The sequence below is a fragment of the Thiothrix lacustris DSM 21227 genome (assembly GCF_000621325.1).
Taxonomy (GTDB): Bacteria; Pseudomonadota; Gammaproteobacteria; order Thiotrichales; family Thiotrichaceae; genus Thiothrix; species Thiothrix lacustris.
In genome coordinates this window covers 1-43,434 of sequence record NZ_JHYQ01000031.1, presented here as the reverse complement: position 1 = coordinate 43,434, position 43,434 = coordinate 1, and the positions used below count along the sequence as shown (strand labels likewise).

42 protein-coding genes and 1 pseudogene are annotated in these 43,434 nt (G+C 51.4%); 18 read left to right on the top strand and 25 right to left on the bottom strand.

Features of this window, described 5'->3' with window-relative positions; translation table 11 throughout:
- A partial coding sequence (locus Q394_RS0114595; protein WP_028489913.1) for a transposase occupies positions 1-223 on the bottom strand: 223 nt, incomplete at its 3' end.
- Between the two features lie 78 nt (positions 224-301).
- On the opposite strand from Q394_RS0114595, the pseudogene Q394_RS0114590 reads away from it, so the two are divergent.
- A pseudogene (locus Q394_RS0114590) lies at positions 302-493 on the top strand (IS3 family transposase); the annotation flags it as partial.
- Between the two features lie 507 nt (positions 494-1,000).
- Here Q394_RS0114590 and Q394_RS22495 read toward each other — a convergent pair.
- The 5 genes from Q394_RS22495 to Q394_RS22035 form a co-directional block, all read right to left on the bottom strand.
- Positions 1,001-1,153 carry a hypothetical protein gene (locus tag Q394_RS22495; protein ID WP_156946886.1) on the bottom strand — a complete coding sequence of 51 codons (153 nt, stop codon included), beginning with the start codon at positions 1,151-1,153 and terminating at the stop codon, positions 1,001-1,003.
- A gap of 145 nt (positions 1,154-1,298) precedes the next feature.
- Entirely contained in the window at positions 1,299-3,068 is a 1,770-nt protein-coding gene (aspS, locus tag Q394_RS0114580) for an aspartate--tRNA ligase (protein WP_028489911.1), read from the bottom strand.
- A gap of 115 nt (positions 3,069-3,183) precedes the next feature.
- Complete coding sequence (locus Q394_RS20580) at positions 3,184-3,747, bottom strand: porin family protein (RefSeq protein ID WP_051543472.1); 564 nt, start codon at positions 3,745-3,747, stop codon at positions 3,184-3,186.
- A gap of 77 nt (positions 3,748-3,824) precedes the next feature.
- A complete protein-coding gene (locus tag Q394_RS0114570; protein WP_028489910.1) occupies positions 3,825-4,490 on the bottom strand; it encodes an outer membrane beta-barrel protein in 666 nt (221 codons plus the stop codon).
- 114 nt (positions 4,491-4,604) lie between these two features.
- Positions 4,605-4,844: an FmdB family zinc ribbon protein gene (locus Q394_RS22035; RefSeq protein ID WP_028489909.1), complete on the bottom strand. Its 240-nt coding sequence runs from the start codon at positions 4,842-4,844 to the stop codon at positions 4,605-4,607.
- Positions 4,845-4,968: 124 nt separating this feature from the next.
- On the opposite strand from Q394_RS22035, the gene Q394_RS0114560 reads away from it, so the two are divergent.
- Both Q394_RS0114560 and Q394_RS0114555 read left to right on the top strand, forming a co-directional pair.
- Positions 4,969-5,808 carry an SDR family NAD(P)-dependent oxidoreductase gene (locus Q394_RS0114560; protein ID WP_028489908.1) on the top strand — a complete coding sequence of 280 codons (840 nt, stop codon included), beginning with the start codon at positions 4,969-4,971 and terminating at the stop codon, positions 5,806-5,808.
- A 13-nt stretch (positions 5,809-5,821) separates the two neighbouring features.
- The gene (locus Q394_RS0114555) at positions 5,822-6,244 is read left to right on the top strand and encodes a hypothetical protein (RefSeq protein WP_028489907.1); all 423 of its coding nucleotides are present in this window, start codon (positions 5,822-5,824) and stop codon (positions 6,242-6,244) included.
- A gap of 62 nt (positions 6,245-6,306) precedes the next feature.
- On the opposite strand, the gene Q394_RS20575 is transcribed toward Q394_RS0114555, so the two are convergent.
- The 10 genes from Q394_RS20575 to fabD form a co-directional block, all read right to left on the bottom strand.
- A complete protein-coding gene (locus tag Q394_RS20575) occupies positions 6,307-6,687 on the bottom strand; it encodes a PilZ domain-containing protein (protein ID WP_051543471.1) in 381 nt (126 codons plus the stop codon).
- A gap of 18 nt (positions 6,688-6,705) precedes the next feature.
- Positions 6,706-7,650 (bottom strand): DNA polymerase III subunit delta', encoded by a 945-nt coding sequence (holB, locus tag Q394_RS20570; RefSeq protein WP_051543470.1) that lies wholly within the window; start codon positions 7,648-7,650, stop codon positions 6,706-6,708.
- Complete coding sequence (gene tmk, locus Q394_RS0114540; protein WP_028489906.1) at positions 7,647-8,282, bottom strand: dTMP kinase; 636 nt, start codon at positions 8,280-8,282, stop codon at positions 7,647-7,649. Before tmk ends, holB begins: the two co-directional genes overlap by 4 nt.
- Positions 8,279-9,316 carry an endolytic transglycosylase MltG gene (gene mltG, locus Q394_RS0114535; protein ID WP_028489905.1) on the bottom strand — a complete coding sequence of 346 codons (1,038 nt, stop codon included), beginning with the start codon at positions 9,314-9,316 and terminating at the stop codon, positions 8,279-8,281. The genes tmk and mltG overlap by 4 nt, the downstream gene beginning before the upstream one ends.
- On the bottom strand, positions 9,313-10,122 hold the full coding sequence (gene pabC / locus Q394_RS0114530) for an aminodeoxychorismate lyase (protein WP_028489904.1): 810 nt from the start codon (positions 10,120-10,122) through the stop codon (positions 9,313-9,315). The genes mltG and pabC overlap by 4 nt, the downstream gene beginning before the upstream one ends.
- Positions 10,109-11,458: an aminodeoxychorismate synthase component I gene (locus tag Q394_RS0114525; RefSeq protein ID WP_028489903.1), complete on the bottom strand. Its 1,350-nt coding sequence runs from the start codon at positions 11,456-11,458 to the stop codon at positions 10,109-10,111. Before Q394_RS0114525 ends, pabC begins: the two co-directional genes overlap by 14 nt.
- The gene (fabF, locus tag Q394_RS0114520; RefSeq protein ID WP_028489902.1) at positions 11,459-12,703 is read right to left on the bottom strand and encodes a beta-ketoacyl-ACP synthase II; all 1,245 of its coding nucleotides are present in this window, start codon (positions 12,701-12,703) and stop codon (positions 11,459-11,461) included.
- 77 nt (positions 12,704-12,780) lie between these two features.
- The gene (gene acpP / locus Q394_RS0114515) at positions 12,781-13,017 is read right to left on the bottom strand and encodes an acyl carrier protein (protein ID WP_028489901.1); all 237 of its coding nucleotides are present in this window, start codon (positions 13,015-13,017) and stop codon (positions 12,781-12,783) included.
- A gap of 80 nt (positions 13,018-13,097) precedes the next feature.
- Positions 13,098-13,853 carry a 3-oxoacyl-ACP reductase FabG gene (gene fabG / locus Q394_RS0114510; protein WP_038141668.1) on the bottom strand — a complete coding sequence of 252 codons (756 nt, stop codon included), beginning with the start codon at positions 13,851-13,853 and terminating at the stop codon, positions 13,098-13,100.
- Positions 13,853-14,800: an ACP S-malonyltransferase gene (gene fabD, locus Q394_RS0114505; protein WP_028489899.1), complete on the bottom strand. Its 948-nt coding sequence runs from the start codon at positions 14,798-14,800 to the stop codon at positions 13,853-13,855. The genes fabG and fabD overlap by 1 nt, the downstream gene beginning before the upstream one ends.
- Before the next feature lie 185 nt (positions 14,801-14,985).
- Between fabD and infA the strand changes: the two genes are divergently transcribed.
- On the top strand, positions 14,986-15,204 hold the full coding sequence (infA, locus tag Q394_RS0114500) for a translation initiation factor IF-1 (RefSeq protein WP_028489898.1): 219 nt from the start codon (positions 14,986-14,988) through the stop codon (positions 15,202-15,204).
- Between the two features lie 49 nt (positions 15,205-15,253).
- Here the strand turns inward: infA and clpA are convergent, their stop codons facing one another.
- The 3 genes from clpA to icd form a co-directional block, all read right to left on the bottom strand.
- Positions 15,254-17,548 (bottom strand): ATP-dependent Clp protease ATP-binding subunit ClpA, encoded by a 2,295-nt coding sequence (gene clpA / locus Q394_RS0114495; RefSeq protein WP_028489897.1) that lies wholly within the window; start codon positions 17,546-17,548, stop codon positions 15,254-15,256.
- Between the two features lie 5 nt (positions 17,549-17,553).
- Positions 17,554-17,886, bottom strand: a complete 333-nt coding sequence (gene clpS, locus Q394_RS0114490) for an ATP-dependent Clp protease adapter ClpS (protein ID WP_028489896.1) — start codon at positions 17,884-17,886, stop codon at positions 17,554-17,556.
- Between the two features lie 188 nt (positions 17,887-18,074).
- On the bottom strand, positions 18,075-19,328 hold the full coding sequence (icd, locus tag Q394_RS0114485) for an NADP-dependent isocitrate dehydrogenase (protein WP_211248822.1): 1,254 nt from the start codon (positions 19,326-19,328) through the stop codon (positions 18,075-18,077).
- A 125-nt stretch (positions 19,329-19,453) separates the two neighbouring features.
- On the opposite strand from icd, the gene Q394_RS0114480 reads away from it, so the two are divergent.
- From Q394_RS0114480 to Q394_RS0114440, 9 genes are all read left to right on the top strand, one after another.
- Positions 19,454-21,256 (top strand): endonuclease, encoded by a 1,803-nt coding sequence (locus Q394_RS0114480; RefSeq protein WP_028489894.1) that lies wholly within the window; start codon positions 19,454-19,456, stop codon positions 21,254-21,256.
- A 61-nt stretch (positions 21,257-21,317) separates the two neighbouring features.
- Positions 21,318-22,487, top strand: a complete 1,170-nt coding sequence (locus tag Q394_RS0114475; protein WP_028489893.1) for an efflux RND transporter periplasmic adaptor subunit — start codon at positions 21,318-21,320, stop codon at positions 22,485-22,487.
- A 78-nt stretch (positions 22,488-22,565) separates the two neighbouring features.
- Positions 22,566-23,255, top strand: coding sequence for an RDD family protein (locus tag Q394_RS0114470; RefSeq protein ID WP_028489892.1), 690 nt, complete (start codon positions 22,566-22,568; stop codon positions 23,253-23,255).
- The gene (locus tag Q394_RS0114465) at positions 23,252-24,262 is read left to right on the top strand and encodes a stage II sporulation protein M (RefSeq protein ID WP_028489891.1); all 1,011 of its coding nucleotides are present in this window, start codon (positions 23,252-23,254) and stop codon (positions 24,260-24,262) included. Before Q394_RS0114470 ends, Q394_RS0114465 begins: the two co-directional genes overlap by 4 nt.
- Positions 24,259-25,743 (top strand): DUF4129 domain-containing protein, encoded by a 1,485-nt coding sequence (locus Q394_RS0114460; RefSeq protein ID WP_028489890.1) that lies wholly within the window; start codon positions 24,259-24,261, stop codon positions 25,741-25,743. Before Q394_RS0114465 ends, Q394_RS0114460 begins: the two co-directional genes overlap by 4 nt.
- Positions 25,740-26,780 (top strand): DUF4350 domain-containing protein, encoded by a 1,041-nt coding sequence (locus Q394_RS0114455; protein ID WP_028489889.1) that lies wholly within the window; start codon positions 25,740-25,742, stop codon positions 26,778-26,780. Before Q394_RS0114460 ends, Q394_RS0114455 begins: the two co-directional genes overlap by 4 nt.
- Positions 26,755-27,729, top strand: coding sequence for an AAA family ATPase (locus tag Q394_RS0114450; RefSeq protein WP_028489888.1), 975 nt, complete (start codon positions 26,755-26,757; stop codon positions 27,727-27,729). Before Q394_RS0114455 ends, Q394_RS0114450 begins: the two co-directional genes overlap by 26 nt.
- Positions 27,726-29,033, top strand: coding sequence for a DUF58 domain-containing protein (locus tag Q394_RS0114445; RefSeq protein WP_051543469.1), 1,308 nt, complete (start codon positions 27,726-27,728; stop codon positions 29,031-29,033). Before Q394_RS0114450 ends, Q394_RS0114445 begins: the two co-directional genes overlap by 4 nt.
- Before the next feature lie 27 nt (positions 29,034-29,060).
- Positions 29,061-29,264 carry a hypothetical protein gene (locus tag Q394_RS0114440; protein ID WP_245606797.1) on the top strand — a complete coding sequence of 68 codons (204 nt, stop codon included), beginning with the start codon at positions 29,061-29,063 and terminating at the stop codon, positions 29,262-29,264.
- On the opposite strand, the gene Q394_RS0114435 is transcribed toward Q394_RS0114440, so the two are convergent.
- The gene (locus Q394_RS0114435) at positions 29,261-29,623 is read right to left on the bottom strand and encodes a hypothetical protein (protein WP_028489885.1); all 363 of its coding nucleotides are present in this window, start codon (positions 29,621-29,623) and stop codon (positions 29,261-29,263) included. The two genes, Q394_RS0114440 and Q394_RS0114435, sit on opposite strands and share 4 nt — an antisense overlap.
- Positions 29,624-29,674: 51 nt before the next feature.
- Positions 29,675-35,011, bottom strand: coding sequence for a DUF7379 domain-containing protein (locus Q394_RS0114430; RefSeq protein ID WP_028489884.1), 5,337 nt, complete (start codon positions 35,009-35,011; stop codon positions 29,675-29,677).
- A gap of 297 nt (positions 35,012-35,308) precedes the next feature.
- Here Q394_RS0114430 and hflK point away from each other — a divergent pair, with 297 nt between their 5' ends.
- Complete coding sequence (hflK, locus tag Q394_RS20565; protein ID WP_051543468.1) at positions 35,309-36,292, top strand: FtsH protease activity modulator HflK; 984 nt, start codon at positions 35,309-35,311, stop codon at positions 36,290-36,292.
- Complete coding sequence (hflC, locus tag Q394_RS0114420; RefSeq protein WP_028489883.1) at positions 36,289-37,311, top strand: protease modulator HflC; 1,023 nt, start codon at positions 36,289-36,291, stop codon at positions 37,309-37,311. Before hflK ends, hflC begins: the two co-directional genes overlap by 4 nt.
- Here the strand turns inward: hflC and Q394_RS0114415 are convergent.
- Positions 37,294-37,776 carry a LabA-like NYN domain-containing protein gene (locus Q394_RS0114415; protein ID WP_028489882.1) on the bottom strand — a complete coding sequence of 161 codons (483 nt, stop codon included), beginning with the start codon at positions 37,774-37,776 and terminating at the stop codon, positions 37,294-37,296. The two genes, hflC and Q394_RS0114415, sit on opposite strands and share 18 nt — an antisense overlap.
- Positions 37,777-37,846: 70 nt before the next feature.
- Here Q394_RS0114415 and Q394_RS0114410 point away from each other — a divergent pair, with 70 nt between their 5' ends.
- Positions 37,847-39,286, top strand: coding sequence for an FAD-binding oxidoreductase (locus tag Q394_RS0114410; RefSeq protein ID WP_028489881.1), 1,440 nt, complete (start codon positions 37,847-37,849; stop codon positions 39,284-39,286).
- 3 nt (positions 39,287-39,289) lie between these two features.
- On the opposite strand, the gene Q394_RS0114405 is transcribed toward Q394_RS0114410, so the two are convergent.
- Together Q394_RS0114405 and Q394_RS0114400 are read right to left on the bottom strand one after the other, a co-directional pair.
- Positions 39,290-39,925 (bottom strand): hypothetical protein, encoded by a 636-nt coding sequence (locus Q394_RS0114405; protein ID WP_028489880.1) that lies wholly within the window; start codon positions 39,923-39,925, stop codon positions 39,290-39,292.
- Between the two features lie 207 nt (positions 39,926-40,132).
- Positions 40,133-41,596 (bottom strand): DegQ family serine endoprotease, encoded by a 1,464-nt coding sequence (locus tag Q394_RS0114400; RefSeq protein ID WP_038141666.1) that lies wholly within the window; start codon positions 41,594-41,596, stop codon positions 40,133-40,135.
- Positions 41,597-41,752: 156 nt separating this feature from the next.
- Between Q394_RS0114400 and Q394_RS0114395 the strand changes: the two genes are divergently transcribed.
- Together Q394_RS0114395 and Q394_RS20560 are read left to right on the top strand one after the other, a co-directional pair.
- Positions 41,753-42,541, top strand: a complete 789-nt coding sequence (locus tag Q394_RS0114395) for an EcsC family protein (protein ID WP_038141665.1) — start codon at positions 41,753-41,755, stop codon at positions 42,539-42,541.
- 256 nt (positions 42,542-42,797) lie between these two features.
- Positions 42,798-43,016, top strand: a complete 219-nt coding sequence (locus Q394_RS20560; RefSeq protein ID WP_211248821.1) for a toxin-antitoxin system TumE family protein — start codon at positions 42,798-42,800, stop codon at positions 43,014-43,016.
- 273 nt (positions 43,017-43,289) lie between these two features.
- On the opposite strand, the gene Q394_RS23120 is transcribed toward Q394_RS20560, so the two are convergent.
- The gene (locus Q394_RS23120; protein WP_084260302.1) at positions 43,290-43,427 is read right to left on the bottom strand and encodes a transposase; all 138 of its coding nucleotides are present in this window, start codon (positions 43,425-43,427) and stop codon (positions 43,290-43,292) included.
- Between the last annotated feature and the right edge of the window lie 7 nt (positions 43,428-43,434).

The window sequence follows — 43,434 nt, the reverse complement described above, 5'->3', positions numbered from 1 at the left end:
TGCCACGGCTGTAAGCTAACAGGATGATTTTGAGTAACACCGCTGGGTCAAAAGCGGCTGCGCCCTGCACATCATTCTTATAACGCTGGTGGAAGTCTTCAAGGTCAAGTTCCTTATCCACCAAATGACGTAGCGCGTATTCAAATGTACCCGGCAGGATTTGCCGGTCAAAGTCCACAGCCAACAGTTTTACGCCTTGATGAATCGGTTTGTAGCGTGCCATGCCTGCCTACTCATTCTGGTGCTTGTGATGCTTGATTATCCCACAAAATGGCGGTTCGGAGGGTTTTTCTACAGCCTCAACGCCTGCGCCGAGGGCTTTTTCCATTCCCTGAAAGTAGAATGCATCCACGGTGAACGATTTGCCACACGGGATGCCATGAAACAAACCGGTTTCGAGTACATCGAAACCGATTACAACCGTAACCGCTTGCACAGTTCCTTGGGCTATCTCAGCCCGCTGGACTTTGAAGCTCAATTCCTCATAAATTGAGGTGTCCGGGTTTAATGGGCTAGCCGGGTTGGATTGTAGTTCAGCTTGATGCCGTTGTCCTACCAGCAGTCCAGCACGTCGATCAAAAGCTGCGTGTTAAGGCAATCTACGCCAAAATCAAGCACCACCACCAATAATACACCTATTATAAAATAATATACGTATATTATTTTATAATAGGTGTATTATTGGTGGTGGTGCTTGATTTTGGCGTAGATTGCCTTAACACGCAGCTTTTGATCGACGTGCTGGACTGCTGGTAGGACAACGGCATCAAGCTGAACTACAGCACCCCCTCCAGCAGAATGCCTATACCGTTTTTTTATGGCTCCAGCCGATCCGTTACAGCCATTTATGCAGGCCACGATAAGAAATGGGTGTGCCGTAATGGGCTTCAAAACGCGGAATCAGTTCCTCCAGCCGTTCGACTTGCGTCTCGCGTTGGATCCCATTCACGAAAGGCACTTTATGTCTATGCCCGCGAGAATACGATGAGGACGTGCGGGGCTAATCCACCTGTTTCCACCCGTAAGGCAAGTCATTTATTCCAAGGTACTGCGGGCTATCGAGAATGTTTGGCAAACCTTGGATTTGTGCCCGCCCTGTTTGCTCATAGGCACGGATAACACGTTCGCGTAAGTCGTGAGAATAGGCCGTCATGGCAATCACAAAAAAATTGAGCTTCAATACATTGAAGCTGTTTTACTGGGAAAGACTATAACAAATAGACTAGTTTTAAAGCGAGGTTGGCCGCAGCAATAACCGCAGCCAACATATCGCTACATTCAATTTAGATTTAATTGATTCACTTCTGTGGTAATTGAACCCGAATATTCAATTCACGCAATTGCTTAGCATTAACTTCTGCTGGTGCAGAAGTTAATGGGCAAGCGGCCGTTTGCGTTTTTGGGAAAGCCATCACATCACGGATAGACTGGCTACCCGTCATCAACATAATCAAACGATCAAGACCAAATGCCAATCCCCCATGAGGAGGGCAGCCATATTTTAAAGCACTCAATAGAAAACCAAACTTCTCCTGAGCATCTTCATCAGAAATACCCAGCAGTTTGAATACAGACTTTTGCATTTCCATATTATGAATACGTACTGAACCACCACCAACCTCAGTACCATTCAATACCATATCATATGCAATAGAGAGAGCCTGACCAGGATTAGCTAGCAATTCTTCCGGCGTACCTTTGGGAGCAGTAAAGGGATGATGCAGTGCAACCCAGCGATTATCTTTGTCATCCCACTCAAACATAGGGAAATCAACCACCCACAATGCAGCCCACTCACCCTCAATCAAACCACGGTCATGACCCAACTTGACACGAAGTGCTCCTAGTGCGTCGTTAACCACTCGCGATTTATCAGCCCCAAAGAAAATCAAATCGCCCGTTTCTGCTCCGGTACGATCCATGATACTTCTAACTGTTTCATCAGGTAAAAATTTCAGGATAGGAGATTGCAAACCATCACGCCCAGTAGTCGCATCATTGACTTTAATGTAAGCCAAGCCTTTTGCACCATAACGCCCCACAAAGTTAGTGTAGTCGTCGATTTCCTTGCGAGACAATTCGCCGCCTTTTGGCAGACGCATGGCAACTACTCGACTGCCAGGATCTTTAGCAGGCGCAGAGAACACCTTGAATTCAACACGCTCCATTAGATCACTAATTTCGACAAACTCTAGTGGAATACGCATATCTGGCTTATCAGAACCAAAACGATACATAGCTTCAGAATATGGCATGCGTGGCAGCGGATTAGGCAATTCCACATCAAGCGTTTCCTTGAAAGTTGCACGCATCATATCTTCCATCATTCCCATGATGGCATCATCATCCATAAAGGATGTTTCAATATCCAACTGAGTAAATTCAGGCTGACGGTCAGCACGAAGATCTTCGTCACGGAAGCAGCGTGCAAACTGATAATAACGATCCATACCAGACATCATTAACAATTGCTTAAACAACTGTGGTGATTGTGGTAGTGCGAAGAATGCCCCCGGATGAGTACGACTAGGCACCAAGTAATCACGGGCACCTTCTGGCGTTGCCTTGGTTAACATGGGGGTTTCGATATCAAGGAAACCATTATCTTCCAGAAAACGACGTAAAAAACCAGTAACTTTCGCTCTCATCTGCATACGCTTCTGCATTTCGGGACGGCGTAAATCAATATAACGGTAAGTTAGACGCGTTTCTTCATTGACATTATCTTCATCCAACTGGAATGGTGGAGTCTCAGATGCATTTAGAACATTTAACTCAAGACCTAGTATCTCAACTTGCCCACTTCTCAAGTTAGCATTCTCTGTATTCGCAGGACGACGGCGTACTGTGCCAACGACTTGTAGCACATATTCATTGCGCACTTTTTCAGCAGCATTGAAAACGTCTACACGATCAGGATCAAATACAACTTGTACTAGACCTTCACGGTCACGTAGATCAATAAAAATAACCCCACCATGATCTCGACGACGGTTTACCCACCCGCACAACGTAATTTGCTGATCCAGCAGAGCTTCATCTACCTGCCCACAATAATGGCTACGCATTTACTTATTCCTGTTTGCTGTCATTCTTGCCCAAAATAAATTGGATTAGGAATGTTCCAATAAAACCGAGAATGTTAAGCCTTGACAGCCTTAGACGCAAGCGAGATACAAGTGTTTATAAGGTAGATAGCGTTGTGCCAACGGAATACACATTAACCTCAAGATCACCACCAACGTGTTCATATTCTCCTCGCAGCTGCCAATAATCATTCAACTCATAGCCTGCTCCAACACCAAGTAATATATCTGTGCCACTCATTGCATCAACCAATACACCATCAGTATTCCCATCAACCTGCCATGCCATAATACCAGCCTTGCCTGACAAAGATTTTTTATGATCGAAAAAGTAAGAACCAACGCCAGCAAGAGACAAACCAGAAGCATTAACAGCTGACTTTTTTAAAGTTTCCTGACTGGTTCCATCATTATTGAATAAGTCATAGTACCCACCCTCTACAGCAAGGTTCTTATTAAATTTGTAGCCTGTTGACAGTTTGTAGCCAGTACTATCGCAAGCGACCCCCTCATAACTACACTCTGCCTCTGATTTAAGCAGGCCAAACCCTGCATAAAACTGACCAGGCTCGACACTCCTATCAGCAAAAATATCCTCGGCTAAAACAGCAGAGGGAGTAATCAGTATTCCTAACAAACAAAACAAAATAGGGGTTTTCATGGGGGTTTCCTTCTCGAAATCCCCTTTTTATTGTAAAAAAGGGGTTGGGGTTTATTAATTAAGGAAAAAGATAATATCTAGAATGTTGTAAACGTTGCACCAGCAGAATAAAGATTTGCATTCAAACCATCAAAGTGCTCAACTTCACCACGCACCCCCCAGTTATCATTTATCTTATATTCAGCACCAGCACCTAAAGACAAATCAACACCATCAGTAGCCGTTTTCTGAGTAACAGTAGCAGCACTAGGGCCCACATTTTTGACTGTTACAGAGGCCTCCTTATCCCACATCATCATACCCGCTTTACCAAAAAAATTTATTTGGTCGGTCGCGGCTACACTAGCAACACCTGAAACATTCACGCCTGTAGCAGTTGAAGTCAAATTAGTAGCATTTGCTACCGTATTGAGACCCGGAATAACAGGTATAGTACCATCAGAAGCTGATTCACCAAGATCGACATAAGCCCCTTCAACTGCTAAATTTGGAGCCACTTTATAACCACCAAAAACTTTCCAAGCACTAGGTGTAGGGCAATTAATATCCCCCAACAATGCACCACCTTGATCCACCACAGAATTGCAAGTGCCATCACTTACTTGGCCAATACTGGCACCACCATACATAGCACCTGCACCATCATCACTACTAGAAGACTCACCAAATAGCGAACCACCAGCGAACGCAGAAGAAGCAGAAAAAGTAGTCATCGCTACCATCAATAGAATAGATTTTTTCATAATGCTTGTGACCTTTTATTGTTGTAATTAAGCAATCACGAACATTTTATTCTGCTCTATGGTCAAGAAGCAATGAGTCCTCTATTTTTTCAGACAAATGGCGAAGAGTGAAACTTAATCTACTTTGGAAACAGAAGAGGATGTATCATTGCCTGCCAGATTTTTCTTATTACCACTTTTAAAATCAGTTTCATACCAACCACCACCACCTAGGCGAAAAGCGGCAGCCGTTACTCTTTTAGTCAGTGAAGCAGTATTACATGCTGGACACTCAGTTAAGGGTGTATCAGACATTTTTTGTAGTGCCTCCATTTCATGGCCGCAAGCACTGCATTGATAAGCATAAATAGGCATATTTCTATTCCAGTCCGTGTATATTAGCAGGCTGTGATAATAGAGACATGGTTGCTTGAATTCAATCAATCACGCTACATTATCCTCTCAATCTATCCATTGATGTTCAGAGGACTGACAAAAGATGCGTAATGTGTTGATTACCGGATGCTCAAGTGGGATTGGCTATTGTGTCGCCAAAGGTTTGCGTGAACGTGGTTATCAGGTCTTCGCATCTGCTCGTAAACAAACAGATGTAGAGCGACTCGAAAGTGAGGGTTTCAAAACCTTGCAATTGGATCTTGCTGACCCAGAAAGTGTACAAGATGCCGTTTATGAACTAATGTTACGTACTAACAGTGAGTTATACGCTGTTTTTCATAATGGGGCTTATGGTCAAGCCGGAGCATTAGAGGATTTGTCACGTGAAGTACTAGAACAGCAATTTGCAACCAATGTATTTGGCTGGCATCAACTAACAACGATGCTATTGCCTATTCTACGTCAGCGTAATGAGGGTAGAATCATTTATAACAGTTCCTTGCTAGGCTATGTAGCCTTGCCGTTTCGTGGAGCATATAATGCTAGTAAATATGCCATAGAAGGCATGGCAGATACTTTGCGGCTAGAACTAGCAGATACTGATATCAAAGTATGTCTCATCGAACCTGGACCTATTGAGAGCCGTTTTCGTGCCAATGCTTTAAAAACACTAAAAGATCACGTCAGTATCGACCAAAGTGTACATAGACTAAAATATCAAGGAGCCATTAAACGCTTAGAGAAGCTGGGGCCAGCAGCTCCCTTTACGCTTCCCCCTGAGGCAGTTCTAGCTAAAGTCATTCTTGCATTGGAAAGTCCATCACCCAAAGCACGCTACCCCGTCACAATTCCAGCTCATCTGTTTTGGACACTGCGACGAATACTACCAACTGGCTGGCTAGACAAAATACTATTAAAGATATCAAGCAAAGAAAATCAATAGGTTAAAAATCACTATGAATGAAGCACTAGAATATTTATTTTTCACTCAGACCATCGCTGACAAATTTATTACCGCCTTAAGTAATCATAACCTGCACTTTGAGCGTGAGATTGAAACAGTTCAAGGCGCCATTGTTCTGAAAATAGCAGAAGGGGTTGATGATGACTTATGGGATGAGCTTGACGATTTATACGATGAGCTTAGCGATGAAGATCAGGCATTGGTAGAAGCAGGAATAGAAGATGAGGACTCAAAAAGTACGGCTGGTATTTATCTACAACTAGCAAATGGTAATCAAACCATCGCACAGGTAGATCCAAGCATCATGAGTCGGATCTTAACTGTTATTACAACTGAAGAATTAAATGCCTTCGTTGACACAATTGTTCGTAGTGTAGAAATCCCCGATGACTCCCCGATTTGCAAACGTCTCTGAAGCCGAAGAACTAAGAGAGATGGCTATCAACGTCATCTTCTCTGTCTTCATAAATAGCTTAATTAGTAAGCAGGATTGGCAGCAGGTTGATTGAGAGTATCACCCAACATTTCCTCTATGAATTGCTTGACACGGATACGGTGCTCACCTGTAAATTGCAAACCTATTCCTGGACTAGTACCACGCTGTCCTACTCCAGATGCAATCCACACGACGCGACCAGGAATAAGCAGCTTCTTACCATCCTCAACCAAACGTAGATGCAGAATAATGTCATCATGCAACATAAATTTTTCCGTGGTTGGCACAAATAGCCCTCCATCCTTAATAAAAGGCATATAACAAGCATGCAATGCAGATTTTTCGGTAATAGCCATGGACAGACTAGCTGGGCCGCTATCTTTTTTCCTCTTATCTTGTGCCTGCTTATTAGTATCTTCCATTAATATTTCCTAAAACAATTAACCTGTTTGTCGCCACAATACTAACATGGATTCAAGCAATAACCGGGCGTTAAGAGGATGAGTGGATAATTTCTTAAGCTCAAGCAATTTATCATAGATATGCAAAATACCTTGCTGCCCCAACACGCCTTGCAGATAACGCACTTCACTATTTGCCTCACCACCAACACATTGCTTTAACAAGGAAAGTAGCCAGTCTAACTGCCAGTCAAGCAATTGACTCTTATCAAATTTTTCCCAATACGCCGAGATTGCTGTCATACTACCTTGGCCTTGCACACACTCTGTCAAATGCGCAAGCCACTGTTCCCGCTGCACCAGCGTATCTGTTACATCAAGCTCTAAAGCTGCTAACGGCCTACCAGCAGTATTTAACAGTAATTGCTCCGCCGGATGTTGTAAAACCTGTTGCTGCAACCATTCCAGAGCATCAGCGTGAGCAGGCAATGGCAAGCGAGCACGCTGGCAGCGACTACGAATAGTGGGCAACAACACAGCTGGATGCGCAGTCAGCAGCAATATGTGCGTATCTGGAGCCGGTTCTTCCAATGATTTCAATAAGCTATTAGCAGCATTAATATTCATACGGTCAGCGGGATAAATCACCACCACCCTCCGCAAACTATAACTGCGACTAAGCCCCAAGAAATAATTCAACTCACGAATTTGGTCAATTAAAATTGACTGTTTATCTTCCAGTAATCTAATCGACATAAAATCAGGGTGTGCATCAGAAGCAAATACCTGACAACTACGACACTCTCCACACGCGGCACCATTTATCAATGGTTTCAAGCATAGCAAGCCTTTAGCAACTTCCTGAATAAACGCTTCATTCCCACAACCTTCTTCCCCGCTGAACAGTAGGGCATGATGCAAATGGTTAGCCATTTTGGCCTGTTGCACACTCTGCCATGCCTGCGTTTGCCACGGGTAAATCATGAGACAGATTCCACCACAATACGCTCAGCCACTGCCTGTAACTGCTGCCTGACCTGATCCAGTGTTTCCGCTGCATTAATGATAGGGTAATGCTGTGGCAACTGCTGTGCCCGTTGCTGATAACCAACACGAATTCGCTCGAAAAAAGCGGCATGTTCTTGCTCAAAACGGTCAGCACGTCCGCGTGCTTGTGCACGAGCCATGCCTGTAGCAACATCGAGATCAAACAGAATCACATAATCAGGACGCATATCACCTTGCACCCAGCACTCCAGCTCTTCAATACGCGCTAACGAAATACCGCGCCCATACCCCTGATAAGCATAAGTTGCATCGGTAAAACGGTCGCAAATCACCCATGTCCCCTGTGCCAGCGCAGGCAAGATTTTGGACTGCAAATGTTCATTGCGGGCAGCAAACATCAGCAGTAATTCAGTATCCGCATGCATTCCCGGAAGATCAGGTGATAACAAAACTTCACGAATTGCTTCAGAGACCTCTGTTCCACCCGGTTCACGAGTCACTAACACAGTCTTACCACATGAACGTAGGTAGTCTGCCAACCACGTAGCATTGGTACTTTTTCCTGCACCCTCTCCCCCTTCGAGGGTAATGAATACGCCGCGTTTCATGGCTTCTGCTCCATGGCTTTTTTGCGATTGAGGATATATTGCCGAACTGCCTGATTATGCTGATCCAGTGTTTCAGAAAACTGTGAAGCTCCACCGGGTGTGGTTGCCACGAAATACAATGCATTACTCACGGCTGGATGCATGACAGCATCAATGGCTGCTTTACTAGGCGTAGCAATCGGTGTTGGCGGCAAACCAAAGCGCGTATAAGTGTTGTAAGGCGTATCGGTTTGCAAATCCACTTTGCGGATATTGCCATCGTATTTATCACCAATGCCATAAATCACTGTCGGGTCAGTTTGCAACATCATGCCTTTTTCTAAACGGTTGAGGAAAACGCGTGCTACCAACGGGCGCTCTTCAGGAAGTCCGGTTTCCTTTTCGACGATGGAAGCCAGAATCAAAGCCTGGTAAGGTGTGGTAATCGTTGGGTTGGAAACTCGCCCTTCCCATGCCTTGTTCAGATAATCCTGCATGGCCTTGTGGCTACGTTTCAGGAATTCCAAATCGGTAGTTTTGCGTGGAAAGTGGTAAGTATCTGGGAAAAACCAACCTTCTGGCTGCATTCCAGCATCTGCACCGAGCTTGGACATAATCGTCTGAAAATCATCAGCCGCAAGCGTTTTTTCAATCGTTGGGTTGCTGTGAATATCCGCAACAATATCCCTAAACGGTTTACCTTCGATAATACCCAGTTGATATTGCAAAACTTGACCAGCCGTAAATTTCTTTAGCAGCTCATCAGGCCTAATACCCGGCTCAAGCTGGTATTCACCCGCTTTGATCTTGCCTGCACTGCCCTGCAAACGCGCATAGACCAAGAAAAATTGGCCATAAGGAATAAGTTTTTTCGCTTCAAGCTGATTAGCTACCTGACGAATATTGCTGCCCGGCTTGATTTCGAAAGTGGCGTTATCGGGCGTCAAGGTGAGAGGGGTCTTTAGAAAAACATTATACTGATACCACAGCATAAAACTGCTTATGATGATCACTATCAGCAGCATAACACTTAATCGTTTGAATAATTTACTCATGGCAACACTAGTATTTCCGCCTGTAAATCCCTGATTAACGGCGGAATGTTATATAATTTGCCGGAAAATTCGCATACAGGCCACACACCAATCAGGGAATTGGTCATGAATATTGCTTGAGCCTGCTCGACATCCACCAATGCTAAGGGCTGAATGTGGCATTCGATGGAGAATTTCTCAAGCGTTTGAGCAATATATCGGCGCATTATTCCCGCAATTCCGCATTGGCTAAGCTCAGGCGTCACAACAGTACCGTCAGCGCGGATAATAAACAGGTTGCTCATCGTGCCCTCAATCACATTGCCGTGATAATCACGAACCAAACCTTCCTGATATTCACTACCGAATTCAGCACGGGCTAACACTTGTTCCAACCGGTTAAGGTGCTTGAAACCTGCCAAGCGCGGCTGTTGGGCAAGACGGGTTTCACATAACGTCAGGCGAATGCCAGTAGCGGTGTAAGCCGTTGGGTATTCAGGCCAAGGAGCCAATTGCAGAATACGGGTAGGTGGTAACAGGGTATGCGGGCTGTAACCGCGCTGCCCCGCTCCACGGGTAACAATCAGCTTGAGGATAGCACGCTCTTCACCCACACAGGCGGCTCTGATTTCCTCACGTAAGGTGTCCCACTCCAGCGACTGTATACCCAGTGCTGCTAAGCCTGTTTGCAAGCGCTCTAAATGCCACTCCAGCAGTTGCGGTCTGCCCTGCCGCACACCGATGGTTTCCCACACGCCATCGCCGTAAAGCAAGCCACGGTCGGTCACAGGCAGGTTGTCAGTAACAACCCCATTAACACGTATCATGGCCAATAGCCCGCAGCAAACCCCGTGCTTTGTGGCGAGTTTCCTTGAGTTCGTTGGGTGCAACCGAGTCCATTACGATACCAGCACCGGTGCGGAATTGCAGGTGCTTGCCTTGCAAAGTCATGGTGCGGATCAGGATATTCAAATCCATATCACCGTTATGGTTCAAATAGCCTACCGAGCCGGTGTATGCCCCCCTACCCGTCTGTTCCAGTTCCGCGATGATTTCCATGCAACGCACTTTGGGGCAGCCAGTGATTGTGCCGCCGGGGAATACGGCGCGTATAACTTGCCCCGGCGTCATACCCTCCCGCAGCTTGCCCTGAATATTGGAGACAATGTGATGGACATGCTGGTAACTTTCCACCGTCATCAACTCATCAACCTTGACGGTGCCGTAGCCACAGATACGCCCCAGATCATTACGCTCTAAATCAATCAGCATGATGTGTTCGGCGCGTTCCTTGGGGTGGGCAATCAGCTCTTCCAACAATGCCTGATCATCGGCGGCATTGTCACCACGCGGGCGAGTTCCAGCGATGGGGCGGGTATCGACCGTGCCATTATGCACTCTTACTAAACGTTCCGGCGAAGAGCTGATGATGGCGAAGTCATGGAAGTCAGCCAGACACGCGAAAGGTGCAGGATTGGTGGTGCGCAATTGGCGGTACAAGTCCACTGCACGCTGTTCGGCGTGTAGCTCCCCCCGCCATGCACGCGACAAGTTGACCTGAAAGACATCGCCAGCACTGATGTAGTCGCGGATGCGTTCCACCCCGCTAGTGAAGTGTTCGGGTGGGTCTTCGGACAAAGAAACCCCTCCTGGCCTCTCCTTATCAGGGGAGGAGGAAGAGGTAGCATCTACCTTGGCAATGGCTTCCAACATAGACACAAATTCCTGTTGAAACCCCTCTTCCGCCACCACCGTCGTTTCATTGCGCTGATGGTCGACGATGATCGCCGCCGGAATACGCACTGCCAACGCAATCGGTAAATCCTGCGAAGTAGCCGGTAATTGCAGCGTCGGTTCCAACTGCCCAACCAGTTCATACCCCAGATACAAGAACCACCCCCCCCGAAATGGCAGCTCTTGCCCCTCCCCTGATAAGGGAAGGACGGGAGGGGTTTCTTCTACCCAAGCAGCATCCAATCGTGTACAGAAGCTCTCTTCGCCCAAATCATCCAGACGCAAGGTTTCCTGCGGAAACGCAAACAACAAGCTGTAACGGTTAAGGGCTGAGGTAGCGACACTTTCCAGCAGGAAAGGATAACGGGCGGGATTCTGTTCATGTAGGGCGAGCAAATCATGCTCGCCCTTGAAGGTTTGCGTATGCAATCAGATTTTCTTGAAAATCAGGGTTCCGTTCGTGCCCCCGAAGCCGAAGGAGTTGCTCATAGCAACATTGACGGCGGTTTCACGGGCAATATTTGGCACGTAGTCCAAATCACATTCAGGATCCTGATTATCCATATTGATGGTCGGTGGCAGAATCTGGTCACGGATAGCCAACACGCTGAATACCGCTTCAATACCACCCGCAGCACCCAACAAGTGCCCAGTCATGGACTTGGTGGAACTGACAGCCACCTTGTAGGCGTGATCACCCAGCGCACGTTTAACAGCCATGGTTTCAGCCTTATCACCCGCAGGTGTAGAAGTGCCGTGTGCATTCACATAATCCACATCTGCCGCATTCAAGCCTGCATCTTTCATGGCATTGACCATGCAACGTGCTGCACCTTCACCACCTTCCGATGGAGTGGTCATGTGGTAAGCGTCGCTGCTCATGCCGTAACCGACCAGTTCACAGTAGATACGTGCGCCGCGTTTTTTGGCGAATTCGTATTCTTCCAACACCAATACGCCACCGCCATCACCTAAAACGAAACCATCACGGTCAACGTCCCACGGGCGGCTAGCAGCTTCTGGGTCATCATTACGAGTGGACAGTGCACGGGCAGCAGCAAAACCACCAATACCCAGCGGGGTAGACCCCATTTCTGAGCCACCAGCAATCATCACATCTGCATCGCCATACACAATCATTCGCGCTGCATCACCGATACTATGAGTGGCTGTTGCACACGCCGAAACGATCGACATATTCGGCCCTTTCAGGCCAAACATGATGGACAAATTACCCGCCACCATGTTGATAATACTTGCAGGCACGAAGAAAGGGGAAATCTTGCGTGGCCCACCGTTGAGGAACGTCGCGTAGTTGCGCTCAATCGTGTCCAAACCACCGATCCCGGAACCCATGAGCACACCAATGCGCTCAGCATTCTCTTCGGTGACTTCCAAACCTGAGTCACGGATAGCCTCAACGCCCGCACCGATACCGTAATGGATAAATTTATCCATTTTTTTCTGGTCTTTCGGCTTGATGTAATCGTCGGCATTGAAACCTTTGACGTTACCAGCAATTCGTACACTGAAGGCACTGGCATCGAACAAGTCAGAACTAATCCGGTTAATCCCGCTGCGGCCAGCTTTGATATTGTCCCATGCTGTTTCCAGCTTGGAACCAACAGGTGAAACAATACCGAGACCTGTTACTACTACACGTCGCTTAGACAAACTTATGCCCCTATCTTGTCGTGATAAATGAGAAAACCGCACCCCATCACAAACGGGCTGCGGTTTGCTGGCAGGAATTAACCCTGCTGAGCCTTGATGTAATCAATAGCAGCTTGGACCGTTGTGATCTTTTCTGCATCTTCATCAGGGATCTCAGCACCGAATTCTTCTTCCAGTGCCATAACCAGTTCGACGGTATCCAGAGAATCCGCGCCGAGATCGTCAATGAAAGAAGAAAGATAGGTGACCTCAGCTTCATCAACACCCAGTTGTTCAACAACGATTTTCTTGACGCGTTCTTCTATATCGCTCATGGTCTTATGTTCCTCGTAAATAAAAAATGTTTGTCGCGGTGGACTATTGTATTTAAAACCTCTGCATCATACCAGCAGGTTTACGCCATATACATACCACCATTCACATGAATTGTCTCACCAGTGATGTAAGCACCCAATGGAGACGCCAAAAACAGCACCGCACCAGCAATTTCGCCCGGCTGCCCCAAACGGGAAAGCGGAATATTTTGCAACAGGTTGTTGCGCTGCTCTTCAGAAAGTTCGCGAGTCATGTCGGTATCAATAAAGCCCGGAGCCACCACGTTTACCGTGATATTGCGGGAACCGATTTCACGCGCCAGTGATTTGGAAAAACCGACCAGCCCGGCTTTTGCCGCCGCATAGTTGGTTTGCCCCGGATTACCAGATGCACCCACCACCGATGAAATCGAAATGATGCGGCCTTTTTTAGCCTTGGTCATGCCGCGCATACAGGCTTTGCTCATGCGGTAAACAGATGTCAGATTGGTGGTAATGATGTCATCCCACTCCTCATCTTTCATACGCATCAACAGGTTGTCGCGGGTAATGCCTGCATTATTGACCAGCACGCTAATCGCGCCGAAATCACCCGTCACCGCTTTGACAACGCTCTCGATGGAATCCTTGTCTGCCACATTGAGCACTATGCCCTTACCAGCGACACCTGCTTCTGTCAGGTAGGCAGAAATAGCATCCGCACCTTTTTCACTGGTCGCCGTGCCAATGACCGTCGCGCCAGCCTTACCCAGCATTTCTGCAATACTGCGCCCGATGCCACGGCTTGCGCCGGTGACCAGAGCAATTTCGCCCTGCAAATTGATGAGTGAATCCATTAAGCTGCCGCCTCCTCACAAAGTTTCAATGCTTCTTCCAATGTTTTGCTATCCAGAATACAAACGCTGGTGAGCTTACGGTCAATACGCTTGTTCAGGCCAACCAGTACTTTGCCGGGGCCAAACTCAACTGCCGCCGTGGCAGCGTATTGCCCCTGCAAGCCCAAAATAGTATCAACCCAGCGAACCGGGCGATAGAGCTGTTGTTCCAGCGCTGCGCGAGTGCTATCCACTGTATCGCGCGTTGCCGCATCAACATTATGCAAAACAGGTATTTGTGCAGGGCTAAAAGGAGTGGCTACTAGGCGGACTGCCAGCTTTTCAGCAGCAGGTTTCATCAGTGCGCAATGCGAAGGCACGCTGACTGACAATTTGATGGCTTTTTTTGCCCCCATTTCGGTAGCAACCTGTATGGCGCGGTCAATGGCAGCAGCACTTCCTGCAATGACCACCTGACCGGGTGAATTGAAATTCACCGCTTCGACCACATCACCTTGTGCCGCCTGTGCGCACGCCGCCACGATTTGTGCATCGTCCAGCCCCAAAATGGCTGCCATTGCACCTTCACCGTCAGTAACAGCGGATTGCATCAAACGCGCACGTTCCGCCACCAGACTGACCGCATCGGTAAAGGCCAATGCCCCGGCCGCCACCAGTGCTGAATATTCACCAAGGCTATGCCCGGCAAGCGCGACTGGCTGACAACCGCCTTGCTTCAACCAAACACGCCATACGGCAACACCCGCTGCTAGCATCAAGGGCTGGGTATTTTCAGTACTATTGATGGCTGCTTCGGTGCCTTCCTGAGACATTAGCCACAAATCGCGCCCCAATATCTCGGAAGCCTCCTGAAACGTATCACGCACTTCCACAAAGTCTGCACTCAATGCCGACAGCATACCGAGCGATTGGGAGCCCTGCCCCGGAAAAATACCCGCGATTGTCATCTTGTCTACTACTCCAGCGTAAAACGAGCGACTTTTGCGCCCCGAATAAAGTAAAATCGTCCTATCCTAATAAAAAAGGGGTGTCATGAAAACCGTCAATTCGAGAAATCCAAAAAAGAACTTGTCATCTGGCGTGTGGCAAGGATAATACGCTGTTTAGTATTCCCAAAGTATTGACAGAACCTATGGCAAAAGAAGATTACATTGAAATGGAAGGCATTGTGCAGGAAACCCTGCCTAATACCACATTCCGCGTTCAACTGGATAATGGTCACGTCGTAAACGCCCACATTTCGGGTCGTATGCGTAAAAACTACATCCGCATCCTGACCGGCGACCGCGTTACCGTACAGCTTACCCCTTACGATCTAACCAAGGGTCGCATCAGCTACCGCAACAAATAACAATGCGCCCCTCAGGGCGCATTGAATGTGTCAGTTTCTCCGATTATGCTCAGGCTGGCACGGCTTCTACCCCGTGCATTTCAATCACCAGCCCCTCATCATCTGCCGATACTTCCACCCTGCCACCCTGGCTGAGTTCGCCAAACAAGATGGCATCTGCCAGTGGTTTCTTGATGTGCTCCTGAATCACCCGTTCCATTGGGCGTGCGCCCATTAGACGGTCGTAACCTTTCGTTGCCAACCAGCGACGGGCAGCTTCGTCTACTACCAGCACAACCTTTTTCGGCTCCAGTTGCGCTTCCAGCTTGATGACAAACTTGTCGACTACTGAAGCCACCACTTCTGCTGTCAGCGGGTTGAACTGGATAACAGCATCCAGACGGTTACGGAATTCTGGTGAGAAGGTGCGGTTAACTGCTTCCGTTGCATCCAGCACATGGTCTTGTATGGTAAAGCCCAGTGACTTGCGGCTGATATTTTCAGCGCCTGCGTTACTGGTCATGATCAGAATTACGTTGCGGAAGTCGATCTTGCGTCCGTTGGCATCGGTCAGCGTGCCATGATCCATGACTTGCAGCAGGATGTTGAAAATGTCCGGGTGGGCTTTTTCAATTTCATCCAACAACAATACCGCGTGCGGGTGCTTGTTAATGGCATCGGTCAGCAAACCACCTTCGTCATACCCCACATAGCCGGGAGGCGCACCAATCAGGCGTGAAACCGTGTGGCGTTCCATGTATTCCGACATGTCGAAGCGCAGCAATTCAATGCCCAGGCGTTGCGCCAGTTGTTTGGAAACTTCGGTTTTACCCACCCCAGTAGGCCCGGCAAACATGAAGGAACCAATCGGTTTAGTATCATCCCGCAAGCCTGAGCGTGCCATTTTGATAGCTGCCGTCAGTTGTTCAACCGCTTTGTCCTGCCCGAAAATAACCATTTTCAGGTCACGTTCCAGATGACGCAGGGTTTGCATATCGGAGGTGGAGACGGACTTCGGTGGAATCCGCGCAATCTTGGCAACAATGTCTTCGATGTCAGTGACATTGATAGTTTTCTTGCGCGAAGCAGACGGCTGCATCTGGCGATTGGCGCCCGCTTCATCGATCACGTCAATGGCCTTATCCGGCAAATGGCGGTCATTGATGTACTTGGCTGCCAATTCCGCTGCTGCTTTGAGGGCGGGCAGGGTATAACGCACGTTGTGGTGCGCTTCAAAACGTGATTTCAAGCCTTTGAGGATCTCGATGGTTTCTTCCACCGATGGCTCATTGACGTCGATTTTCTGGAAACGACGCGCCAGCGCCCGGTCTTTCTCGAAAATGCTGTGGTATTCCTGAAAGGTGGTGGAACCAATGCACTTGAGATCACCGTTCGACAATACCGGTTTGATCAGATTGGAAGCATCCATCGTGCCGCCGGAAGTTGCACCCGCGCCGATAATCGTGTGGATTTCATCAATGAACAACACCGCATGAGGCTCGCTCTTAATCTGCTTCAACACTGCCTTGAGGCGCTTTTCAAAATCACCTCGGTATTTAGTGCCTGCCAGCAAAGCGCCCATGTCCAGCGAGTAGATGACCGCCCCTTCAAGGATTTCAGGCACTTCACCATCGACAATGCGTTTTGCCAGCCCTTCAGCGATGGCGGTTTTACCAACGCCTGCTTCACCCACCAACAGCGGGTTATTTTTGCGGCGGCGGCATAGCACTTGAATGGTTCGTTCGATTTCCAGATCACGGCCAATCAAAGGGTCGATCTTGCCTTCCAGCGCCATTTCATTCAGGTTGCTGGCGTATTTTTCCAGCGGCTTGCTGTTATCGCCGCCGTCTGACTCGCCTTCTTGCTGGTTGCCGGAAGGTTGTTGCGATTCATCATCTTGCCCCTTCCCCATCGGCGGCTCTGATTGCCTGTCCTTGCGGATACCGTGGGAAATGAAGTTGATGATATCCAGCCGCGTCACCCGGTACCGTGACAGGAAGTACACCGCGTGTGAATCCGGCTCGCCAAAAATGGCCACCAGAATCGCATCACCCGTTACCTGCCCCTTACGAGAAGTCTGGGCGCTGTAAATAGCACGGTGAATCACACGAGTGAAGCCCAGCGTTGGCTGCACTTCACGGTGTATCTCATGCTCGGGAACCAGTGGCGTATTTTCTTCCACGAACATTTCCAGCTCGCGGCGCAATTGCGGGATGTCCACCGAACAGGCACGCAGCGCCTCCGCAGCACTAGGGTTGTCCAGCATCACCAATAACAGGTGCTCCACTGTGACAAACTCGTAACGCCTGCTGCGAGCATCGCGGTGCAGGGTCTCAATTGAATATTCTACTTCAGCGCTCAACATAAGACTTATGCCTCTTCCATTGTACACAGCAAAGGATGTTGATGTTCCCGCGCAAACCGGCTGACTTGCGCCACCTTGGTCTCCGCGATATCACGAGTATAGACGCCACAGACACCTTTGCCACGGGTATGTACGTGTAACATGATGCGCGTTGCACCCTCGTGATCCAGATCGAAAAACGTTCGTAGCACTTCGACTACAAAGTCCATCGGTGTGAAATCATCGTTCAACAGTATAACTTTAAAGCGCGGTGGCTCTTTCACCTCTGGGCGGGATTCCTGCACCGCTACGCCAGAATCCTGATCACTGCCATGATCTTCTTTATGCTTTTGCGCCATTCCTGATTTACCTTGCCCCAAACTGACGGGATGTGTGATGTTTATGTTATAAACGTTTTGACGGTCTGGTGTCACTATTCCACACCTAGATTGGTGCATCTTAGCCGAATACAATAGGGTAAACAAAAAACAGGCGACACCAAGGCCGCCTGTTTCGTGATTATTGAGCCATTTTCCGCAGCATTGCCTTACATATGCGCAATCACGTTATCGCCAAATTCAGAACAAGCAATTTCTTCCGCGCCATCAATCATCCGCGCAAAGTCAAAGGTGACACGCTTGGATGAAATCGCCCCCGCCGTGCCTTTATTGATCAGATCAGCCGCTTCCAGCCAGCCCATGTGACGTAACATCATTTCGGCGGAAAGCACCAGTGAGCTGGGGTTTACCTGATCCAGACCCGCAAATTTCGGCGCAGTGCCGTGGGTTGCTTCAAACATCGCAATGGTATCGGACAGGTTTGCACCCGGCGCAATGCCAATTCCGCCAACCTGTGCTGCCAGTGCGTCGGATACGAAGTCACCATTCAAGTTCAAGGTTGCTACCACAGAATAATCTTCCGGGCGTAACAAAATTTGTTGCAGGAAGTTATCCGCGATCACGTCATTGACCAGAATGTCTTTGCCCGTGTTCGGGTTTTTCATCTTGCACCATGGGCCACCGTCGATTTCGACTGCGCCGAATTCTTCTTTTGCTAGCTCGTAGCCCCAGTTTTTGAAAGCACCTTCGGTAAACTTCATGATGTTGCCTTTGTGCACCAGCGTGACAGAAGGGCAATCATTGTCAATGGCATACTGCATCGCTTTACGCACCAGACGCTTGGTGCCTTCACTCGACACGGGCTTGATACCGATACCGGACGTTTCTGGGAAGCGGATTTTGGTGACACCCATTTCCTTCATCAAAAAGTCGATGACTTTGTTGGCTTCAGGGGAGCCAGCCGCCCATTCGATACCCGCGTAAATGTCTTCGGAGTTTTCACGGAAAATCACCATATTGGTTTTTTCCGGGTGCTTGACCGGGCTGGGCACGCCATCGTAGTAACGGATCGGACGCAGGCACAGGTATAAATCCAGATCCTGACGCAATTTAACGTTCAGGGAACGGATCCCACCACCAACAGGCGTGGTCAACGGGCCTTTAATGGAGACAACATATTCTTTAACGGCATCAACTGTTTCATCCGGCAGCCAAACATCTTCGCCGTAAACTTGCGTAGCTTTTTCACCCGCGTAGATTTCCATCCAGGAAATGTGGCGCTCACCGCCGTAGGCTTTTTGTACGGCAGCATCGACCACTTTGATCATGACCGGGCTAATATCGACGCCGATACCATCCCCCTCAATGTAGGGGATAACCGGGTTGTTCGGCACATTCAGGGAATAGTCGGCATTCGTTGTGATTTTCTCGCCTTGTGCGGGAACTTTGATATGTTGGTACATCAATTCTCTCCATTTTGCTGTGTGTCTCTCAGAGCGCTGGGGTGGAGTATAAACAATTCCCCCCACCTTGGCATACACTCCTTAAACGTGTGAACATGGCGTTTGCAAGAAGGAGGCCAAAAAACATGAAACTTGCCACGTTTAACCTTTACCAATTCGCCATGCAAGGCTATTACTGGCATGACCGCATTGAGCACAACACCTTTAGCATAGCTGAGTGGGAACAGAAGCAAGCCTGGGTCAAAACCCGCCTGCACCAAATGGATGCAGATATCGTCGGTTTTCAGGAAGTTTTCAGCATCCCGGCGCTACAAAAGCTTTGCCATGCCGCCGGATACCCGCATTTTGTTTACGTGGATGATTCAGCCTGCCGTGAAGATGATCCCGCCGTGTATTGCAAATCGGTCGTGGCGCTGGCCTCGCGTTTCCCCATCGAAGCAGTGCACTCGATCACCGTAGCGGAAGATGTGCGTGCTGAACTGCCGATTCCTGATGACTTTCGTTTCAGCCGTGCCCCGGTTTGTGCCGATGTGCGTGTACCCGGCATTGGGCTGCTGACGGTTTATGTGCTGCACCTCAAATCCAAACGCCCCGCCTCCCTCGATATGCGTTACCCTGCGGACATGAGCTGGCCCAAACGGGTGCTGGATACGTTTCAGCAAATGTCACGCGGCACGATTGCTTCCTTGCTGCAACGCGGGCTGGAAGCCACCCTGCTCTACCACCACATCACTGCCCGGCTGGAACAGGATGCCAATCACCCGCTGGTCGTGCTGGGTGATATGAATGACAGCGAAGATTCCATCCCGCTGGCTGCCCTAACTATGCAAGAACGTGTTTACAACATCGGCGGGGTGGAAGCCAATCATTGGCCGGAAAACATCGCCCCCTGGCTGTATGCTTATCGGCTGGCGGACAGTTTCCGGCTGGCTCCCAATATGCGCCAACGGGTGCGACCGTTTACCAAGATCCACGGGGGCAGAGGTGGCGTGCTCGACTACATTCTGGTTTCCAACGCACTCAACCCCAAAAACACCGACGCCAAAGCTGAAGTCGCCCACTACGAAGTCTGGAATCAGCACCTCGAAGCCGATGGGGTCGACGACCGCTTGCAATCCGATCACGGGCAAGTTTGCGTGGAATTACTTCCCTGTGATGCCCAGCCCGACTATGCCGATACCATCAACCAGCGCCCTGCGCATACGGTGCGCACTTTGGCGGACATCCACACCCGTCAGGATTTGGTGCAATACGCGGGCGGGGTATACCAGTCGCATCACCATTTCAAGCAGTGGGACAGCGGCGACAAATGGAAAAACTTCTGGTCGTTTTTCTTCGATAATGAATACGGCTGGGTAACCTCCATTTACGGTACACTGCCCGTCAACGAGTTGTATCAGAAACAGCATCACAGCATTGAACACATTATCCCGCGCGACTTTCTAGACCGTTATCTGGCTCGCAAGCGGGCGCCGCGTCATGTACGCAATGGTGCTACGGTCAACCCCTTCAATTTTGCCCCCTCGGAACGTGGCCTGAATGCCAAACGCTCCAACTTCCCGTTTGATATGGATGACGACCGTATTGTGCGCCCCTATAACCTTGAACTGCACCCGGACAACTTCTCGGGCGGCACCGGGTTTGACGCCGACCACGAATGGGTTATCCCCTCACGTAACCGAGGCGATATTGCCCGCGCCATTCTCTACATGGTAATGACCTACGAAATCGACGAACTCTATGATCGGCATATTGCGACTCTGGTACACTGGGCCAAGATTGACAGCCCTAGCGCTTGGGAACTTGCTTATAATAACTGGGTGCATTCCCGGTTGGGAATCCGAAATCCCTTTATTGATACGCCTGAAAATGCCTTACAATTGCTGAATAACCGTGATCTGATGAATTCGATTGAATACCAGCAGTAGCGCAAGGCTAGCTAAAATGCCACAATTTGATGAATCGTCCGCTTTCGAGGAAAACAATTACATGACTACACGCAAACAAGCGTCTGGATTTTTAGTGCTTGGCTTCTGTGCAAGCATCTTCTCGGTACAAGCTGCTGAAATTATCCAGGTAGAAACCACAGGCTCCCGTTCACAATCCGTATTGGGCAGCACGGTTATCCCGTACAAAGAAGTCTCTTTGAGCGCCCAAATCCCCGGTGTCGTGAAATACGTTGCAGGGCCTGTCGGCACCAATCTGACAGAAGGTGGTGTCGTCTTCAAGATTGACGAATCCCAGTTAATCGCAAAGCGTAACGCCGTCATTGCGCAAATTTCCATTGCCCAGGCTGCGCTACAAAACGCCCAGGCACAGTATTACCGCGAACTGACCTCCCCGCGCAGCAAAGACATCGGCGCAATGCCCGGTTTCGGGATGCCCGCCATGTTCGACCGAATGGCTGTCAAACCGTTTGCCGAATCCTTCATGGGTGGTTACGACACCGATGCTGTGCGCCAAGGTGACCTCAGCAATGTGATGGCCAGCGTTTCGCAAGCACAAGGCCAGCTTCAGCAAGCCAACTCGCAATTGCAGGAAATTGATTCTGCTTTGCGTGATGCCAGCGCCCTTGCCCCGTTTGAAGGCATCATCATGGAAAAGATGGTGGAAGTCGGTGACACCGTACAGCCGGGTCAACCCCTGATCAAATACGGCTACGTCAAATACAAGCGTTTGCAAGCGGATGTCCCCTCTGGTCTGGTTGGCAACCTGAGCAAGGATATGCTGCTACCGGCACGAATCGACGGCAGCACCAACACCTCGGTACGGGTATCGGAGATTTCACCAGTCGCCGACCCGAATCGCCACACCGTCACCGTGAAATTCGACATTCCGATGGAAATCAATACCGCCCCCGGCATGTATGCTGAAATCTATGTACCTGAAAATAAAAAGGGCAATAATCAAGTAACCATTATCCCACGCACCGCCCTGATGAAAGGCAGCAGCTTGCCCGGCGTACTCGTAGTAAAAGATGACAACACCTCCGAATTGCGGATGGTACGTTTAGGCTCTGAACAGAATGGCGGCAGCAAAGTCTCCATCATTTCTGGCTTGAACCCCGGCGACAAGATCATTGACAATCCACCTGTTGGGGTCACTTCAGGTTGGATGCCAACTTCAACCAACGCACAACCAACCACTATTACGCATTAACAGCTAAAAAAATCCTTCCCTCACCCCTCCTTTTTTTTGTATAAAGGAGGGTAATAATAAAAGAATAATGAATAGATAATGAGACTGGACACTACTTACACCGTCAATACACCAGAAGGCATCGCCTTGGAGCTTTCACCGGCAGGCCCCGTACCACGGTTGTTGGCATGGTTACTGGATTTACTGTTGCGCTCGCTAGTCAACATCCTCTTGTTTTTGATGCTCTCGACACTGGGAAAAACAGGGGCAGGCATCGCCCTAATCCTGGCCTTTTTGCTGGAGTGGTTTTACCCGGTTTATTTTGAATTGCGCCAGCAAGGGCAAACACCCGGCAAAAAAATGCTCGACATTTATGTAGCACAAGCCGATGCCAGCCCCATCACACCTTCCGCATCGCTGGTACGCAACCTGCTACGCGTTGTCGACTTTTTACCGCTGCTGTACGGTTTCGGGTTTGCTAGCATGATGCTGAATGGGCGTTTCCAACGCTTGGGCGATTTGGCGGCCAATACCGTGGTACTCCACAAAACCCCGCGTAACCCTCACTACAATCACGCCATCGACACCGATCCAATACGCCCGGAAGTCAGTCTGAGCCTGCCCGAACAACAAGCTATCATGTTGTTTGCCCAGCGCAGCTACACACTAACCCCAGCACGCCAAGACGAACTCGCCCGCATGACTGGCCCCTTGGTAGCACAACAGGAAAACCCTGCCCACTACCTGCAAGGTATTGCCCGCTGGCTGACAGGAGGCAACCGGACATGAAACAAGAACAGTTTATCCAGCAATACCAGTCGCAGTGGGATCAATTTGGGGAATGGCTAGATTACCAGCAAACCCCAAAAAAACAACGCAAAGCATTGCTTGAACCCACGTTGGATTTCCCACAAGCCTATCGCCAACTATGCCATCATCTGGCCTTGGCACAATCGCGTCTGTATAGCCCCTTACTGATTGGCCAGCTCAACGAGTTGGTGACACGTGGGCATAACCACTTATATACCTCACGACTGCATTTCGCACATCGCTTTATTAATTTTTACCTGCGAGACCTGCCGCAACTGGTGCGTCGCGAATGGCAGGCGGTATTGCTGGCTGGTTTGCTGTTTTTCGGCAGTTTTTTTGCCATATTGATTGCCATCCAAATTCAGCCAGATTTGGTGTATTCCGTTATTGATGGCTCCCAAGTCGCCGACATGGAAGACATGTACGACCCTACACGTACCTCTCGATTCGGACGAGAACGCGAAGCCGACAGCGATATTTACATGTTCGGGTATTACATCAAAAATAATACCAGCATTGGATTTCAAGTATTTTCTGGGGGCTTGCTGTACGGTTTAGGCAGCCTGTTCTTCCTATTTTATAATGGGCTGGTGCTTGGCGCAGTTGCTGGGCATTTAACCCAAATGGGCTATATCAGCACCTTCTGGGGATTCGTAGCAGGGCACAGTGCGTTCGAGCTAACCGCCATCGTGCTATCGGGTGCGGCGGGTTTCAAACTGGCCGCTGCTTTGATCATGCCTGGGCGTAAATCACGGGCGCTAGCCTTGCATGACAATGCACAAGATGCGATCAAAATAGTGTACGGCTCTGCGACCCTATTCATTATGGCTGCGTTTGTGGAAGCCTTTTGGTCATCACAAACATGGATCCCCTTAATGGTGAAATACAGTGTTGGTATTGCCTTGTGGCTGTTGGTGATTGGCTACTTCACTCAGCTCGGACGCGAGCCATCGACCGCATTCAGCCAAGCGGAGTCACAGCCATGAAACTGGACGAGATCACAACCAATATCCGCCTACGTTCACCATGGGAAGCTGTTGACCTTGGGTTTGCCATGGTACAACACAATATCCGCTGGATTTTCTCAGCGTGGGCGCTGCTATTCGGTGGGTTTGCACTAATAATTTGGGTTACCTTACCTGAAGATTACCAAACTTACACCCCCTTGATACTATGGTGGTTTAAGCCCCTCTATGACCGGGTGTTGCTGCATATTTTCAGCCATCAACTGTTCAATCAGCGCTTATCGACAACCGATATTTTCAGTGCCATACCTAAGCTGATACTGCACACTGGTCTACTCAGTGCGCTGACGTTTCGGCGGTTTTCATTCTCACGAGGGTTTAACCTGCCCATTTGGCAACTGGAGCAGTTACGTGGCAAACCTCGGTTGGAACGGCAGAATTTATTGCACTTACAAGCACATTCTCAAGCAATATGGCTGACCATTGCCTGCCTGCATCTAGAATCCGTGGTCATTTTTAGCCTATATCTCCTCATTATCATGCTAGACCCTAGCGATGGTTCATGGAACTATATCCTTAGTGCATTCACCCAAACCTTTGATACTGAAACCCAATACTGGGGAAGTCTACTGTATCTGGTGTTGTATACCCTGACAGTACTGGTCATCGAACCGCTCTACGTCGCCGCCAGTTTCAGCTTATACCTCAATCGCCGCACTCAATTAGAAGCGTGGGATATTGAACTCGCCTTCCGCAATCTCGGCACACGGCTCAGTCAATTGGCGAGAACACCGTTAGCATTACTACTCGCAGCGTGCTTGCTGATCGGTTTGCCGGGTATGACCCCAACCCCATCATGGGCAAGTGAGCGCTTGCCGCCCGAAGACGCCAGCGCCCAAATAGCGGAAGTGATGCAACGCGAAGAACTCGCGGGTATGCGCACTCGGATGCAATGGGTTCCACGCTCATCAGACAAAGAAACTCACGACGACAAACCTAAAGAATTAGCCGCATCTTGGCAATTACTGTTCGCTAACTTCACCAAATCCCTATTGTGGATTGCCCTCATCGTGCTACTTATTCTCGGTTTTGTGTACCGCCAGCGGATTCTGACCTTGCTGAAACCCGCCCACCGCAAAGCAGCGCCTCCAGCACCGCCCGACATCCTGTTTGGGATGGACATTCGCCCCGAATCGCTTCCTGACGATATTGCCAGCGCCAGCCGCCGCTTGTGGGAAGCAGGCCAGCACCGCGAAGCCCTCAGCCTGCTGTACCGGGGGGCACTGATGCAACTGACCCGGCATGAGCAAGTGGCGGTACAAGACAGCCATACCGAAGGCGACATCCTGCGGCTCGCACACCCCCACCTCGACAGCGCACGCATGGCATGGCTGACGGCTGTTACCCGTGTCTGGCAAGAAATTGCTTACGCCCATCGCATTCCGGCAGATGCGCAAGTCATGCCCTTGTTTGGCTTCGACTTCGCAGGGAAGCCCGCATGAAACTTCAGCACATCCTCATTAGCCTGTTCGTTGCCCTCGTCATGACCATCGGGGCTTTCTGGTTTCTGAAAAACTATGAATACAAAGAAGTCGATGAATACATCGGTTTGCGGGGTGAAGCCAAAAGCAATCCGCTTTTCGCTGCCCGGTTATTTTTGGAACGCATGGGTATTCCCGCCGAACGCAAAGACAGCCTGCAAACCTTACCCGCTACCGACACTGTGCTGCTGATCGACACCGAACGTTACACACTGTCACGGCAAAAAATCGATGAAATCCTCGCGTGGGTAGAACGTGGCGGACACTTAATTACCCGCGCTCACACTACCAGCAGTGACACCCTCTATGACGATACCGAGGATACCGATAAGTCACCCGTGCCGCCCCCAAGCAACAACGACATGCTGCAAAGCACCTTGGGCGTCAGTATCGGCGAACACATCATGCCGGAAGATGATGACCTGCCGCTGGATGCGCAACTCTCCAACATGAGCCACTCGCTGCAAGTAGACCCTGCGTTTTTCTACGCACTCAAGACCACCACAGCAAACTACCCGCAAAGCTACAACGACGCCGACTGGTTACAGGAAATCGAACGCGGCAAAGGTTTAATCACACTCGCAGCCAACCTCGACTTCATCGAAAACCACTCGCTTGAAGATTACGACCACGCCGCCTTCCTGTGGTACATGCTGCATAGCTTGCGGGATGAACCTGCGGGCGTCTGGCTGATACATACAGATGATATGCCACCGTTGTGGAAGCTCATCTGGGAACACGCCTGGGCATTGGTACTCACTTTGGCCTTACTGATTCCGCTAAGTATTCTCGCCCTTAGCCCACGCTTTGGACCGATGATCCCCAAACCAGCACTGGAGCGCCGCCGCATTCTGGAACACATCCACGCCAGTGGTCTATTCATGTGGCAACGTCACCGCCAACACGGCGACACCCAATACAACAGCTTCATCGCAAGCGCCGAACAACTTAACCCAGGCACAAGGAAACAACATGACAACAGCAACCCTGACGCTTGAACAAGCCAGCCAACTGGCTGACAGCATCCGCCACGAAATAAGCAAAGCGCTGATCGGGCAAAAACAAGTCGTCCGCGAAACCCTCATCGCGCTACTCGCCGGTGGTCACGTACTGATCGAAGGTGTGCCGGGCTTAGGCAAAACCTTGCTGGTACGCGCCCTCGCCCGCACCATCAGCGGACAGTTTGCCCGCATCCAGTTCACCCCCGACCTGATGCCCGCCGACATCAGCGGTCACGTCCTGTTCGACATGCAGAATCAGCGTTTCAACGTGCGTAAGGGGCCAGTGTTCACCAACCTGTTACTGGCGGATGAAATCAACCGCGCCCCCGCCAAAACCCAATCTGCCTTACTCGAAGTGATGCAGGAACAACAAGTCACCATCGAAGGCCAGTCATTACCCGTCCCCCTGCCCTTCATGACGCTCGCCACTCAGAACCCGCTGGAACAAGAAGGCACTTACCCCTTGCCGGAAGCCCAGCTTGACCGTTTCCTGCTGAAAGTTTTCATCGACTACCCTGCGCTCGAAGAAGAGGCTGAAATGGTCAGTATTGTCACCGACAAGCAAATCGGCGACCGTTTCAATCTCAACAACCTGCAAGCCATTGCTACCCCCGAACAAGTACTGGCGATGCAAACCGTCACCGCTGACATTGCGGTGGATGTTCACGTACTGGATTACGCGGTGCGTATTACCCGCGCTACTCGCCACTGGCAAGGCTTGCGCTTTGGGGCAGGGCCACGCGGCAGCATTGCGCTGATCCGTGCGGCACGTGCCAATGCTTTGCTGGCAGGCCGCGATTTTGTCCACCCGGATGACATCAAGCAAGTGTGCCTACCGATCCTGCGCCACCGTGTTTCCCTGTCACCGGAAATGGAGCTGGAAGGCTATAACGCCGACCATTTGCTCACAGCACTACTCGACAAAACCGAAGCACCACGCAGATGATGTTACCCGCCCGCCGTGCTTTTCAATTGCTGGGCGTGAATGCGGCGATAGCCTTGCTTGTCAGCGTGTTCCCTGAACGGATTGTCCTGTGGTATGTGGCAGTGGGGGCAAGCCTGCTGGCGGTCTTCATTGACTTGCTGCTCGTGATGACAGAACCTGCCCCGCGTGGCGAACGCTTCGTGCCCCATTCCTTGCCACTGGGGGTGAAACGCAGCGTGCGCCTCAAGATCCACAATACCAGCAAGCGCCCCCTAACCCTCGACGTTTTCGACCATTTCCCGCTGGAAGTTAGCGCCCGTGGTTTCCCGCTGCGTATCGGGCTGGCAGTCGGCACTTTCGCCGAGCCGCTGTATGAAGTGACCGCCAACGAACGTGGTAAGCTGTTGTTCCCTTGCCTGCAAATCCGGGTACGCTCACCGCTGCAATTCTGGTGGCATGACCTCAAGTTGCCCGTGGTATCTGAAGTGAAGGTTTACCCCAACTTCGCAGCCGTGGCGCAATACGCGCTGATGGCAACCGACCACCACCTCAGTCACATGGGTATCATGAAAAAGCGTCGTCGGGGTGAAGGTCAAGATTTCCACCAACTCCGCGAATACCGCGCCGGGGACAGCCTGCGCCAGATCGACTGGAAAGCCAGTTCGCGGATGCGCCGCCCCATTTCCCGCGAGTATCAGGATGAACGTGATCAGGAAATCATTTTCCTGCTGGATTGCGGGCATCGAATGCTAGCGAAAGACGACAGCCTGTCGCATTTTGACCATACCCTGAACGCGATTCTGCTGTTGACCTATGTAGCACTCCGTCAGGGCGATGCGGTGGGGTTGGGGAGTTTTGCCGGGCAAAGCCGCTGGTTGCCTGCCCACAAGGGGCAACACAATGTCCAGCACATGCTGGATGCGTTGTATGATTTGCAGCCTACCACCCAAGCGCCCGATTACGCTCAGGCCGCGACTGAATTACTGGTACGCCAGAAAAAACGTGCCCTGGTGATCCTGCTGACCAATTTACGCGATGAAGATCTGGATGACTTGCTGCCTGCGGTACACATCTTGCGCAAGCGCCATCTGGTGTTGCTGGCGAGTATGCGTGAACAAGCCATTGATCAAGCGCTGGACAAACCAGTCGACAATCAGGAAGATGCACTGCACAAAGCCGCTGTGCAGCATTATCTGGCAAAACGGGAAGCAACCTTACAACGCATCCGTGCGACAGGTATCCGTTGTCTAGATGTCGCGCCCGCAGCACTATCGGTTAATCTGATTAACCATTACCTTGATATCAAGCGCAGCGGGATACTGTAAGACATTGGGAAAACAAAGGAATACACCATGATGAGTTTACTGGCGGCCATCGGTTTTGTGCTGGTGTTATTTGGCATCACTACGCTGATTATTGGCACAATTCGCTACTTTTTTCCGTTTGTAGACGAATACATTCCCGAAGAATTCAAAAAGCCGTTAACCATACGATTTGCGGCGTACTACCTGCTGGTCGGGTTATTATTACTGCTGATTCAGCCAACACCGGCTTAGAACTTATACTGCCACTCCACCCGGTCACGTTTCAAGCGCCAGTGTGTCTTGTGGGACAATCCGCTCTTAGCAAACAATTTATCGGATAAGTTATCGTACAGATTGCCACGCACATTATCTTGCCAACGTTCTTTCAGGTGGGATTCGCTACGCACCACCGTTTCGCAATCGCGCATCAACAGATTGCTGTTGGCACATAGACGCTGTTCTAACAACATATCATTGCGTATTTCATTAGGACGCAATGCAAACGGTTTTGCTATCAATCGGATAGACTCATAAGGCAAAGATGCCGTTGGCGTACCACACGCCGTTACACAGAACGCCATTGCCAGTAGCATCAAACCTTTTGCCATCATACTTTTTGTTATAGTCTTTATCACAAACACCTCGCCTATCAGGGAACTTATTTAAACGAATAGTTTTTCCTCTATCGCCAGTAGAGCCATCACCACCGGCTGCAATTGCCGCTTTTCTTCCTGAAACTCACCCAACGTCGCCCGCAAGAAACTCAAATGCTCGTTAATGAAACGTAATTGCCGAGGCGCTATTCCATAACTGATCGCCTGTGCGTACCCCGCCACTACTTTTTGCACCTGCGTCGACTCGCTTAAACGTGAGCCAACGATGTAATACAATAAGCTGTATTCCGCACGTGTAATCCCCGAACAAAAAGCTCCTGTACCGTTTACTGCTTCAGAACATTGCCGTGCCTGCTCCAGCCAGTGCTTTAACTCCGCTCGATCCAATTGTTTCACATCCCCACGCAAGTAACGCACCACCTTGCAGGTCAGCCAGTTGATGAGCGGATACCCGGCCACCCGATGGGTTTCTTGCAAGGCAAACTCATGCGCTCGCTTATACGCTTTCTCCATTTCTTCCAAAGCATTGGCTCGTTCTTGTCCTGTCACCATCAACGCCTGACGTTTCCAAAACTTACCCACCTCTTCAAAACGTTGCAGGCTGTTACCCAATCCATCCAATAACTGGAGTGTTTTCAGGCTGCTTGCCATCAAATCAGCTGGGGAAGCCGCCACCCGCGCATCGGGTGGATCCGCCTTGCCCTGTGACCATGCCAATGCCCAAGCAGTTTGCAAGCTTACCTTGTCTTCCAGCAAAATGACCGGATAATCGGCTTGTGGCGAATCGAGAGCGGCTGCATACGCTGCAAGCGCTAGTGCGAACATATCCAGCTTGCCATAAGCCCGACCAAGCGCATATAAAATTTCTGCATGGCCTAGCCATTCGGCAGGAATGGCCCGATGTAATTGCTGCAAGCGTTCCTGCAACCACGCGACATCCCCAGCCTGTGCGGTATCGGCAGCATTAATCAGGTTCTGTAATTCAGCCACCACCTCGACTTCGGCAACGAAACGCCAAGTATCCGCTGTCGCGTCCTCCCCGCTATTACTGGGTTGACGGCTCAATAATTTGTAATCAGGGTCGCCGTAACACTGGTACGCCCCCCAGGTATTACCGTTCGGAAACTGTTGCCAAGTTTCACGACGCGCCATCAAGACCGCCATACCAAAGGGGTAACCTTGTAACAGTGCGTTGTAACACTGTTCCGCAAACACCTTGGCTGCATTATCATCAATCGCCCAGCCTGCCGCGATAATAGCTCTTACCCCCATGCGGATTAATTCTTGCGCCAAACTCGCCGCCAATTTACTGCGATCCTGCGTCAAGGAGGCTTGCACGTCGGCCTCCATGAAATCCATTTGCGCCAAATGGCAGCAATTGATGAAGGCCAGTTCGGGTACTTTGCGCATTTGCCCGATTTCTACCGGGGTCAGGAAAATACCATCGCCCAACACCATTCCGCTAACTTCCAGATCACTGTCCTTATCCGGCTTGTAGCGATACACCCCATGCCCAGCCAGATGTAGCACACGATAATCCTCAATATTCAACGCTTTGAGAATGGATTGCGGGTCTGTGCCAATCTCGCGTCTTACCTTGGTAAAACCACCCGCTTCTAGCAGGCTTGCTACGGTTTCAGCTTCGTGTTTAGCCGCTGGCAAACGCACAAACTCCCCACCGACCGGTGGGTCGCCAATAACCAACGCGGAACGGTCAACCGGATTCACCACTCGTTGGCGATATTGTCCCACCTGTAACTGGCGCAACAAGCCAAAACGTACTGCCAACGGTTGTGATTCGTGGTCAAGGCGGTTGTACAGCAACTCCCACGGGTAAGCCGATGAAGCACTGTCCAGCACCATCACCAGATTTTCAGCATTCGGCGCTTGTTCCTTCATTGCCGCTGGCAACAGCAATTCAAACAAGATTTTGCCAATATCCGGGTCATCACTGCTGGAGCTAATCGCCTTGTCGATGAACTGGTCAACCAGCTTGCGCTGGGTAGGCTGCAACACCATTTCTGCCCGTGCCTTGTCAGTCAAGGCAATGTATTTCAGGCCGCTGTCACTGGCTTCCACCTGAAGACGCCGCCACCAACCGGGCGGATCGTTGTACATCACGCGGCGACGTTTACCCGGCAAGCATTGCATCAGGCTCTTCACAGCAAAATCACTGCGGAACTCCGGTAGCAGCACAAAATCCTGTACCAGCCTTGCCGCCTCCACCGCACGATCTTCATACAACTCGATGAATTCCACCACCTGTAAACGCAAACGCAAACCGCGCTCACTCTTATCCAGCGCTTGATTCGCCTGAGCAATCGCCCGCAAGATAGCGGTAATCGAATCTGCCAGCGTCACGCTACCACCACCCACCGTACCGATCAGCAAAGTTGCCACATGCACCGGCACACTGTCACCCTCAATCGGCAGTGGGGTCGACGTATTCGCGGTGGTTTCCAGCGCCTCGCGAATTTTCAGGGAATAATCCATCATCGCCCGTGTAAAACTGGCGGTCATCTCCCCCGGCGTCAACTTACCGACTTCCCCCAACCCTACAATGACTGCGCCCCCCGGTTTCCTACCCGGATTCAAGAACACATGCGACGTACCCGTTGACCCCGGATACAAACCCATGCGGTGCAATTCACTCATGCGCCCATCCAGACGCTTGTCCAGCAAGGCTTCCGCACTGAGAATGGAATCCCCCTCGTAATGCCCCACCACCACCGGGTGCGCCACTTGCTCCAGATTGCCATGCACCACGCGTACTTCCACCTGTGGGCGTACCTCCTCTTGCGTCATGCGGGTGTGGTAGCCCAACGCCGCAGCCAGCAATTCAGCTTCATCCGGGAATAATTCGCTACGAATCTCAGGCAACCACTGATCCCCCGCCTTGCCAATCGCTGGCGGTTTCCGCTCCAACTGACGCGATACGCCATCATCCAGCAAGTATTGCAAGGTCTGGAAATACTCGCTGTGGCTTGCCATGTGCCCGTGTTCCACCGGCATGAACCAGGTCGGCACAGACTCAGGCAGGCTGCCCCACAAACTCACCCCGTCACCTTCCCCGCTGGCATGGAAACGCCACCCGCCCTCCTGAACCTGCACATCATCCGGCGTCAGTGACGAACGCCCGTACAGGTAAATCAGCCGCTGAGCATCCAGTTCCAGCGCCCGCCATTGCTCACGCACCTGAAGCGCCCCCGCCAGCAAACCACGCCCCGGCCATTCCGCAAAAGCATCACCCAATAACGCTTGCCAACGCGCTTCCTGCAAATACGCCGCAGGCAACAGCTCCAGCACACCGGGGTAACGCGCAAATTGTTGCGCCAGCCGTTGGTTTTCGCCCTCATCCATACTGCCGTCAAGCAGGTTTAGCAAACGCACCAAACGGTGTTTCCCCAACAGGATTTGCACCGCCGCATACGTGCCCTGCAACGGCGTGCCCAACATCACCACGCGGCAATCGGCTTCCTCACGCAAACGCCGCCACACAGCGGGTGCTTCGCTCATCATCGCCAGCGCCACCAAGCCGCCGCTCGAATGTGCTAGCAGGCGAATCACCAGCTTGTTGCCCGCCGCTTTCGCCGCATCCAGCTCCTGTTCCAGCGCATCCCCCAGACGGCGGCCTGTTTCCGCGTAAGAGCGCCGCCAGTCGTAGTCAAATTCGACCAGCTTGTGGTTATCGTCCAGCATATCCAGCAAAGGGCGGTACGGCGTTTCCAACACGCCAGCCGCTTGCACCCCGGCACTCTCCATCCCCAACCGGGAAAAATCGCCCCAGCCAAGAGTCGACAAATCCATCCATACCGGGTTGCCGCCGACCTGCAAGGCCGACCCCATGAAACCGGGCAGGAAATACACCGTGCTGCTTTTGACTTTCTCTTGCGCCCGGCTGGAACGCGCCGCTGGACGTGCGACAGGCGCTTCCGGCAGCAACGGGCGCAAGCGTAAATCAGTATCCGGGTGAGTCAATGCACTGATCAGGCGTTCGCGCACCTCACCCTTGCGGAAATAACCAAAATGACTGCTGTCATCGCTTTGATCCAGATAGAAACGCATTCCCTGCAACCGCCGCGCCCCGCCGTACATCCCGGCGGTATTCATCACAAAGTCGTTTTCCTCGCCGAAAAAACGCTGCATCACCCACGCATTGAAACTGCCCAACAGGTTGGATGCCTTCATATCCCCGGCAATCACGGTAAGGTCAGAATCCAATTGCACATCCGGGCGATTCAACAAACGGATCAGGGGCGAACCGGGCATCATGGCCTCTATCCCCGGCAAGGCGTCTGGCTTGGTACGCTCGGGGGCAGTCGCCATCAACACCATGCGCACCCATTCCGCCAACTGCTGGAAACGCGGCGCGGGGATGGCACCCAACACATTGAACATGACCGAGAGGTTATCTTCCAAAGATCCCGCCGCCAGCACCGTGCCACGCCCAGGGCAGGCGACCCGCGCAAAACGCTCCACGCGGATTTGCTTATCCTTGAGCAGGATTTCGATTTCCTGCAAGCCTTCCTGGTCACTACGATGAGCATCGCTGGCGAACATCTGGCGTTCATCCGGGGTAAAAATGTCATCGCTATCCAGAAACTGCTCGGCGGAATCGCGGGTTTTGCGTTTCAGCACCCCTTGGCACAGCAATTCCCCGACCAGACCGCCGCGTGAATGGCTGATCACATGCAAACGGGTATGCGGCGGCAACAAGCGCAACACTTGCAGCGCATTTTGCACCGGGCTAACTGCGAGGGTGTGGTGTTCCAGCGTGAACACTTGCTGGCAATAAGGGGCAAACAAACGCTGTAACCACGCAGGCGCGTTGTAGCCTTGGCGCGATTCCCAGAGTTCGCCGAAACTGCCATCCGTGTTAGAAAACGTACCGTGCAGGAACAGCAGCACCGGCTTGGTGGTGTCGATGTCCGCCGCTTGGGTGATCCGTTGCAAATCGAGCTTGCCGGGGTTGGCGCAACGGTATATGCCGGGCTGGGCAATCTTGCGGGTTTCCAGCTTGGTCATCAGGGCGGTCAATGTCTGCGTAGCGTCGCCTACTGGGTCGACTTGCAGCAGTCGCAGGTATTTCAGCACCAGACCGACCGTGTTGCGCTGTTTGCCTACGTCAAAACTTGTGGGAGTCAGCGGGGTCTGCGCCTGCAAATCCCCCGCCCGCACCCAGCGTTTGAAACCGCTCTCGAATTCGAGTTCTACCAGCGTTGCATCCGCCACATCCTTGAGTTCGAGCGTTGCGCCCGTGCTGCGCACGGCTTCCAGCGTCACCTCCCGCTGGCAGGTGATTGTCAGAATGTCGGCGTAAGCATTGCTGGTTTTGTATGACAAGTCTTGCCCGGTTAACTTGCCACTGATCGTGATGGAATCCATGCGTCCCCCGCATTATTTTTCGGCGTGCTTAATGTTTAGTACAAAAAGGGGGGTTGTACAATAGAAACCGCCATGCGGGGATGACCTCGATAGTGCCAAAGTGTTCATAATTCTGAGCAGTTTCAGGGGAAAGTGTTCATTAGATCTGCCCACCTACTTTGCAAAAGGCTAATCCTGCCCGGCACAGCCGACGTTCGTCTGGAAATCATCAGGTAACAAACCGGGGTGAATAGCAAAACACCCCGGCAAGGTATACAGTAATCAACATAATAAAGATTATTACCGGAGCACAAGCCCATGAAAACGCCTTTCCCGCAGGTGTTACAGTTGCCGTCAGCACGCAGCTTTAGCGCCCTACCCGTTATCCTCGTAGTGCTCGGCATTATTGCGTGGTCATCGTGGTATACCGTCCCCAGTGATTCTGTCGCCATCCTGCAACGCTTTGGCAAACTTCACGCGGAAGTCCCGCCCGGCCTGCATTTCAAGATTCCGTTAGGCGTGGATATTGCCACCATCCTGCCCGTCAAGCGCCAGTTGAAACAGGAATTCGGCTTTTATACCGAAGGTGCCAGTAACCCCGATCAGTATTCTGATACCCCACGAGATGAATCCCCGATGGTCACCGGCGACCTGAATGTCGGGCTGGTCGAATGGGTGGTGCAATACCGCATATCCGAACCCACTCACTACCTGTTTGCGGTGCGCGAACCCGGCGCAACCCTGCGCGACGTGTCCGAATCGGTAATGCGTGAAGTCGTCGGCGACCGCACTGTCGATGAAGTGCTCACCATTGGGCGACAGGAAATCGAAGTCGAAGCCCTGCTCAAGATGCAAAAACTCGCCACCCTCTACACCATGGGCATCAGCATTGACCAAGTACAACTGAAAAACATCAACCCACCCGCCCCGGTGCAGGAATCCTTCAACGAGGTCAACCAAGCGCAACAGGAAAAGGAAAAGCTCATCAACGAAGCCCGCCGCGACTACAACAAAGTCGTGCCCTTGGCAGAAGGTGAAAAAGACCAGCGCATCCGCGAAGCTGAAGGCTACCGCCTCAAACGCATCAATGAAGCCGAAGGGGATGTTTCACGCTTCAATGCCGTATTTACCGAATACCAAAAAGCCCCCGCCATTACCCAGCAACGCTTGTATCTGGAAACCATGCAGGACATTTTGCCCGGCGTCGAAAATAAGGTGGTGGTCGATGAAGGCATGAAAAACCTGCTGCCCCTGCTCAACCTTAACCAAAAACAAACAACCCCAGCGGAGGCGCAACCATGAACCGCTTACTCATTATTGTTGCCGGGCTATTGGCCTTTGTGCTGTTCAACGCCTTTTATACCGTGGGTGAAGCCCAGCAAGTCATCCTCACCCAGTTTGGCAAGCCGGTGGGCGAACCCGTCACCGATGCCGGGCTAAAAATGAAAGTGCCCTTCATTCAGGACATTAACCGCATCGACAAACGCATCCTCGAATGGGATGGCAGCCCCTCTGACATGCCCACCAAGGACAAGCTCTACATCTCGGTAGACCTGTTTGCCCGCTGGCGCATTGTCGACCCGCTGGCGTATTTCTTGCGTTTGCGTGACGAACGCAGCGCCCTGTCACGGTTGGATGACATCCTCGGCAGCGAAACCCGCAACGCCGTCGCCAAACACGAGCTGATTGAAATCGTGCGCACCACCAAAGGCCGCGTGCCACTCAAAGACGTGGTGCTGACCGAAAGCGACGTGGCGAATGCCAACCCTTCCGTGGGCGCATCCATAGGCGAACTTGTCCCCATTAGCAAGGGGCGGATCGTGGTAGAGCAGGAAATTTTCAAAGCCGCCGCCGAAAAGGTAAAAGTCTTCGGGGTGGAATTGCTCGACATCCGCTTCAAACGCATCAATTACAACGCCAGCGTCGAACCCAAAATCTACGAGCGCATGATCAGCGAACGCCGCCAGATTGCCGAACGTTTCCGCTCCGAAGGTAACGGAGAAGCCGCACGGATTCGCGGCAATATGACCCGCGATCTGGATCGTATCCAGTCCGAAGCTTACCGCAAAGTGGAAGAAATCCGGGGCGAAGGCGATGCCAAAGCCGCTGAAATCTACGCCAATGCTTACAACCAAAGCCCAGCAGCCGCCAGATTTTATGCGTTTACCCGCACAATGGATGCTTACAAGTCCATCATGACGCCGGATACCAGTTTGATATTGTCCACCGATAGCGATGTCTTCAAACTGCTTAAAGACATGGGTTCCATGCCGAATGCGGTGCAAAATGCTGCGCCCCCGCCCTCAGCGTTTCCCCAGTAACAAAGCCTCTTCAATCGGCACGAAGCGGGTAGCCGCATTGATCAGGGAATTAGCCGTCAAACGCGGCACACCATACACTTCGGTTTCCACGCCGTAGCGTTGGTATGCCCGCAGCAGCAACTGGTCGAAATCACCATCGCCGGACGCCAGCACGATAATATCCGTGCTGGCGGCGGCTTCGATCACATCCAGCGTAATGCCCACATCCCAATCACCTTTGGCGGAACCGTCACTGCGCTGGATGTAGGGTTTGAGTTTCACTTCAAAGCCAATCGCCCGCAGGATATTCTGGAATTGCATCTGCTTTTCATCGCCGCGCCCAATGGCATAGGCACACGCCTGCACCACTTCACGCCCAGCGGTTGCCTGCGCCCAAAAACGGTTGTAATCGAAACTGCGCCCATAGGCGTCGCGGGTGGTGTAGTAGATGTTTTGCACATCCACAAACAGGCTAACTTTTTTCACGGCATTCCTTGGAGAGTGGGTATAAGATTATTTAACTGCAAGCATCATAACCATACGAGGGCACACCATTATGCAGGACATCACTCCCAACCCCAACCGTCGGCGCTTTTTGCTGGACTCATTGGCAATGGCTGTCAGCATTCCGGCCTTTTATTACCCGATCGCAGCACTTGCCGATACCATCACCCCGATTTCCAGCGGCAACGTGCGTTTCTTGCAACGCCATGATGCGGACTACGCTAAACACCGCCAGATTTTCAACAAGCGTATCACCAACATGCCCAAGTTCATTGCAGTGTGTGCCAATGAAAAAGGCGTGCAGGAAGCAGTGGCCTTCGCCCAAACCAGCAAACTGCCGATGACAGTCAAAAGCGGCGGGCATAGCTTTGAAGGTTTTTCCACCAATGACGGCGGCTTGATGCTGGATTTGTCAGGCATGAACAAGCCCACCTACAACAAAACCAGCAAACGCCTAACCATCCAACCCGGTGCAAAATTGGGTGGCGTGTACGAATACCTCAACCAATACGGGCGGCTGATTCCGGCGGGGTCGTGTGCAGGCGTAGGGGTGGCGGGGTTAACTTTGGGCGGGGGTTACGGCTTTTTTGCCCGTCAACGGGGGCTGACCTGCGACAGTTTGCAACGGGTACGCATGGTCGATGGCCAAGGCAAGGTACACGATTCCAAGGACAATGCCGAGTTACTGTGGGCGTGCAAAGGCGGCGGCAATGGTAATTTCGGCATTATTACCGAGCTGGAATTTAAAACCCACCCTGCCCCGGCATCGTTCAGCAGTTACCGCTACAAGTACAAAAACCTGGCACCGAGTAGCGCAACCCAACTGGCGGAACGCTGGTTTGAACTGACTAAGAACTTGCCCAACAGCGCTTACTCAGCCTGGGTATTGAATGGCACACATTTGACCATCTTGCTGACCGACACCAGCGCAACACCTTCCGCTGCCTTGAAAACCATTCTCGCCAAACTGAAGCCGGGTGCAACCGAGATCATGACACCGCGCAAGGATGCGTTTCTACGCGGCATCCAGCGTTACAAAGGCGGCACTGAGCCGATGTATTTCAAAAATGTGTCGGCGGGTTATTACAGCGGTTTCAGTGACCTGAAGGCAATGTTGCCGGAGATTTGCAAGAAAATGGCGGCCGCCAAGGTCAACACCATCCTGCAAATCAACACATTGGGCGGGGCTATCAATGACCCGGCGCTGGAAGCGACTGCTGCCTACCCACACCGCCGGTTCGGCTATCTGGGCGAGCTTCAAACTTATTACGACAAAGCCAGCCAAACCAGTACGGCGGAACAGACCGTGCGGGAAATTCAGGGGATGCTGACCACAGGCGGCATCAAAGCGCATTACCGCAATTACCCTGATGCCGAATTACCTGATTGGGAAACGGCCTATTACGGCAAAAACCACCCGCGTTTGCAGGCACTCAAGCGCCAGTTTGACCCGCACAACCTGATCCGCCACCCGCAAAGCGTTAAGCTGTAAGGCTTACACCTTGAGGATGTCAGCAAGCTGCCAGATACAAGCGTCGGCATTGCGTTGCTGGATTTCAAGGCGCAAGCCCAGCTCTTGAGCGGCTAGCAGGTTTTCCAGCAAGCGGATGTGGCGTACCCGCAGTTTTAGCAGGTCAACACTTTGGCTCATCGGTGACAGCAAGGCTTCAGCTTCACTGATATTGTCGTAAACATGGCGTCTAACTTGCTCAGCATAACCAATGATGCTGCCACAATCATCGTATTGGGCAGCCACTTTGCTGGTGTGCAACCCGTGGCTATCAGCTTCCTCTTCCACATGCGGCTCGCGCTTGCTGATGGCCGATAAATCGCGGATTTTCTGGCGAACTTCAGCCAGTTCCTGCCGATGGGTTTGAATCGCCTGTTTATTGGTTTGAATTTGTTGCACTAAATCGCGGTATACACCCAACGCGGAAGACAACACTGTATCGTTAGTTTGAGCAGGTGCTGGAGAGGGAGCAACGGCTTCGATAACGACTTCATGCTCAGTAGATTCTACCGATTCCACGGGTTCAATAGCATCAATGGGTTCAACGATGTCAATGGATTCAGACGCGGCTTCAGTCTGTTCAGCAGGGGTAACATACATTTCTTCTGTGGTATCGGACATGGACAATTCCTCGTTAAAATTTATGTCCATGATGTAAGCCACAATAAATTTTGTCAGCAGGCTTATACCTGAGCTATCGCGATATTCAGATAACTGGCGATGCACCAAAAAAAATCCCCGTCACGGCGATTGCGTATCCGTTGACGGGGAAAGTGGCTTGGAGTGTGCCAAGAGAGTGTCGAGAGTGAAAGTGTGTGTGTGTTTACCTTACGGTTTAGTAATCGCAATAAAGCGGGTTTGCTCCCCTTGCATGATCAACAAGGCAATGGGTCTGCCTGATGGCGCTGACTGTACTGCTGTTTTCAGGTCTGACGGGTTCGTCACTGGCTGGCTATTGACCGACATAATAATATCGCCGGTTTCCAACCCTGATTTTTCAGCCACACTGCCAGCCAATACTTCTTCAACCATCAGACCATTGCTCAGTTTACGATCCTTGAGATCGGCACTGCTCAGGCCGGAAACCGCCAACCCCAACATGCCACTGTCGCCACCGGCAACCACCGGCGCAGCTTCTTCATCGCCGCTATCGAGTTTGGCAATGGTGACATCCAGCGTCTTTTCGCCACCGGCACGCAGCAATTTGAGCGGAACCTGTGTGCCAATCGGCGTATTGCCTACCAGCAAAGGCAAATCGGCAGAAGATTTCACCTTACCCGTGCCAAAGCCGACGATAACGTCACCGGCTTGCACCCCGGCCTTGTCTGCGGGGCTACCCGGTTGCACGCTGGAAACCAATGCGCCATCCGGTTGGCTAAGGCTGAAGGAGCTTGCCAGATCCTGACTCATGTCCTGAATCGCGACACCCAGCCAGCCACGCTCAACCTTGCCCTTGTTCTTGAGTTGCTCCACCACGGTTTTCGCCACATTCACCGGAATGGCGAATGAAATGCCCATGTAACCACCGCTGCGGCTGTAAATCTGCGAATTCACCCCAATGACACGTCCGCTCAGGTCAAACAGGGGGCCGCCGGAGTTACCGGGGTTCACCGCAACGTCGGTCTGGATGAAGGGCACGTAAGTACCATCCGGCAAGCTGCGTGACAAAGCACTAACAATCCCTTGGGTTGCGCTATGGTCAAGGCCGAACGGCGCACCAATCGCTACCACCCACTGCCCCACTTCCAGCGCACTGGAATCACCCATTTGCACCACCGGCAGGTTGTCGGCTTTCACTTTTAACAGAGCTATGTCGCTGAGGGCATCCACCCCAATGATTTCAGCGGGCAAATCGCGGCGGTCGCTCAAACCGACAGTGACGGATTTGGCATTTTCAATCACGTGGGCATTGGTGACGATATAACCATCAGCGGAGATAATAAAACCCGAACCTGTTGCCTTGGCACTGCGCGATTCCGGCTCGTCCATTTCAGGCATACCCCGGAAAAAACGCTCCAACTCTGGCGGCAAACCTTCTGGCAGACCACCGCGCCCGCTGCTTTTACCTTCAACGCTGATATTCACCACCGCTGCACCATTTTGTTTGATCAGGGTCGTCAGCTCAGGTAAACCACTGGTAGTTACTGGCGTTGTTACCGCTGGCGCTGTAGCCGGTGCGGGCGACACAGGTGCCGGGCTGGCTATTTCAGCCATCACCGGCAAATTACCCAGCACCAATGCAGAACTCATCAGCACACCGGCGGCCAATACCAACTTGTTACGTGTGAACATGAATTGCAAACTCCTTTATCAAATACTGTGTTTATGCCATGCATGATGACAGAGGCAACATTACCGGGGGTTTGCGATAACGTTACGGAATGTTCATGTTTTATTTTAACGTGCCATAATGACACGATCAGCATTATTCACCCAAGGCAGCTATCCATGACGACATTTGGTATCTCCCCCGAAGACCTTGCCGATCTGCGCTACGCCAAAAGCCTGCTGGAAAATCCGGGGCTGGCGGCGCGTATCACCAACGTTGTCGGCACACCCATCGAAAAAGGGCTGGCAATGCTGCCCGAAAGTGCCCATGCCATGATTGGCAAGGCGACCCACAAGGCGCTGCAAACCGCGCTGGATATGGCGGTTTCCACACTGGAAGAGCAGCCACAACTGTCTTCCAACTGGCTGCACAAAACCTTCGTGGGAATCAGCGGTGCGGCGGGCGGGGCATTTGGCTTGCCTGCGCTGGCGCTTGAATTGCCGGTTTCCACTACGATCATTTTGCGCTCGATTGCTGACATTGCCCGCAGCGAAGGGGAGTCCATCAAGTCACCGGAAGCGCGGTTGGCCTGTCTGGAAGTGTTTGCACTCGGTGGCCCATCCAGCCTTGATGACGCTACTGAGTCCGGTTATTTCGCGGTGCGGGCAGCACTGGCAAAATCGCTGTCGGATGCGCTGGAATACCTCGCCAAGCAAGGCATTACCCAACAAGCCGCCCCGCCGCTGGTGCGCTTTGTTTCGCAGATTGCGGCACGTTTTGGCATTCCGGTCACGGAAAAGGCGGTGGCGCAATCCCTGCCGGTGGTCGGTGCTGCGGGAGGGGCATTGATCAATACCTTGTTCATCGACCATTTCCAGAACATGAGCCGGGGGCATTTTATCGTGCGGCGCTTGGAGCGTGGTTATGGGGCGGCGGCGGTGAAGGCTGCGTATCTTGCGCTACCTTAAGTAAGCTACAGAATATGGCTTCGACTACGCTCAGCCATCGCCTCTGTCAAAAGAAGGCTGCGTATCTTGCGCTACCTTAAGTAAGCTACAGAATATGGCTTCGACTACGCTCAGCCATCGCCTCTGTCAAAAATCACTCATGGTAATCAGAATACCTATGTTATTATATCACCATGCCAAAAACATCACCCAAAGCCGAACGGCTAAGCTACTTCAAAATGCGTTATCCCGATGACGCAATCCTTGAGTATGTCGTTTGGAAATTGCTACTGCCGATAGGCCGCATGGCTACAAATACCGCTACTACTATGGCAAAGATGGCAAACGGCTGGTTGGTTATGACAACGAATCTGGCAAAGGCGACCACAAACATATTGGGGATGCAGAATACCCCTATACATTTGTGAGCCTTGAGCAATTGACCAAAGACTTTCTCACTAACGTAGTGGCACACCGAAACCAAGGAGGTATCTGATGACAAATAATACACTGGTAATCAGCGTACTCGACCCTGAAGAAGCCATGCAACAAATGTTGGCTGATGCCCGTCAACTTGACCAAGGAGGGTGTAGAAAAACCCGAATCTGATCATCCCATCCAGATCGGGCAGTCATTTTTTTGAACATCCCAAACGACCGGGCGTTTTTTTCAGCGTTGCCGACTTCCTGCTTCCCCATAACGCCCTGAATGCCACCTGATACGCTCAATACGGTGCATTTTTGCGTGTTTGGCAGCATCATTTCCCCCTTCATGCGACATACCCGTAATGTGCCAGCTTTTCGAGGTTGTGCATCAGGCAAAACAGTTTCCATTGCCCGTCCACTTTGGCTTTGCTGCGCAAGGTGAAGCGGTGCAGGCGTTTGTTGCCGCGCAAGTTCCCAAACACGGGTTCG

What these genes read in the sequence shown, in the direction of transcription:
- Q394_RS22495 (WP_156946886.1), bottom strand. Translation starts at nt 1,153, where the DNA reads ATGACGGCCTATTCTCACGACTTACGCGAACGTGTTATCCGTGCCTAT.
- aspS (WP_028489911.1), bottom strand. Translation starts at nt 3,068, where the DNA reads ATGCGTAGCCATTATTGTGGGCAGGTAGATGAAGCTCTGCTGGATCAG.
- Q394_RS20580 (WP_051543472.1), bottom strand. Translation starts at nt 3,747, where the DNA reads ATGAAAACCCCTATTTTGTTTTGTTTGTTAGGAATACTGATTACTCCC.
- Q394_RS0114570 (WP_028489910.1), bottom strand. Translation starts at nt 4,490, where the DNA reads ATGAAAAAATCTATTCTATTGATGGTAGCGATGACTACTTTTTCTGCT.
- Q394_RS22035 (WP_028489909.1), bottom strand. Translation starts at nt 4,844, where the DNA reads ATGCCTATTTATGCTTATCAATGCAGTGCTTGCGGCCATGAAATGGAG.
- Q394_RS0114560 (WP_028489908.1), top strand. Translation starts at nt 4,969, where the DNA reads ATGCGTAATGTGTTGATTACCGGATGCTCAAGTGGGATTGGCTATTGT.
- Q394_RS0114555 (WP_028489907.1), top strand. Translation starts at nt 5,822, where the DNA reads ATGAATGAAGCACTAGAATATTTATTTTTCACTCAGACCATCGCTGAC.
- Q394_RS20575 (WP_051543471.1), bottom strand. Translation starts at nt 6,687, where the DNA reads ATGGAAGATACTAATAAGCAGGCACAAGATAAGAGGAAAAAAGATAGC.
- holB (WP_051543470.1), bottom strand. Translation starts at nt 7,650, where the DNA reads ATGATTTACCCGTGGCAAACGCAGGCATGGCAGAGTGTGCAACAGGCC.
- tmk (WP_028489906.1), bottom strand. Translation starts at nt 8,282, where the DNA reads ATGAAACGCGGCGTATTCATTACCCTCGAAGGGGGAGAGGGTGCAGGA.
- mltG (WP_028489905.1), bottom strand. Translation starts at nt 9,316, where the DNA reads ATGAGTAAATTATTCAAACGATTAAGTGTTATGCTGCTGATAGTGATC.
- pabC (WP_028489904.1), bottom strand. Translation starts at nt 10,122, where the DNA reads ATGATACGTGTTAATGGGGTTGTTACTGACAACCTGCCTGTGACCGAC.
- acpP (WP_028489901.1), bottom strand. Translation starts at nt 13,017, where the DNA reads ATGAGCGATATAGAAGAACGCGTCAAGAAAATCGTTGTTGAACAACTG.
- fabG (WP_038141668.1), bottom strand. Translation starts at nt 13,853, where the DNA reads ATGGATTCACTCATCAATTTGCAGGGCGAAATTGCTCTGGTCACCGGC.
- fabD (WP_028489899.1), bottom strand. Translation starts at nt 14,800, where the DNA reads ATGACAATCGCGGGTATTTTTCCGGGGCAGGGCTCCCAATCGCTCGGT.
- infA (WP_028489898.1), top strand. Translation starts at nt 14,986, where the DNA reads ATGGCAAAAGAAGATTACATTGAAATGGAAGGCATTGTGCAGGAAACC.
- clpA (WP_028489897.1), bottom strand. Translation starts at nt 17,548, where the DNA reads ATGTTGAGCGCTGAAGTAGAATATTCAATTGAGACCCTGCACCGCGAT.
- clpS (WP_028489896.1), bottom strand. Translation starts at nt 17,886, where the DNA reads ATGGCGCAAAAGCATAAAGAAGATCATGGCAGTGATCAGGATTCTGGC.
- icd (WP_211248822.1), bottom strand. Translation starts at nt 19,328, where the DNA reads ATGTACCAACATATCAAAGTTCCCGCACAAGGCGAGAAAATCACAACG.
- Q394_RS0114480 (WP_028489894.1), top strand. Translation starts at nt 19,454, where the DNA reads ATGAAACTTGCCACGTTTAACCTTTACCAATTCGCCATGCAAGGCTAT.
- Q394_RS0114475 (WP_028489893.1), top strand. Translation starts at nt 21,318, where the DNA reads ATGACTACACGCAAACAAGCGTCTGGATTTTTAGTGCTTGGCTTCTGT.
- Q394_RS0114470 (WP_028489892.1), top strand. Translation starts at nt 22,566, where the DNA reads ATGAGACTGGACACTACTTACACCGTCAATACACCAGAAGGCATCGCC.
- Q394_RS0114465 (WP_028489891.1), top strand. Translation starts at nt 23,252, where the DNA reads ATGAAACAAGAACAGTTTATCCAGCAATACCAGTCGCAGTGGGATCAA.
- Q394_RS0114460 (WP_028489890.1), top strand. Translation starts at nt 24,259, where the DNA reads ATGAAACTGGACGAGATCACAACCAATATCCGCCTACGTTCACCATGG.
- Q394_RS0114455 (WP_028489889.1), top strand. Translation starts at nt 25,740, where the DNA reads ATGAAACTTCAGCACATCCTCATTAGCCTGTTCGTTGCCCTCGTCATG.
- Q394_RS0114450 (WP_028489888.1), top strand. Translation starts at nt 26,755, where the DNA reads ATGACAACAGCAACCCTGACGCTTGAACAAGCCAGCCAACTGGCTGAC.
- Q394_RS0114445 (WP_051543469.1), top strand. Translation starts at nt 27,726, where the DNA reads ATGATGTTACCCGCCCGCCGTGCTTTTCAATTGCTGGGCGTGAATGCG.
- Q394_RS0114440 (WP_245606797.1), top strand. Translation starts at nt 29,061, where the DNA reads ATGATGAGTTTACTGGCGGCCATCGGTTTTGTGCTGGTGTTATTTGGC.
- Q394_RS0114435 (WP_028489885.1), bottom strand. Translation starts at nt 29,623, where the DNA reads ATGATGGCAAAAGGTTTGATGCTACTGGCAATGGCGTTCTGTGTAACG.
- Q394_RS0114430 (WP_028489884.1), bottom strand. Translation starts at nt 35,011, where the DNA reads ATGGATTCCATCACGATCAGTGGCAAGTTAACCGGGCAAGACTTGTCA.
- hflK (WP_051543468.1), top strand. Translation starts at nt 35,309, where the DNA reads ATGAAAACGCCTTTCCCGCAGGTGTTACAGTTGCCGTCAGCACGCAGC.
- hflC (WP_028489883.1), top strand. Translation starts at nt 36,289, where the DNA reads ATGAACCGCTTACTCATTATTGTTGCCGGGCTATTGGCCTTTGTGCTG.
- Q394_RS0114410 (WP_028489881.1), top strand. Translation starts at nt 37,847, where the DNA reads ATGCAGGACATCACTCCCAACCCCAACCGTCGGCGCTTTTTGCTGGAC.
- Q394_RS0114405 (WP_028489880.1), bottom strand. Translation starts at nt 39,925, where the DNA reads ATGTCCGATACCACAGAAGAAATGTATGTTACCCCTGCTGAACAGACT.
- Q394_RS0114400 (WP_038141666.1), bottom strand. Translation starts at nt 41,596, where the DNA reads ATGTTCACACGTAACAAGTTGGTATTGGCCGCCGGTGTGCTGATGAGT.
- Q394_RS0114395 (WP_038141665.1), top strand. Translation starts at nt 41,753, where the DNA reads ATGACGACATTTGGTATCTCCCCCGAAGACCTTGCCGATCTGCGCTAC.